Origin of the sequence: Acinetobacter sp. YH12043 (assembly GCF_013419915.1) — a bacterium.
GTDB lineage: Bacteria > Pseudomonadota > Gammaproteobacteria > Pseudomonadales > Moraxellaceae > Acinetobacter.
The window spans coordinates 1-57671 of the sequence record NZ_VOZD01000016.1 but is presented as its reverse complement, the minus strand read 5'-3'; the positions used below and the strand labels follow the sequence as shown (position 1 = coordinate 57671).

The following is a 57671-nucleotide window of genomic DNA, read 5'->3' as shown; positions in this document are numbered from 1 at the left end:
GGATAACTTCGGCACCAAAACGTGACAAGTCATGTACACCGGTCAAAGTCGTTGCATATTCAACGTAGCAGCAAGATGTACCAAAGTTAAATGGCCAAACTGAGTTCTTACGACCCCAGTTCACTGCTGTGTGCATTACATCCTCTAGGCGAGTCATGAACACATTTTTATTCACTTCTTCTTCTAGAAGCGGATCTTCTACAACGATACGCTCTTGAAGTGGATATTCATCAGCATTCGGATTCGCACGGGTTAATGTATATTTCATCCCGAGTTACTCCTTATCAGAGGGTTGAACTTGTGATTTTTTCACAAGACCAGATGATTGAGCTGGGATTTGACCAGTTGGATCCATAACCAATTCTTCAACTGAGTTGAAGCGCGTAATTTCTGCAAGATCCATATTTGGCGAACCAATTTTAGCTTTGTATCCTGCTGCTTTACGTCTGTCTGAAGGTGCCCAGTTCAGTGCGCCTGTCGATAATTCGTAAACCAAACCAACAAGTAAAACCAAAATAAAGATAGCTGCAGTTGCAAAACCAATCCAACCTACTTCACGAACAGAAGATGCCCATGCATACAGGTAAAGTGCTTCGAGGTCGAAGACTACAAAGAAAATTGCAACTAAATAGAATTTCGCAGACAAGCGGATACGAGCTCCACCTGCGCTGACTACGCCTGACTCAAACTGCTCCTGCTTGGCACGGCCCCATGATTTACCCCCGAGGAGTAATGGGACAGTGAGCATAAAGACGCATAAAAATGTAACGCCGATCACGAAGGCAATAATTGCCCATTCGTATGGAGTAATGGCACTCATGCGGGGATAACTCCTGGCAGGCCGATTTATTAACAAAGAATGTATGTATTGGCCTTCAAATACACCAAACACAAAATTAATCCCGCCAATTGTACCTGATTTTGGATTTCACTTGCTAGTTTATAAGCCTTAGTCTTTTGGATGATTTTTTAGACATTCCTAATTTTATTCTGGCTTTAAGCTCATAGAATCTCAACCGATCGTTTTTTTAAATTAAAGTTTAAATTTCCATTATTTTTTTCTAAACCCAGATAGACTTTTAAAGCTATGCTTAATTAAGCCTCACTCCTTTTACAGTGGCTGGCTACCCACCCAATGAAACGAAACTTATAAAGAATCAATTAAAAACATTTCACCTTTGCATAATGCCTCGAAAAAATCAGTGTGTTTTTAAAAGATGTTTAACATGAATGTTGTCATTCAATTAGAAGCCTGCCTTTTCTACCCGCTCTCGGTAAACCTAAAAAGAGCAATTGTGTATTTTTGCAACACGTCCAACAGTTTGATTCAGATTATGATATTTCTATTTTTAAACACACTATGACATTTATAAAGTAACAATAAGGAGTCCATGCATGTCTCTACGATTTACCCATAAACCTGATTATTTTTTCTTTGCTCAATTATTGATGCGACATGTAGAAAGCTACATCCAAAAACATCAGGATGCCAGCAATGCAATCTTTGACTTAGGGGATATTCATAAACTTTTCCAGACAGACTATGCCTCTTCCAGCATTAACCTGGACGGTATTATGAATATTGCCGATGAGTACAAGCTTGAAACCTTATCTGGTGACCAGAAGCTAATCCAAAGCTATCAGGTAGATGTTAAAAATAACAAGCTACTGATCAACTTCAATTCTGATGCCTTAAACAGCCTGAAAGAAGGCAAGCCACTGATTGAACCGGATGCTACCATCCATGAATAATCCCCTTTAAATAGCCATAAAAAAACGATACCTATGTATCGTTTTTTTCTCACCTAAACTCTTATTCTGACTGATCTGACACTTCAGCTTTTTCCAGCTTTTCGATCGGTTTTTGCTTGATTTTTTTACCGTAACGGCTGGCTGGCCAAATCATGATAAAGCGTGCACCACCCAGTGTCGGACTTTGATCGACCTGAATCTCTCCACCAAACCAGTAAGCAATCCGGCTGACAATAGACAAGCCCAAACCATACCCCCCTGAAGCACGGGTACGACTATCATCCAGTCGGGCAAAAGCTTCAAAGATACGGGCGCGGTCAGCTTCCGGAATCCCCGGACCATCATCTTCTACACAGATATATGCCATGCCCTTAGCATCTAGTCCACCGCTGATCAGGATTTTCTGCTCACAGTAGCGTACTGCATTACCCACCAGATTTTGCACCACACGATGCAGGTAACGTCGTTCAGCTTCTACAGTTACAGGTACTGGCATTGGCAGCACTTCGACTACTTTGCCAGTTTTTAAAGCATCTGTTTCGACGGCGACTTGATCCAGCACTTCAAACAGATCAATATCTTCAAATTCAATTGAAGGCATGCCCTGTTCCAGTTTGGCATAGGTCATGATTTCATCGATCAAGGTATTTAAGGCCTCAATATCCTTATCAATCTGCTCAACCTGCTGCAAGCGATAATCATAGTCGTCTTCATCTGCCATCATTTCCACAGCAAAACGGATACGGGCAACCGGTGTACGCAGCTCATGCGATACAGCACGCATCAATTCACGCTGCGCTTCAATCAGGCGCTGAATATGGTCCGACATATTGTTATAGCTGGAAGCCAGCGTCGCCATCTCATCACTACCCTCTACTGGAAGACGCAATGACATGTTCCCGGTTTTCATCTTATTCAGGGCATAGCTCACTTCTCGCAGTTTACGCTGCATTGGCACCAGCAGACCATAAATCCCCAGACTTAAGACAAACAGGCTCAGTAAGGTAATCCCGGCAGCCAACTGGAATGGCATCCAGTTAAATAACGGCACTGGCCCCATCACCAGCACTTCAGACGTAGAGCTAGGAATAGGAGAAATGATCGAAATTGTAGTGCCGCGAATTGAGGCACTATCACGATATAAAATAATGCTGTGATCCAGACGCAAACGTCCGATCTGCTCGGAATCTAGTGGCAGGCTCTGGACATTTTCGATCGAGATTGGATAAGAGAAATAGTCCTGAATTCGCTTCAGGTATTCTTTTTCCTGACCTGGGTAGTACACCAGATAGTCCAGAATAAAGACCGGTAAAGCCTTCATCTGACGTTCAGTAATATTATCCGCCTTAATATAAAGATAATGACTTGGATCATCGCGTAGCCCAATGACAATATAAGCTACCCCAGTTTTAGCATCCCAACGCACGACTGCCTTACGGTCAGCCAGACGTCGACCTTCCGCTCGGGTAATATCCACTTTACTGGCTTCGACATAGTAGATCGGCAATTCCAACAGATCAGACGCATCTGAAACCCAATCCATCTTTTGCTGCAGATTAGGCTGTCTCGCAACCCCCTCACTGATGATATATGCCATACCATTAGTCAGGGATTCACGATACTCTTGCGCACGCTGGTAGTTGATGATCTGTACCAGCAGATAGCTGAATACTGCCACCAGGACCACAAGCATGACCAGGCCTGCGTATATCCGCAAAAATATACTGTGTTTAAACACCTATTAATTATCCTGTTTATTCAGGCGGCTAAAGGCACCGATTAGATACCGTTAGTTTCTTTGACGAATAGATAACCTTTACTACGTACTGTTTTAATACGTTTTGGATTTTCAGGATCGTCACCAATTTTTGGACGAATGCGCGAGATACGCACATCAATTGAACGGTCTTGACCGTCATATTCGATGCCGCGTAAACGCTCAAAGATATCTTCACGTGACAGGATGCGGCCCGCATTTGAAGCCAGCAGCCACAACAGGTCATATTCTGCACTGGTAAAGTCAACCAGCTCACCATTTAAGGTCACTGAACGACCACCATTGTCGATCACCAGGTCATCAAACTCGATGCGCTGAGCCACTTCATCCTCAGGCACTTTGTCAGTACGGCGTAATAAAGCACGAATACGAGCCAGCAGGACACGCGGCTGAACCGGTTTAGCGACATAGTCGTCTGCACCCATTTCCAGACCCAACACCTGATCCATATCTTCAGTACGTGCAGTTAGCATTAAAATCGGTTGATGATAATGTGGACGAACTTCACGACAGATGGTCAAACCATCAGCACCTGGCAACATGACATCTAGAACCACCATGTCTGGTTGCTCAGCAATAATACGACGAATAGCACGGTTACCATCCGGCTCTACCCCAACCTCAAGACCATTACGAATGAGGTATTCTTGTGTTAAACGAGCAAGACGCTCATCATCTTCAACAATTAGAATTTTAGGTAACTTTTCTTCTTGGCTCATGTGTTGCCCCTTTATTTGATGGACGTATGCTACGGACGTATCCTTTTGAAATCCAATAGATACGTTTTTAATATGCTTGCAATATACACACGTTTACATTGTAAACAAGATAGCGTTCACCAAACCAATACATCAAAGTAGCATTTTGTAATATTTTATCGTGCACATTTCACTCGAATGTGCATTTAACTACCGTTTGTCGGCTTATTTGCATCGATCAAAGCTTAATCTGAACAAAATATGACTTATTGATTCAGGCCTTTTTAGTTATCCACAATGTTATCTATAAGCACTTTTTGCCAGCTTTGATATGCTATGCCTTGCCGGATAAGGCTTATGCAAGAATCAATAAAAATTGGGATCTTTTTGCAAAAGATTAAGATAAAACTTCAGAAAAATATTTAGCAAAATGTCAATATTGATCTACCCTAAATTTTCCCGTATCTTGTGTTCAATTAATTTTATAACCACTAGGTCTTGTGTTTATTCCTCGAACACTGTGGCACGATTTTTGCCCAGTTCAAACGGTCCATAAACATAAAAATAGATGACAATGGAGCTATGCTAACATGAGCGTAATCACGTCCACTCCGGGTCAACTTCAGGTGATTAAACGCACCGGTGATGTTGCCGCTTTTGATGCAGAAAAAATTTCTGTTGCAATTGGAAAAGCATTTTTGGCAGTAGAAGGCCAGCAAAGTGCAGATTCGAGCCGTATACACGACCGTATCGAACAATTAACGGAAATGGTTCTGAATACATTCAAACGCCGTTTACCATCGGGTGGCACGATCCATATCGAAGAAATTCAGGATCAGGTTGAACTTGCGCTGATGCGTACTGGCGAACAGAAAGTTGCACGTGCCTATGTCATCTACCGTGAACAACGTTCTGAAGCGCGCAAACAGTTAGGTGCCAACCATCATCCTACACTGCAAGTCACTGATGCAGAAGGCAAGTTAAAGCCGCTTGATTTAAGCGAATTGACTGCGACTGTGACTCGCGCTGCCGAAGGCCTTGAAGGGATCGATGTACAGGCGATTGTCGATGAGACCGTAAAAAACCTTTATAACGGTGTAAAAGAGTCTGACATCTCTACCACAATGATGATGGCAACTCGTACCCGTATTGAGCAAGAACCTAACTATACTTATGTGACTGCACGTCTGTTGCGTGATGACCTGGTGGCTACCGGTTTAGAGTTCTTGGGTCTATCCACTGATACTAATGAAGGTGATGCACTTGAAACTTTCCTGAAAAAAGGGATTGAGTTAGAGCTTCTTTCACCTGAATTGTTAAACTTTGACCTGGCTAAGCTGGCTGCAGCGATTCAACCAGAACGTTCAAACCAGTTCACTTACCTAGGTCTGCAAACCCTATTTGACCGTTACTTTATCCACTCAGATGGCGTGCGTTTCGAATTGCCGCAATTGTTCTTCATGCGTGTGTCTATGGGTCTTGCCCTGAACGAAGATAACCGTGAAGACCGTGCAATCGAGTTCTATAACTTATTGTCTAGCTTCGACTACATGGCGTCTACGCCTACCCTTTTCAACTCAGGTACGCTACGTCCACAGTTATCTAGCTGCTACTTAACTACAATTGATGATGATCTGTTTGACATCTATGGCGCGATGCGTGATAACGCAATGCTGTCTAAATGGGCAGGCGGTTTAGGTAATGACTGGACTCCAGTTCGTGCCCTGAACTCTTACATTAAAGGTACAAACGGTAAGTCTCAAGGTGTGGTGCCATTCCTTAAAGTTGCCAACGATACTGCTGTTGCCGTAAATCAGGGTGGTAAACGTAAAGGTGCGGTATGTGCATACCTGGAAACCTGGCATCTGGATATCGAAGAATTCCTTGAGCTGCGTAAGAATACGGGTGATGACCGTCGTCGTACTCACGACATGAACACTGCGAACTGGGTTCCTGACCTGTTCATGCAACGTGTATTCGAAGATGCTGAATGGACACTGTTCACACCTTCTGAAACGCCTGATCTTCATGATCTGACTGGTGCAGAATTCGCTGAGCGTTATGCTTACTACGAAAGCATTGCCAAAGAAACAAACATGTTGCACAAGAAAATCCGTGCAAAAGATTTGTGGCGCAAAATGCTGTCTATGCTGTTCGAAACAGGCCACCCATGGATCACGTTCAAAGACGTATGTAACCTGCGTTCACCACAACAACACGTAGGTGTGGTTCACTCTTCTAACCTGTGTACAGAAATCACCCTGAACACCAGCAAAGAAGAAATCGCAGTATGTAATTTAGGTTCGATCAACCTGGTACAACACGTTCAAGGCGGCAAGCTGGATCGTGAAAAACTAGCTCGTACAGTAAAAACTGCGGTTCGTATGCTCGATAACGTGATCGACATCAACTACTATGCAGTTCCACAAGCACGTAACTCGAACCTGAAACACCGTCCAGTCGGTATGGGTATCATGGGCTTCCAGGATGCGCTTTACGAAATGGGTATGGCTTACGGTTCTGACGCTGCGGTTGAGTTTGCTGATGAATCAATGGAAGTGATTTCTTACTACGCAATTTCAACTTCAAGTGACCTTGCTGTTGAACGCGGTACGTATGAAACATTCAAAGGCTCATTGTGGGATCAAGGTATTCTGCCAATCGACTCACTTGACCTGGTTGCGAAAACTCGTCCAGAACGCATGTTTGAAGTAGACCGCACACAACGTCTGGACTGGGACACTTTACGTGCCAAAGTTCAAAAAGACGGTATGCGTAATTCGAATGTGATGGCGATTGCTCCGACTGCAACTATTTCGAACATTTGTGGCGTGTCTCAGTCAATCGAGCCTACATTCCAGAACCTGTATGTGAAATCTAACCTGTCTGGTGAATTCACAGTGATCAACCCATACCTGGTACGTGCGTTGAAAGAACGTGGTCTTTGGGATGCAGTGATGGTCAATGACCTGAAACACTTTGAAGGTTCAGTACAAAAGATTTCTCGTATTCCTGAAGAATTGAAAGCGATCTTTGCGACTGCGTTTGAAGTTGAGCCACGCTGGATCGTAGATGCTGCTTCTCGTCGTCAAAAATGGATCGACCAAGCACAATCTCTGAACCTGTACATCGCTGGTGCAAACGGTAAGAAACTGGACATCACTTACAAGATGGCTTGGTTACGTGGTCTGAAAACCACTTACTACCTACGTGCATTAGGTGCAACTTCTGCTGAAAAATCAACTATTAATACTGGTGCATTGAATGCAGTTAAACCTGCAACTGTTGCGGCTCCTGTAGTTGCAGCGCCAGTGGTTGAAGAGAAAAAACCTGAAGCGCCTGTAGAGGAAGAAGGTTTCACTCAAGCAGCGCCAGTGCCACAAGCATGTTCAATTGATAATCCTGATTGTGAGGCTTGTCAGTAATCTGACGGGTTTCAAAGAATCCCCCTAAATCCCCCTTTTACAAAGGGGGACTTCCAAAAATCCAAATAGGTTGATGGAAGCCCCTCCTGAGCTAACTTTCAAGCACTGCTTTGAAAATAAAGCGCAAGAAGGAGGGGTTTGGGGAGGATTTAAAATAAATTAGAAAAATTAAAGGAAACCTCAATGCCCCATATGACTCACAATTACATGTTAGGACTTGTAGCATTGATCCTTTCCTTTGCCGTTACCTTCTACGCACCGATTGCTTATTTCTGGTTTAAAGTTCGCCAGCAACAGCGTAAACAAAATAAGTAGTGGGGATTTATCTCTGAACAAATTCAGAGCATTCATCGACAAAACTTAATTTTGTTTACACAAATTGAGCGTATAGTAAGACATCTCAGCACTGCTGGATGTCTAATAAAAGATATAAAGCAACTAGAGAGAATTGATATGTCTATCCTAAGTTGGGACGATTTCGAAGATGATTCGCAAAAACCGGCTGCACCTGAACAGCAGCCTACGCCCGTCGAGCCGAAAAAAACGGCTAATCCGCAGATGGTATCTGATGCAAGCAACACATCGTCGAATGTGGCAGCTGCACAACCCGCTGCAGCCCCTCGAAGCGCAGGATCAAATTCAACCGATTCACTGGCAAGAGCATCTGCTTCCCTAGACCAGCTGGACGTTGCGCCTGGTCTTGAAGAACTTGAGATGGGTGCACAGCGTGTACAAGTTGATGATAAACGTATGATCAACTGCCGTGCTGACTTGAACCAGTTAGTGCCATTCAAATACGAATGGGCTTGGCAGAAATATCTGGATGGTTGTGCGAACCACTGGATGCCTCAAGAAATCAACATGAACCACGACATCGCGTTGTGGAAGTCTGAAAATGGCTTGACCGAAGATGAACGTACCATCGTGATGCGTTCACTGGGCTTCTTCTCTACAGCAGATTCACTGGTTGCAAACAACCTGGTATTGGCGATCTACCGTCACATCACCAACCCTGAATGCCGTCAGTACATCCTGCGTCAGTCATTTGAAGAAGCGATTCATACGCATGCTTACCAGTACTGTATCGAGTCTTTAGGTATGGACGAAGGTGAAGTCTTCAACATGTACCGCGAAGTCCCATCAGTTGCACGTAAAGCGGCTTGGGGCTTGAAATATACACAATCTCTAAGTGATCCTACTTTCAAAACCGGTACACCAGAAAACGACCAGATCTTGCTTCGCAACCTGATCGCATTCTACTGTGTACTTGAAGGTATCTTCTTCTACTGCGGTTTCACCCAAATTCTGTCTATGGGTCGTCGTAACAAGATGAATGGTGTTGCTGAGCAATTCCAGTACATCCTGCGTGATGAATCTATGCACCTGAACTTCGGTATTGATATGATCAACCAGATCAAGATCGAGAACCCACATCTGTGGACTGCTGAATTCCAGCAAGAAGTGATTCAGATGATCCTTGAAGGCACCATGCTTGAAATCGAATATGCACGTGACACGATGCCACGCGGTGTATTGGGCATGAATGCCGGTATGATGGAAGAATACCTGAAATTTATCTGTAACCGTCGCTTGAGCCAGTTAGGCTTGCCTGAACAGTTTACTGGTGTGAACAATCCATTCCAGTGGATGTCAGAAATGATGGATCTACGTAAAGAGAAGAACTTCTTCGAAACTCGCGTAACAGATTATCAAACTGGTGGCGCGTTAAGCTGGTAAGAAATATCACATAATATATAAAGTATTATGATCAAAAAAACCGCCTAAAATGGCGGTTTTTTTATTGGATGAATGCTTAACTTATTTCATCTTTTCAACGATTTGTTCAGCTTTTTTCAGATGTGTCGCTACCGCAGTACGGGTGTGCGTCAACATGCTTTTTAATTCCGCATTTTTCGCATTTGGAATCAATTGTGTATCCAAAGTGTTCAGGGCTTTACGATGTACTTCAACCTGACTCATCATATAGTCTTTATCGGCTGCAGATGGCTTGCTCAGGTCAGTAACAATCTTGTCACTATCGCTTTGCAATGCCGTACTGAGACTGCTTGCTTGAGGAGTTAATTTTAAACGGTCTGCCAGAGCCTGGCCTTTTTTCTCGTTCGCTGTATGTTCGCTAATCATCATTTGCGCATACTTACGTGCGTCATCTGTTTTAAGCTTAGGCAAGGCTGTTTTTGCCTGTTTGATTTCACCGTTATTGACCGTACTTACAACCTTAATCACTTGGCTCTCAGTTAAATTCATTCGGCTGTCATTTGATGCTTTAGAATTTGCTTGAGCAGCAGTTGAAGATTGCTGATTCATTGCCATCGTTTGACCAGCAGTGAATAGCAATACACCACTCATCGCAACGCAGTTAATCATCTTCTTCATTGGAATAGCTTTCATCATGACACCCTTTAATGTTTTATTAATTAAAATTGCCTTTATAAAATAGGTGAATTCACTTAAAAACAGTGTAATGTTTAAGTTGTTTTATGAGATCAATATATAAGCATTTATTAACTTAAGCAAAGTCTGTTGGGGATTAGTTTCTTATTCAAACTCTACGTAAAAATTCGCAATATATTTATATTGAATAAAATACTAAAATTAATTAAGTTATTGATTTAAATTATATTTTATAAATTTCAGTATATTTTTAGCCTTATTAAACTTATCTTGGTTTTGCTCCATTAAATCATTTCTTATTATTCAACAAATTAAGAAAATCTAAATTTAACTAAATTATTCGTTACCGGCTAAATCAACTTCTTATTAATCAGAACTTCTAGCTTTAGATAGTGAAAATTTATTACCTAAATATTTTTATAAAAGCTTGATCTCAAAATAAATTTCCTATGCTACTATCGGCCATATATGAATAATATTTATACAAATCCATAATAGCCAGAAGATAAATAGAGAGGGCTTATGAAAGGTTCCATCCTGGATTTTTCTATTCAAGATAATACGGGTTTTATCACAGGGGATGATAACAACCGCTACAGTTTTAGCGGTGCAGACTGGCGTGGACAACGCCCTCCTTCACGCGGTGACCGGGTTGATTTTATTGTTAACTCAACCGGTCAGGCAGCAGATATTTATCTGGCTTTGGGAAACTCGATTCATCTGGGAGAAAGCATTAGCAATCAGATTAATAAATATTCCAATCTGGATCAGGCTGAAGAGAATTACAGCAGTATCGATTGGTTCGTAAAATGTCTAACCAATTATGCAAACTTTTCAGGTCGTGCACGCCGTAAAGAATTTTGGTTCTTTATGCTGTTTTGTGTAATTTTAAGCATTATTAGTGAAGCCATTGATGCAGTTTTAGGCACCAAACCTTTGGTGAATGGCCTGCTAAATTTAGCGCTTCTGCTCCCAAGTCTGGCTGTAGGGGCACGTCGCTTGCATGACATTGGACGCTCTGGATGGTGGCAATTGCTTGTACTGACAGGGATAGGAGCCATTTTACTCATTATCTGGTGGGCAAGTGATACCAAAAAAGAAAATAATGAATATGGTGCTCCTGCCAAGTAATGGAACATTACATATCCCGTCTTGATACGGGATATGTTTATAGATTATTTAATTTAATATCAAAGCAATACGTAGGCAATTCATGCTGCAAGATCAGTTATCCAAACTTCCCAATGCAATATGGGTGCAAATTTATAAAGATAAAATGCAACTGATGGACAATGAGGGCACGATTGTGCAAACAATGGTTCCTCCCGTTCCCTATGCGCATGAACGCAGCATCATTGCCGACTTTAATGCTGCCTCAGACACCCTAAAACAGCTGGTATCTACTTCAATTGTTCAAAAACTTTGGGGCTCTACAACGCTGCTGCAAGTTATGGATATGCCTGAAGAGGGTCTGACAGCTCTTGAACAGCGTGCCCTGCTAGAATTAGGTTATGAAAATAGTGCACAAAAGGTGATTCTGTATGATCCCGCAGGTCAGGAAATTACGAAAGCGAGCTTAAGCACCACTTATCCTAAAACCAATCTAAAAATCTTTCTGGTTATCTTAATTGTCGTCATTGCTGCTTCTATCTGGTTTTTAACACTTTAAATGCCATATAAAATTAAAAAACCCCGCATTAAGCGGGATTTTTTAATTGAAGTTCAATGACATCATAAATTTTTATGAATAATCCATTTTAAAAACTTCTGATTAGATTGGATTATATTTAATGATGTCATCCAGCTGTAAAGTTGCACTGTCTACATTCTGTAATATCAGCAAATCAGCGCGTGCAAAGGTGGTATTGGTATCGGAACCATCACGATCGATTGTCACGACTGTATCATCTCCACGTTGTTCGAGCGTGATATAGTTCCCCAGATTTGACGCATCTACTGCCTGATCACTTAATAATGCAGATACATCGATGGTATCACCTTCAACTGCATTGAAGTCAGTCCAGGTATCTGTACCATTGCCGCCAGTTGCATCAGCATTATTTAGTAAATAATAGATCGCTGTATCTGCTCCTGCACCACCTGTCAGGATGTCATCACCTGCACCACCCTGTAACAGGTTATCTGCTGGATCGTCGGCATAGTTAAGAATCTGGTTTACCTGATCAATATTGATCACCAGATTTGCTGAAGCACTTTCCTGATCGGCCTGTCCCGCATTACGCGTTACCGTATATTCAAATACCTCACTGAGTAATGGGCCCTGTCCTACTGCACTATTGTATTCATAACTGAAATTACCATTTTCATAGAGTTTGAGCTCACCATATGTCCCTTCGATAAGGGTAAAGTTACCTCCTTCATCACTTAAATCGAAAGTTACTGGCTGCCCATTAATCTCAGTTAATACGCCACCCGCCCAATTATCCGCTTGTGTGCCGTCGGCTGAAGTTTCCTGAATATTGCCTGTTGCACGGTAGATTTCTCCATTGACTTCGTAGACTTCAGCAGTGGTTCCACCAAATAGCGTTAATGGATTACTTAAGGCTTCTTGAGCGATCAGGTCTATTAAGCCATCAACAGCTGGTAAAACATCATCCAGCCCTAAAGTACTTAGCAATGTATTTAATGATCCGAGCAAGGTATTTAAACCAGTCGTTAGGCCAGTTTCTTCAAGCACGGTATCTAGCAAAATATCGCTAACTAGTGGTTCAACCAGGTTATCGAATAATGCCTGGCCTGCACCATCTACCCCTTCTAAAATTCCATTTAGAAGCGCATCTAATGCTGTACCCAATCCTAAAGTAACCCGAATCCTGCTTAAGCCGATGACTTCATAATTTGAATTGTTGGCTTATTTTTATGGATCAGTTGATATGCACACAAGGACGCGTAAATCCCTCCTAGAAATCCATGAACACTACGTGCTTTGCTTGTCACTAAATTGTACTGACCTTTCAATAAACTGAATAAAGTCTCTATCTTATTGCGCTGTTTTAAGTGATATTTATCTGACTCAGAAAGTTGTATAGCCTGCATATTTTTTCGATGATAGGTAATTAAATCAATACTTTGCTCTTTCAACCTACTCTTCAGTTCTTGACTAATATAGCCACGATCTCCATACAACTTTGCTTCCATCTCTTTAACGAGTCTCTCAACCATTTTGATATCAGCCAAATGTCCATTGGATAAAGCAGAACAAGCAATTTCACCAAATTGATTCATCACAATATGTAATTTACAGCCATAAAACCAGCCCATTGAGTTTCTACCACGTGATGCAATTTGGACTAATGATTTATGGCGTTGAATACGTTGATTTTTACAAACTGGCAGAGTTGTTGAATCAATCCATAAATATTGTGTACCTTGGCCTTTCATTAGCGCCACATGTAAAGCGTGTAGAGCTAATTGATGTCTATTAATCAGATGAATCATCCGTTGGTAACAGGGTAAGCTTTTAAATAAATGATTTTTATCCTGTTTCAACCATGTGAAAAATGCTTTGAAATTAGTGAAATGAGAACATTTATACCAGATCGCGATAAAAGTGATTTCTGAGATACTCAAGTGAGCGGTTCGGACTCTGGAGAAACGACGACTTTGTTTAAGGAAATTCCAGTAGGTTGCTTCAAATTTAAGAAAGAAATCATCAATTACGCAAAATAATTCGGTACTATTAAACATCGGGACTAGAGTTTTAAGTTTTGTGTGGTAACTCAACTGATGGCTCTAGTCCTCTTATTTTTCAAGTCAATTTTTTATCCGCGATTCGGGTTAAATAGTCTAATAAATGACTAAAGTTCTCAATCGTATACTTGGGCTGCGCCTGCTGTAATTCAATTTCTGAACCATAGCCGTATTTGACTGCAATCGACTCAATCCCATTATGGCGGGCACCAAAAATATCATGCTCACGGTCCCCCACCATAATGCATTGATCAGCCTGTATGCCTTGTTGTTCCAGGATATACTGAATCAGTTCCCCTTTATTGGTCCGATCACCATTCAGCTCACTGCCATAAATCTCAGTAAAATACTGGGCCAGATTAAAATGTTCCAGAATCTGTTTGGCATAAACGGTTGGTTTTGCTGTTGCGAGAAACAGGCGATAACCACGGCGTTTAAGTTCCGCCAGAGTTTCAGCTACGCCTTCAAAGACGTGATTTTCATATAAGCCAGTCACTGCAAAACGCTCACGATATGCCATTAGTGCCTGTTCAGCCAGGGTATCATCCGCATCTACATTCAGAATTTTGGCTAGCGAAGCTTTTAGAGGAGGCCCGATAATCCAGTCAATATTCGTGTCTTCACTGATCGGATGACCCACCTTTTCCAGACCATAGCGGGCAGAAGTCGTAATCCCCACTTTTGGGTCGGTTAATGTACCATCCAAGTCAATTAAAATATTCTGAATCACACCTTGTCTCCTATGTTTGCAGCCGACATCAATTCATATCGTGAGTATAGCCAGATTTGTCTACGCTAAAGCAATTGTTGGGCCATAAAAACAAACCAAGAATACCCATTTCTAGGGTAATTAATCCTGTATTTTCATCAGATAAAACAGTCGAAATTTTGCCTGACAGACCGTTCTTGCAAGTGATAGAAATTAATATCGAGAGTTTGAATAAATTTGCCTATACTAAGGCAATTTTAGTGAATGAAGGACATCATTTTGCGACCTACCGTACTTTGCTTTTCAGGTTTAGATCCTTCAGGTGGAGCAGGCCTTCAAGCAGATATTGAAGCCATCGGTCAAAGTGGTGCTCATGCTGCAATTGCCTGTACAGCCCTGACCATTCAGAACTCGCAACAGGTTTTTGGTTTTGAAGCAACTTCAAAGGAATTACTGCTGGCTCAGGCCAATGCTGTGGTAAAGGATCTGCCGATTCGTTGTGTTAAATCAGGCATGCTGGGAACGACTGAAAATATTGAAGCACTGGCAGAATTTCTAACTGCGCATCCGGACTATCAGTATGTACTGGATCCAGTGCTGGTAGCCAATAGTGGTGGCTCACTCGGCAATCAAGCCACACTGGTCAAAGCGTTTAAACAACTGATTCCGCTAGCCACGATTTTAACTCCAAATACAGTCGAGTTGCGCGCTCTGACAGGTGAGCAGGATTTAGATCAAGCCACGCAGAAACTGTTCGAAATGGGTGCTCACGCGATTCTTGTTAAAGGTGGCCACGAAGATACTCCCGACTATATCCAGAACCGTCTATATATTCAGGGTGAATTGATCAATGAAACCCGTTGTCCGCGTCTGAAAGGTGAATATCACGGCTCAGGCTGTTCACTGGCGAGTTTCATTGCCGGACGTCTAGCCTTGGGTGACCAGTTGAAAACAGCCGTACAACATGCAGAAACCTGGTTATTTGGTGTATTAAAAAATGCGGAAATTCCGGTACCGAATGGTCAGCGCATTCCAAAACGCTTCTAATCTTCCCTAAATAAAAAAGCCTGAACGATTCAGGCTTTTTTATGGCGATTTTTTTCAAGAATGGACAAATAGATGTGATGATCTTGTTTCAATGAAATTTAAAACTTTTGCCTTAACCTGCCAGTTTCACAGGGCGCAGTTTTTCAGTCTTCTCCTGAACAGGGACAGAAATATGTTGATAATGCAATTGCCACTGATCTTGCTGCTTGCTCAAGACCATGCTGAAGCGGCACCATTGCAAAGGGAAATATCGTTCCATCGCCGCATAGGCAATCCGGACATAACCATATACGAAAGCCATGTCATTATTGACCTGAATGGTGACCTCCTTCCGTTCAACGCGCATACCATTGTTGCGCATATATGGGCGGTACTGTTGCCATGCAGCCTGATAAGCCTCGATCCCTTTCAGTTCGGAGCTAATATCAATCAGACAGACATCTGGTCGGCAAAGTTGACGAATTTCGCTGAATTCAAGTGAACAAATAGCTTGATCCCATTTTTGTAAAAATGTCCTGACTTCCTGAGCCAGACATTCTTCCCCTATTATTTTCATTGAATACCTCTCTATAAGGTTTTATTCAGACTTGAAAACCGAGATTTCAAGCATCTCATCATTTTTCAGTCTTTCTTGTTTTCATTATTTTTAATTATGTGGATGGATCCTGTTTTTACCCACCCCCCCCCATATATCAGGTCAAAAGTGTGACCTAATACCTAAAATTACACCATTTTTTTAATCATAGGCAAAATTTTCTGATCAACTGCAATCATCAGGTGAATTTTGACTGATTATTTAAATTTTCATGCTCTAGTTTTATTTATCGTTCTTTATATTTCAAAATCGCTTTGAAACTTCTCAATTTTTTATTTAGTTCTTATGTATTCAAGATAAAGAGAGGAACTAGGAAAACTTTATTTCCTAGTCCTCACTTCAATCTAAAAAAATCAAATAATAGCTTTAATGTAAGTTTCTTTGTCCATTTCCAGAATTTCAACACAGAGCTGAATGTTTAGCCCAGGCTGCGAGACAATGTGCTGCTGCATGACCTGAAGTACTAACTTAGAAATTGCTTGTCGGATGGCTAGACTACGACCAGTCAGGAGAGAAACTTTGGCATGCACATAAGCCTGATCTGTCTCCTGCTCTAGTCCAATCACATAATCTTGCTGTGCAATCGCCCGGCTTTTTAAATCATTCGGGTCATTAATATAACCGGCGTTAAATAAGGCCTGATGAATTGCCAACATTAAAGGTCGGGTTTCGAGCTGCTGAATATTATCTGAATATTCAAGATGAAGGTGAGGCATAAAGCGTAGATCCAGGCATGATATAGCGATCAGAAGAGATTGATCTTCGAGTTTGAGGAATAAGCATAAACCTTCAAACCCGAAGACCGAAAGCACTCATTCGTATAAGAATGTATCAGGCTTTTTTCACATATTCAGATTTGAGCTTCATGGCGCCAATGCCATCAATTTTACAGTCAATATCATGTCCATCAGTTGCATCGGGCAATAGACGAATATTTTTGACTTTAGTCCCGACTTTAACCACTGAAGAAGATCCTTTAATTTTAAGATCCTTAATCACCGTAACTGTGTCGCCATCAGCCAGCAGATTGCCATGCGCATCCTTGATGACCACGGTTTCCTCAGTTGCTTCCCCTTCTTTCCACTCATGTCCACATTCTGGGCAGATTAACAAGTCACCATCTTCATAAGTATATTCAGACTGGCATTTTAGGCATTGTGGTAGAGCCATAGCAACCTCAACAAAATAAAAAAAAACAAAAAATTAAAGCTGAATTATAGCATCTTTGGGTGGGCTCATGCTCAAGCTTTAAAAGGATCTCCCGCTCAACTTAATTAACTGAACTTAACCATCCAAAATATGTGGATTGACCAACCAAGACAAAAGCTGCAATGACTCCTGCCAGCTTAAGTGGCATGCAGATGGCGGTACCAGATCCGGATAACCCACCTGAATAATATGCAGGCTGGTGCCTACAGACACTTTTTCAAAGATGAGCGTGACTTCAATTTCACCTTTGACCTCAGGTGTAGAAAAGCAATCGGTATAGCGCAGTAACTGGTTAGGAATAACTTCATGATAGGTGCCATGTAAATGATGCTGGGTACCAGTGGCAAAATTGGTCAAGGTGATTTTATAGCTGCCTCCCGGTTTGACTTCGGCATGCTCAACTCTGGCAGTAAAGCCATGCGGTGCCAGCCATTTTGCAATAGCATCTGGATGAATAAAGGCCCGGTACACCCGTTCCGGTGGCGCACTGAATACGCGATGCATTTTTAGGGTATAACTCATTTCAGCCTACCTTTTTTTCTTGTTCTTACTGAAAGATTATTTTTATTTATTATTCGGACGGATCATCCCGATCTCGTCGGCCTCAGTATTTAAATAACTGCCCAACATACTGTACGGCCTAAATATAATTGTTATCTATCCATTTTATAGGATGTATAACAAAAAACTACAGTTGACCCGACCGATACCGCAGGCCATAAAAAAAACCCGGCTTAACCGGGCTTGAATAAGGAAATTTTGATTAGCTGCTACGCAGTTTGCTTTCACCTTCTTCCGGGTCATCTTCATCATCGTAAACATAGGCCATACAGCCCCAGCCATCATATTCACCCTGAAATTCAGCAGCAATTCTGGTAAACCATTGTTCCAGATCGACAATATTTTCATAGGTAGGTTGCATATAGACATGAATGGTAATTGTCCATTCCAGCGTATCGCTCTCCTCATCCTGATATAGGCTTATCTTTTGTTCTTCTTTGAGTAAATGCAATGCACAGCGGTCAGCCTGCTCTTCACTATTAAAGGCTATCGAGAATTCTATTTCATGGTCGTCCTGCAGATCATCACCATCCTGATACATTTGCCACAGTACATGACCATTTTCATCGTCAGGGAATTTGTCATAATCGCGTGCCATAGAGATATCCTTATTATGATGTTTTATTATTCGATTCAGCTTAACTTATTTTATTTGAATTATCGAGTACAGAATATGAAAAAAAATTGAATTTCTCTAAATAACCAACTGAATTTTATCAATATAAATTTAAGAATTTGAAAAAAAAGCTGCATTTTCATCTAATTAAAAATACCTGCATATCAATCTGCAGATTAAAAAATTTCATCGGTTGATCTGGATTTTTTAATTGTAGTTAGGAAGTGATCACTACAGGTGGCTCAGATACTTGATTCTGTCGTAACTGTAGTAAAACGGCGGCGAATTTAAGCTCTTCCAGACGTAAGTTCAGATAGGACTCCTGAATCATGGCCTGGCTCAAGCTTTGTCCTTTATAGTTCATCAGGCGATAATCATCTTTTAAGGATTGCAGCATTTCACCCAGATTATGAGTATTTAACTGGGACAAATACAATTCTGCCCTGCTATTAAATGCCAGACTCAAAATCGCAATGGTGCTCTTGCGACGGTCTTCATCAACATAGTTGCAGCTGGCCACCTGCTGCTGTTCTTTGGCCTGCTCAATCTGTGTTCTGATAGTCAGTAAATGCCGGGCTGCATCAGTATCGTTGTAGCCACTAATGAGCTGATCCAGAAGCTGCGTGACCGGCAGATCAAAACCATGTTGATAGCCCTTGATCTTATGCTCGAGAGCTTCAACTACTTCTTGCAGTCGCTGTTGTTCTTTAGCCTGCTGATAATAAGCCTGTGAAGCTTTTCGAGCCTGTCGCTCAATATCAGCTTCGGCCTGAGTCTGTAAATTCTGTAAATACGCTTTGACCTGAGCGATATAGGCTTTGAGATCATCCAGCATGATGGAAGCATCAAGTTTGGTTACTTCTACGAAATTTTCGGCCTGCAAGCTGCGGTTAATAATGTATTGTTCGATGTCACAGATATCCTGATATTGTTTATATTTATTCAGTTCAGTTCTGGCACTTCCCAGTTGCATCCGTAGCTGGGTCATTTCATAATTTAATTCATCAACTTGTGTTTCATAATCAGCCAATTTACTGCGTGAATGATCCAGATTTTCCTGTAAGGACTGAATATTGTTTCTTGATAATTTCAGGCTATTGAATACCCATAGTAATACAATGATTAAAACACTTGCGAGAACAAAGAGCGCGCCACTTAGCATCATCCTGTCCCTTACCCCTTGCACCATATATAGGCACTAAAAAATTAAAAATTTATGATGTTTTAAAGTTATTCTGCATAATTTAATGATGAGAATCAAAGATAAAAAATGACCATAAACATTTAATATAATTGATCTTTTAAATGATTTTTCACCTATAAAACCTTAATATTTTTATGCCTATCAATTTACTTAAAATGAATCTGTTGGTAATAATTGATTAGAGTGGTTTTTATTTTTATATCAAAAGTTATAAGTACAAATTCCGGATAGGCTGAAAATCTTGAGAAAAACCTAATAAAAATAGACAGATCAAACAGTTAAACTAAAGATAAAGTGATAAAGCTCCTTAAATGATTCCTGAAATTTTTCCGGGTACACATTTCTAATTTCAAAAAATCATTACTTGATAAGACATGATTCAGAACATAATTTTTCTAGAAAACTGCTTAAATTCAACTCCATAATTTTCTGATAATTGAAATAAATTCTGACATTTCTGTTGCAGCTTACTGAAATTTAAACATTTATCAGAATCCATATTCATTTTTTGAATGCTTAAATTTTACTAAAATGGTGCAGGTGCAAGAATTTCAACTTTATGACCACTCAAGGGTTGAGTAAAAGTCAGTTCACTGGCATGCAAGGCCATGCGATTAAGAGGACTACGCGTTGGTTCCGGATGATAGATTTTATCGCCCGTAATCGGATGACCAATATGCAGCATGTGGACTCTGAGCTGATGTGAACGTCCGGTAATTGGCGTTAGCAATACCCGGCTGATGTCTTGCTCAGGCAGATATTCCAGCCGTTGATAGAGTGTTTTGGCAGCTTTACCCAGTTCAAAATGCACCATTTGCCGTGGGCGATTTTCCCAGTCAGTAATCAAAGGTACATCGACACTGCCCTCGGTCTGAATTTCTCCCTGTACCAGCGCAATATAGTGCTTGCTGACTGTACGTGCCTGGAACATTTTACTGACTGCCACTTCAGCATCGCGATGTTTGGCAAACATCAGGATGCCAGACGTCGCCATATCCAGACGATGGGTAATTTTGGCATTCGGATAACGCTCTAGTACCCGTAAATAAGCACTGTCATGATGCTCAGGCAAACGTCCCGGAACAGACAACAAACCGGCCGGCTTCTCAATGACGACCAGATCATCATCTTCATACAGAATATGCAATGGGTCTTGAGGCGGCGCGTAGACAAAGTTGTCGTTAATAGGCATGTGCTTTAAGCATTCAGGAGAAAACGCGCAAAATAACAATGTCAGGGAATACTGTCAATCCAGCCCTGTTACAGAATCAGTGCCTGACTAAGCTTTGGACGCTGCACTGATGGGAGATACTGAATGACCCGACTGATACTGGGTTTTCAGACTGTCGAGATCTTCATTTAAGAATGCCATAAGATATTGCTGAACCTGTGACATAGTCAGACTACGGAATGACACATAGTCTTTGTTCTTCAGGCTAAACAGTCCCAGAATTTTATGTTGAGCTTCCACTTCAATATCACTTTCCAGCCTGAACTCAAGCTGACCTGACGGCGCCAGTTCATTCAGTGTGATCTGGATCGACTGTTCAGCATCGGAGTCTGTTACGGTAAAAGTGGTAATGGCGGCTTGCATCTGTAATTGTAAAACCCGTAACTGTTGCCAGTTAATGGATTTAAAAGTAGAGAGAATTTCTTCTGCCAATAAGCTGCCTAGCTGCTCTGCTTCGTCTTCTTCTTGATGCGGATAACTGATTTCTAATTCATATTTTTTCATGGGACGTGCCCCTTTCTTATATGCAAAATTATCATAGCATTCTATTTTATTTTTCAAGGATATAATTTGTGAGCAAATATTAAACATATTATACTTTAAATTATTTATATCAAATACTTATAAACAACCAGCGACATTAGAGTAGTATTTAAACATAAAATAGTCGAAAGCTATAGGCTGTAAATAAAATAGATTAGATATGTGATTAAAATAGTATTTATTTGAATCTCAAATAAATTTAAAGCTATTTAAAGAAGAATATAAGTGACTGGGTAGGGAAGGTGTTCAACAGTTTGGAGGAGAAGATTTATTATTAGAAGAGAAAATTTTGAGGGTGTTGGGAAAACATCTTGATGGTTTACTTCAACTATCACTCTTTGTAAGAAATGATCTTATAGCCTATAAACTTTTGGTCTATAGCGTCCTAAGCCGAATCGAGACCTTTTGGGTTCGTACTGCACTCGCGTTTTGCGCCACTCACAGCATGCTACTCTTTTCGATCCCATCACACCCTTGAGATATATAGTAGCCAAGCTGCGGCAAAATTAATTTCCTAAGATTTTTTAATTTTCCCGATTTTTGAAAATATTTTTCTTTAAATATATTTGAAGAAGAATTTTTTACCTTTCACCTCAAAATAAAGATCTTTTATTGCAGAAAGAGCAGAATTACTGGAATTTATCTTCATGTAAAACCTCATTCTGCTCTAAATTTTTTAGACCCCTCTATTCAGCTTTCCAGCCATTTAATCAGCCAGATAATAATCCACTGTAGAAACCACACGAACTTTCTTTAGATAAGGCGTATTGCTGTCACGGTCCTCAATGCTAAACAAACCTTGATTGGCAGTCTTGATTTTCCCGAGACGGCTTTGAGAATCCGCGGCAAACTTTTCTGCCACACTGCGGGCATTTTGCGTGGCTTCTTCAATCATGGCTGGTTTGATGTCATTCAATTTGGTAAAGATATATTCCGTTCTTTGCCCAGAATCATCACCACCAAAAGCAATGCCCTTTTTACCCAGAGCGACCAGACGGGTTTGCGCTGCACGGACTGCATCAATATTGTGGGTATAAACCGTAATGGTCTGATGCGCGGTATAACGTAAGGCAACATTGGCATCACCGCCGTATTGCTGGGCATATTTATCTGTAGTGACTGGAGAACCGGTGGTAATTTCTTCTGCCTTAAAACCTTCACCTTTTAAGAAAGCCTGAATTTGCTGGGTTTGCAGCTCCATAGTGTCATACAGTTCTGTCAGATCCTGACTACCGCCACTAAAACGGATGGGCCAGACTGCAACATCGGCTTTAACCTCACGTTCCGATAAACCTTTTACGGAAACAATCCGCTCATACTGTTTAATCTTGACCGCACTATTACCCAGAATGAATCCGGCAATAATCATTCCCAAGCCGATCAAAGCCCCTAAAATCAAGGCGGATTTAAACTGATTCATTGAGCCGAACTCCTTTTCCATATTGTTATTTTGTTTCGAGCATTTTAAACGTTTAAACTGCTCTGTGTAATGCTGATGCGACTATCAGTTTTATTTATTCCTGGAACTTTGGAAAGTTTTATCTCCTAACTTTTCCCCATCAAATATAGGGCAATTAGCGGAACCAGATTGAACAGAAATATCCCGATTTTATAGATGGCCATGCCGCTATAGTGGATGGCATCAAAAGTTGGATCTGAGAGCTGAAACCATTGACCATGCAATCGTTTCACCCAGTCTCGTGCAAAGACAATCAGCAAAAACCAGAGCATTAAAATGCTGTAATTCAAAGCCAATGTATAAAGTAAAAACCGACACCAGAAATCGAGATCCATAGTGATTCCCTGCCTGTAGAGCCATCTATCATTAAGTTAACAGATCAATCAAATCCTCAGGAACTGCTGATTTGTATCTGTGATCTAAAGGGAAATGGTTTAAATATTTTCAGCTAAAAGTTTCAGTTCTAACTTCCAGCGATCACTTTTTAGCGTACAAACAGATGACGGGTATGATGATTGATATAGGCATTTAGGCCATCGCCATACTGGGCCAGCTGTTTCATATTTTCCACATGCTGATAGCCAGCATTGCTATAGCTATAGGTATACACTTTCGAGGTTTTCTTGAATTGAACCCGAATAAACTCATTGCCAATCTCATAATTGGCCACACCCGAGTCATGATTGAGATCAAGATAATGTTGCAATTGAGCAGCCCTAAACATGATAAATCTATAATTTTAAATGGGGTCAAATTGATCAATTTTCAAACAGAATAAATGATAAAACCCACTGTATAGCAAGTTTTAAATGACGCCCAATATATTTATAAATCTCATTCTGTACAGCACTTATGACAGCCCTCTACTTTTTCCCTCGGCCAGTTCATTCTTGCCCGTTTATAAGCCAAATCATAATTGGCAAAATATCCAATCAGAATCTGGTTATCAAATTCTGGCAGGTCTTCACAGCCTTCAGTTGCGTTATGAATATAGTGCACGCCTTGGGCAGACTCTTGTTCATCTACAATAAATTTAATCATTTACAGTTCCCCTAATATTGTTTTTATAAAGTTCAACCACAAATAAAACCATACAAAAATTATGTCTTTTGCAATCCAATAATAAAATTATGCCTTTATTGGGTAAAAATCAAGCAATTTCATGAACAAGATGAGAACCTTTCTTTAATCAAATATCTCATTAAAAATTAGTGATAAATATTTATTTATCTGACTCTTATAAGGCGGAATTTTCTAGCTTGCTTTTCTTTTTTTGACGTATCCAGCGAATTGCCATGATGGCTAGCATTACAACCAGCAAGGCAGCTAACACTGGCAAAAGCAATGACAGGATGGATAACAGAATAGCCCCGATCCACTCTCCGGTTGAGAGTACGGGATTCGCAACACCGCCTGTGGTAGCAGTTGATAGGCCGCGTGCTGCAACACTGCTCATTTGCACGGCCCCTGCTGTTCCACCACCGACAATAATCGCTGCGGCCCAAGCTGCAAACTGGGACATTTCTCCACTGCTGGCAGCCATCGTTGTCATAGTGCCGGCGAGCATGGCTGCAGGCGTTGCAATCGTATCGATGGCATTGTCCACCCAGGGAATATAATACGCAGCGATTTCACAGAGGGTCGCGATGGCTAAAGCCAGACAGACTGCCGGCGTGGCTAACCATTCAAAACCGGTCATCGGTTCAAACCAGCCCATTAATGCGGCAATACTCATCACCAGCAAAGGCACAAAAACACGGAAACCGCAGGCTGCACTTAAGCCGATACCGATAGATAAACCGAGGATTGTTTCCATGCTGCTTGTCCTTGAGATTTAAGCCATTTTTATGATCTGAATTATACGCTAACAAAAAAGCCCTATCGGGTGATAGGGCTTTTATTTAAAACAGGATCTTCTGTTTTGAATATCGTGTGCTTAGGCAACCTTATCGTTATATTGGGTGCCGAGGCATTTGGTACACGGTGGTAGTCGGTCTGTACCAATTTCTAAGAAGACGCGATGTCCGCATTGAACACAAAAATAGAAACCTGTTCCCGGTTTTGAGCCAGCTGTAACCATCTTTGTTCTCCGTTGTTTTAGAAAATGGTCTAAGCAGTATAACTCTGTTGTGATGAATGTCTATTGTCCATTTTTGTAAATGATAGTGTCGTTAAAGCTAAGTGACATTTTTATTTGTGATTTAATGATATTCCGTCGCTGCGCCTAGTCACTTTCACTTTCTATGATAAATAGCTTGATAGCATTGGAATAAATGGAGCTAAGAAAGTATATATAGTGACATGATTAGAGAGAAAACTCATTAGCTCACCATATTGGGAAGTATATTCTGGTGTTCCAATTGAGGTTCCTAATTTTTCAATTCTTAGTTCTAGATCGCTAACTAACTCTTCCTCTTTAATCCACCCCAACCCTCCTTTAAAAAAGGAGGGAGTTCCCCTCTTTAGAAAAGAGGGGTTAGGGGAGATTTTTACTAGTAACTAGAAAAATTAAGCCACATTCCCTTCCAAGAAATCCTGTGCAAAGCGCTGTAATACTCCACCCGCTTCATAGACAGAAACTTCTTCTTCAGTATCCAGACGGCAAGTTACCGGCACTTCAATGGTCTGTTTCTTACCCTCTTCAGTCGCACGCTCAATCACCAGAGTCAAAGTCGAACGTGGCGCAATATTACCGATCACGCTATATAGCTCAGTACCATCCAGCTTCAAAGTTTTACGATCTGTACCCGGCTTAAACTCAAGTGGAAGTACACCCATACCGACCAGATTCGTACGGTGAATACGTTCAAAGCCTTCAGCCACAATCGCTTCTACACCTGCCAGACGCACACCTTTCGCAGCCCAGTCACGGCTTGAACCTTGACCATAATCTTTACCTGCAACAATGATGAGCGGCTGCTTACGGTTCATGTAGGTTTCAATCGCTTCCCACATACGCATCACTTCACCTTCCGGCTCGACACGTGCTTTAGAACCTTGCTTAATGGTACCGTCGGAACGCACCACCATTTCGTTATACAGCTTCGGATTCGCCAAGGTTGCACGCTGTGCAGTCAGGTGATCACCACGGTGCGTTGCATACGAGTTAAAGTCTTCCTCAGGCAAGCCCATTTTCGCCAGATATTGACCTGCTGCCGAATCCAACACAATCGCATTCGATGGAGATAAATGATCGGTAGTAATATTATCGCCAAGGATGGCTAACGGACGCATATTTGCCAGAGTACGCGGTGCAGCCAATGCCCCTTCCCAGTATGGCGGACGGCGGATATAAGTACTTTGCGGACGCCAGTCATACAGCGGACTTGCTGCCTGCTCACGCTCGCCCAGATCAAACATCGGAATATAAACTTTCTTGAACTGCTCTGGTTTTACCGATTCTTTCACCAAAGCATCAATTTCTTCATCCGATGGCCAGATGTCTTTCAGGTAAATCGGATTGCCGTCTTTGTCTGTGCCTAAGGCATCTTTCTCGATGTCAAAGCGGATCGTACCGGCAATTGCATATGCGACCACTAACGGTGGAGATGCTAAAAATGCCTGCTTCGCATAAGGATGGATACGACCATCGAAGTTACGGTTGCCCGACAATACCGCAGTGGCATAAAGGTCACGGTCAATAATTTCCTGCTGAATCTTCGGATCAAGCGCACCCGACATCCCGTTACAGGTGGTACAAGCATACGCCACAATACCAAAGCCCAGTTTTTCCAGATCTTTTAGTACGCCTGCTTCTTCCAGATACAACGCCGCTGCTTTAGAACCCGGAGCAAAAGATGATTTCACCCACGGTTTACGCACTAAACCAAGTTCATTAGCCTTACGTGCCAACAAGCCTGCTGCCACGGTATTACGTGGGTTAGACGTATTGGTACACGAAGTAATTGCCGCGATGATGATTGCACCATCTGGCATTAAGCCATCCGTACGGTTTTCTACCACACCCGCAATGCCTTTTTCTTTCAGGTCAGATGTTGATACACGCGCATGTGGATTGGATGGACCAGCGATGTTACGGGTGACAGTCGATAGGTCAAAACGCAATACACGTGGATATTCTGCCTGAGTCATTTCTGATGACCACAGACCAATCTCTTTCGCATAGGTTTCAACCAGTTTGACCTGTTCAGATTCACGACCAGTCAGCGTCAGATAATCAATGGTGTTCTGATCAATATAGAACATGGCTGCAGTTGCACCATATTCCGGGGTCATATTGGAAATCGTGGCACGATCACCGACTGACATGCTGTCTGCGCCTTCACCGAAGAATTCCAGATAAGCACCAACCACACGTTCTTTACGCAGGAATTCGGTTAGAGCTAAAACAATATCCGTTGCGGTAATGCCCGGCTGACGCTGTCCTACCAGTTCGACACCGATAATGTCTGGCAAACGCATCCATGATGCACGGCCCAGCATCACGTTCTCAGCTTCTAATCCACCAACACCGACTGAAATCACGCCTAGCGCATCCGTATGTGGAGTATGCGAGTCAGTCCCCACACAGGTATCCGGGAATGCCACGCCATCACGGTTCTGAATGACTGGTGACATTTTTTCCAGATTGATCTGGTGCATGATGCCGTTACCCGCAGGAATTACATCGACATTTTCAAACGCAGTTTTAGTCCATTCAATAAAATGGAAACGGTCTTCATTGCGGCGGTCTTCTACCGCACGGTTTTTCTCAAATGCATCTGGGTCAAAGCCGCCATATTCTACTGCCAGCGAGTGATCGACAATCAGCTGGGTCGGCACCACTGGATTGACTTTAGACGGATCACCGCCTTGATCGGCAATCGCATCACGCAGACCGGCAAGATCGACCAGTGCTGTTTGCCCTAAGATGTCATGACACACTACACGCGCCGGATACCAAGGAAAATCGTGTTCCTGTTTACGCTCAATCAACTGGCGTAAAGACTGTTCTAAAATCGCAGGGTCGCAACGGCGTACCAGCTGCTCGGCCAGCACTTTAGATGTATAAGGAAGTTTGGCATATGCGCCTGGCTGAATATCTTCTACGGCTTGACGCACGTCATAATATTCCAGCTGGGTACCTTGCAACGGTTTCCGGTAGTTATTGTTCATAGCTTGCCTGCCCTCTTTCATTACTCTTTTTATTCATCAAAATATCTTGATGACTTGTTTTTTAATAAAGGCATTGTACGCTGTCGAAAGTCCATTTCCCAAATCTTATAATTTTCAAAAGCTTAAATACTAAAAATGGTATTTTTACCAAAATTACTGACCCATACTTTAGAATTTTGACTCTAAATTGCATTTTTTCTGAAAAATAGGCCTAAATCTGTCTCATTCTTTAGTATGAGATGTTGATAACAGCATAAAAAATAATCAATTTCTTGGAATGAGTTTAAGGATAAATTTCATATGAAATCAAAGCTTAGAATTTTTTAATTTTAGAAATAGCTCATTTAATAAAAAACTGAATCTATATTTTTTTATTTCAGTGTTAAGCATAACTCTTAACCGAAAATGGTAAATTTCATTGCAGATATGGCTCGATGAGTGTAGGCGAAAAAATCATTTTTCAGGTTAGACATACCCCGAAATAAGTTACATTCTCAATTCCATATATTTTTTAAGACTTTCTTACAATTTTAGAAATACGTTAAATATTTATAGGACAATGATTCATAAACATGAGCTTATAAAACGCATCCCTATCTAAAATACTTTACACACGTCATTTTAGCTTACCGTCTGTCGCCCTCCTCCTAATTTGGTGATAACAGTCTGTATCTCAACTTTGTAAATCTACCCTCGAATTACTTCACAACAACAACACTCATCACAAAAGCACATAAGGGTGATTACAATGATACAACTCGCCATTCTTGGTATCGTTGCTGCAGTGATCGCTGTACTGGCAGCAAGCTGGAATGGAGGTAAAAATCCCTCCAATCCTAAACCGCCAACTCCCAACAACCCTAACCCACCTACCACTCCCAATAATCCCAACAATCCACAACCTTCTCCAACAGCACCCGATACTTTGATTAGCAATCCGCCCCTATTGCAAAAAAATTCCAAGGGCACCCATGAACTGATCGTCGCTTATAAAACCGGCAAGATTTACAATCCGAGAAATAGTACCTGGGATCAACTGTTCGTCAGAGGTTATCTCACTAATGCCAGCTTGTTTAACAAGAAAAAAGCTGGAGAGTCTGTTGAAGACCTTTTAATTGGTCCGCAGATCCGGGTCAAACAAGGTGAAACCCTGAAAATTAACCTCAATAACCAGCTTCCACCTGAACAGAAATCCACCTGCCCAGACAAAGTGGATAATGTGAATGATCCACATTGCTTTAATACCACCAACCTGCATACTCATGGCTTCTGGGTAAGCCCTCAAGGCAATAGTGATAATGTTTTCCTGAAATTTAAACCTCAGGAAAAATTTGACTATCAGTACAAAATGGAGCCGAATCATCCGGCAGGAACCTACTGGTATCACGCTCATCTGCATGGCTCAACGGCTATTCAGGTATCGAGTGGTATGGCAGGCCCATTAATTGTAGAAGGCTCAAGAACACCAAAAGTGAAAAATGGCAAAGTCACTGAAACAGGCGATATGGACATTTTATGGAAAGAAAAAAATAGCTATCCAAATGAAAACATCCTGCTATTCCAGCAAATTCAATATCGATGCTCTAACCCTGACCCGGATGTAAAATTCGATATTCCCAACAATTGCGAAGGTAAAGGCTTAGGATTACTTGAAGATTATACAGATATCGCTAATCCTGGCTCTTGGGCCGGCCAGAACTTTTATACGTCTATCAATGGTAAAGTTTTAGGGGAGATCAAAGTTAAACAGAATGCTTTTAATCGCTGGCGCATGATTCATGGTGGTGTACGCGACACCATTGGTTTGATTATTAAAGAACTGCCAAACTCCAGTAAATTTAGCGCCGCAGACACCCTTAAAGCCTGTCTGGCATATCAGGAAGCAGATCCAAAAGAGTTTAATGAGAGTTTAAAAAGCTTACCTGTTTATACGATTGCTCAAGATGGTTTGACCATGACTCAGGTACAGCGCAGAACACTGTCTGTGTTCCAGCCTGGTTATCGTCATGATGCAATGGTTACCTTCCCAACCACCAATAAATACTGTATTTATGACTCCAAATTAAATATTGAGGATGAAGTGAATGCACCGATCCCAACGGGTCAAATTACTCCTCAACTAGCTCCAAACCACCCTTTCAATGCCCAACTACTGGGATGGGTCAATGTACAGGCAAGCAAAACAAAAGCGCAGACTCCTGCCCAGTTCCTGCAAGAGCGCGCGAAAAAAATTGGTTTAAGCAAAGAGATTCAGACTCAGTTATCCAAACTTGATCTTACTGCCTTTACCGATCATCCATCCCTAATGACTCCTGCAATTGACAAGCTGGTCGCTTCCAGACCAAAACAGTACAGTAAATTTGAACTGGCTTTCGCAAATGGTCTTAAATTTGGCTTCCGCCATAAAGAAAATGGTGACTTACTCAGTTTTGGAGATGCATTTGATGGCGAAGGATCAGTCGGTCGGACACATGCCAAAGATCCGGATCGTGAATATGTACGTCAGTTACAAATTGGACAAACGGATGAATGGGAACTGACAACCGAAGCTTTTGGTGGCCACCCTTTCCATATTCATGTTAATCCATTCCAGATTGTTAAAATCTTAAAAACTGTCACTGGTCCTAATGGCGAATCTAAAGAAGTTGATGTGAGTGAATTAGCGCCTGATGATAATGATACAGATGATGTGCAATATCGTGGTATGAAAGGACAATTCAAGGATACCCTGTTTATCAAGGCGAACTATAAATTTATTCTTCGAAGTCATTACAAGAAATTTGAAGGTGATTTTGTACAGCACTGTCATATCCTCGATCATGAAGATCAGGGCATGATGGAAACGGTACGGGTCTGTGGAGGCAAATTCCCTTGTGATTCACCTTTGCCAACCTCGTCTCATCATCACTAATTAGACACTACTGAAAAAGCCAATGATCCCGATTGTTGGCTTTTTTGTTTGCCTCTATTAAATGCTTGCTGCACAATAGCTTGATTGATTTTTAGTATTCAAACTGAGGCTGATCATGGCAACATCTCCTGCTTTTACCTTATTTACGCTGAATGGAGTAGATGCGCAAAAATTCCTTCAGGGTCAAGTCACTTTAAATGTCGAAACTCTGGCTGAAAACCTGACTCGCTATACAGCGATCTGCAGCTTGAAAGGACGTATCCAGTTCGGTATCTGGTTGAAAAAAATTAATCCGGAAAGCTTTGAAATTGTCAGCCCTGAAGATCAGGCAGCAGAACTGGCCAGCCATATTAAAAAGTTTGGTGCATTTTCAAAAATGAAACTGGAACAGGTTGGCCCGGTTTATCCAGTTATTAATGATATCCAGACTGATTTTGTTGAAACTGAAACGGATATTACCCTTTGGCAACAGCAAGCTATTGCTTCAGGTCAGGCTTGGATTCAAGCAACTACTGCGACCCTGTTCCAGCCACAGGAATTGCGTCTTCATCAACGTGAAGGCATTCACTATGACAAAGGCTGTTATCTGGGTCAGGAAGTGATTGCTCGCTTATGGTTCAAAGCCAAGCCAAAACACTGGTTGCATTTGATTCAAGGTACAGGTGAAGCACCTGCTGTTGCGACCAAGCTGCACAATGACGTCGAAGTGGTCAATAGCATTGGTACAGATGAGGGTTATCAGGCTTTGGTAGTTGCCAAACCTGAAGCATTGGCTGAGCTGGATGTACAAGTTCTGGAATTGCCTGAAGCTTTAAGTGGTGATGTGGCACGTCCACAATAATAACCTGTTATCTTGATGCAAAAGCCAGAATTCAATTCTGGCTTTTTTATTTTTATTAGGCTAAACAATTAAATAGACAAAGATTGACTGAATAAAACACACCTTAAACCGAGCACGCTTTTATTGATTCATCTCCTATATGATTCTCAAATAATTTGTAATTAGTCACATATTCAGTATTTACAAAGCCTGAAATCGTCTTATGATGTAGATGAAAACGACAAAAATCGCACCATGGAATTAGGTGTTAGAAAAATTAAGGTTATCGGAACAATGAAAAAATTAGTACTTGCTGCAATTCTTGCAGTGTCCAGCCAATTTGCCCTAGCAAACACTTCAAATGCCCCAGTTGACCCTCAATTTGCCAAAATTGAAGAGATGGTGAATGCCAAGAATTTCAAGGGTGCCTACGATGCTTTAAGCAAACTGGCCAGCCAGGGAAATGCACAGGCTATCTATAACCTAGGCTATTTAACGCAAACTGGCCAAGGCACTGCCAAGGACGAAAAAAAGGCTATTCAGCTATATGAACAGGCTGCCAGCAAAGGTTATCCGGTGGCCAACTATGTACTGGGCAAGAATTATACCGGTGGTACTTTAGGCCTTAAGCAGGATTTGGGCAAAGCCAAGCAATACCTAGAACGCGCATCGGCAGCCAATTTTGATGAAGCGACGGTAGATCTGGCGATACTTTTATTTGCTGAAGGAACAACAGCTTCTGACCAGCAGGCCTTGAAAAAATTACAGCCTCTGATTAGCAAGGGTAATATGCCGGCCATTCATGCCAAAGCCTTATATGACATCAGCAATGGCTTTAAAACCAAGAATGAAAAGCCGATCCAGCAAGGTTTAAGCAGTATTCAGGATCTGGCGAAAAAAGGCTATATCCCTGCCCTGATGGCGATTGGCAATATGTTTGCCAACGGTAGTATTGTTGCGCAAAACCTCCCTGAAGCGAAAAAGATCTTTTCAGCCCTGGCACAGGAAAATATTCCTAAGGCCAGAGAATCTCTAGCAGCAGTGGATAAAATGATTGCTGAACAGAAAAAAGCACCTGCCAAAAAAAGTTGATCAGGTCTGATCAAAATAAAAAAGCTCCAACAGGAGCTTTTTTATGGGCTATAGATTTATAAACCAGCGTGTTTAACTCCACCACAAAGTAATAAGTCCACTCGCAACCACGAAACCTGCGATAGTACTCATCAATAAAGGGGTTAAGGTTCGCTCATTAAGGCCGTATGCTTGTCCTAACATACCGAAAATCGTTGGCATAGGCAGTGCTGCAATCAAAGTCCCAGCATAGATCATTTCCTGACTCAGCTGAGTCAGTCGACTAAGACCTAGATACATCAGGATCGGCATCAGGATATTGCTGGAAAATACCAAATAGAAACTTTGCAGATTCACATATTTCAGGCTCATGCCCACGATTCCGCCACCAATCGCAAACAGCGCCAAAGGTGAGGCAGTCTGTCCAATCATGGCAAAGACCTGGTCCAGATAAATTGGCAAGCGAATTTCAAAAATCGCACAGGCCATACCCAGCATCACCCCCATAAATAAAGGGTTCTTGAACAGCATGAGAATGGTACTTTTCACAAGACTACCCAGATTGGCTTGATGTTGGGTACCGAGTGCAGCCAGGATCAACACCATCGGAATCAGGATCATGCTTTCAATGATGACCACCAGAGAGGTATAGGTCATTGCATGCTGTCCCACCAATAAAGTGAGTACTGCTGTACCGATCAATCCGGTATTGGACATCGCTGCCCCCAAGGATAGAACAGCGCTATGTGAAGAGGTATTCCGGAACTGACGGCGCATCAGCCAGAAGCTGAAACCATAAAGTAATAAAGTGACAGAGGTATAGACCGCAAAGTATTCAAAATACCAGATTTCATGCAGATCTTTAGAGGCTAAAAACTGGAAGAACAGTAACGGTAAGGCCACTTTGATGACAAAAGCCCCTACCATTTCGACCTGCTCTTTTTTTAGAATTTGACATTTCACACTCAGGTAACCTAGTGCCAATAATAAAAATATGGGCACAATTACCGCAATAATCATATGAAATGTCCTGTTGCTTGAGATGCGTTATTATAAGCCTTTCTAAGAAAAAATGACCTTAAAACGATTCAAACAACTGATTTAAGCCATGCGGTGCAGAACGTAAATATTGTGGAGAAATGGCTATTTTCTCATCCAGCGTTACTGCGGCATGCCAAGGCCAGCGTGGATCATAAAGCAAGGCACGTGCAATCGCGATCGCATCAGCCTGTTTATACTCCAGTATGCCTTCTGCCTGCTGTGCATCGGTAATCAAACCCACAGCAATGACTGGAATATTCGCGTCCTTTTTAATCGCTTCAGCAAAAGGGACCTGATAATTCGGATGCACATCAATTTTCTGATCTACATGTAAACCTGCACTCGAAACATGAATATAGACTGCACCTAGCTTCTCTAGTGCTTTGGATAGTTCGACTGAAGATTCTACATCCCAACTTTCTACACTATCCATCCAGTCCGTTGCTGAGATACGAACACCAATTGGAAAATCTTCTGGTACTGCGGCTTTAATTGCTTCAAATACTTCAAGTGTCAGACGAATACGGTTCTCAAATGAACCGCCATATTGATCCTGACGATGGTTCGATAACGGTGACATGAACTGATGCAGTAAATAACCATGTGCTGCATGTAGTTCAATCAGTTCAAAGCCAGCTTCAACCGCCCGCTTTGCACTGGCTGCAAAATCCTGAATTACTTGCTGGATTTCATCAACACTTAAAGACTTGGGTGGATGTTCATGAGCCTGGAAAGGAATATCACTGGCAGAGACAGTTTGCCAGCCGAGTGAATGATCTGGGGCGAACTGCCCTTTGCCACCCCAAGGTTTATCTGTAGAGGCTTTACGGCCTGCATGTGCAAGCTGTATTGCAAAAGGCATAGGAGAAATTGACTTGACCTTTTGCAGTAAGGTTTTGATCTGACTGGCCTGCTGGTCATTCCAAAGCCCTAAATCGGCATAACTGATACGCCCTTCAGGCTGTACAGCGGTGGCTTCCACAATGCAAAGACCTGCACCGGATAAGGCATAATTGGCCCATTGTTGTTCATGCCAGTAAGTGATTTCACCTTGCTCGGTTGCAGAGTACTGACACATCGGGGCAATCACAATTTTATTTTTAAGTTGCAATGATCCAAACTGAACCGGCTGAAATAGTAGTGACACGCGGTATTCCCTCTTTTTGTGAAGTGGCTTTTCAGAACTTTTTACCAAAAAATAAAAAACAGGCTCTGATGAGCCTGTTTATTTATAACGTGATTAAATTCTTTTTAGAAGATCACTCGTGTAGTCAAACCTAACACCAATGCATTATCCACTTGATTGCTAGACCCCGGATTTATAACGTATTGCAGGTTTGGACGTAGCATCAGCCATTTTGTTGCGTTATAGCTGTAGTTGAGTTCGATATTGTATTCGGCACTCGCATCATAAATTGGACGTGAATCTGCAAAGCGGTCATTTACATGTACACGGTTAACCGCTAAACCCAATATATCATTCGGCTGGCTATCCACCAGACCAATATATTTCAGACCCAACTGTTGTGAATTATCTACTTTATTGGTATCACGATCATGCCAGGTAAAGTTAGCGAATGAGTGTAAACCCTGACGGTCATTACCCGTTGAAGTCAATTGCTGCTCTACAGCTAACCAGCCCGCAAAGGTGCGGTTTTTTCCTTCACCTGTCGCAACATCTTTCTGGTTGGCAACATCATCAGCAGTGTTATACATACCGCCTACACGATAGCTGCCAGGCAAACCATTTACCAATGATTTTGGTGTCCAGATTACTTCTGCAGGAATGGTCACACCATCAGCATTGTCGGTATCCAGACTCCAGCCCTGACCTTCGGCTTTGGCATTACCATTATCTGGATTAAATTCATAAACACCGACTTGTACAGCAACTTCAGGATTTAACTGCTGTTTTACACGTGCACCCCATTGTGCGACTGGGGTATTCATCCAGATATTGCCCTGCCATTTACCCATCTGCGCAGCACAAAATGCTGTACTGGCAAAATCACAGGCCATCACATTAAAGTCCATACCGAGACCCAGACGACCAGCTTTAATACTCAGTCCTTGATCCTTATAGTTCTTTTCAATTGAAAGTTCGGTTAAACGGCTGTCCTGGTTACCACGGCCAAATGTCCCTTGAACATTGGCCCATTGAGCTGCATCACCTTGTAAATCACGTACCGATGTACTTTGACCCTGACGCGCAGTCGCCACTGCACGAACAGTTACGCCATCCCAGCCAGCCAGTTTTTCCATGTCTAACTGTGTACCCAACCATAACTGTGCAGAAGTTAGAGGATCAGCCCCTTCATTACGTCCGCCATCAGCCAGATACGCTGTATCTGTCAGCAAGTTTGCTTCAAACTTGACACCTTGTTGAGCAAGTTCAGTACGTTTTCCATTCCAGTCACCTAATAGGTACTGTCCTTGAGGATCAAATGCAGATTCAGCCTGAGCAGAGGTCATGGCTGCCATCAATGGCAATAAAGCTAGACTTAACTTTTTCATATAAAACCTAAACATATGGAGAGAGTAAAGGCAGCCTGATGCATGCCCTGTATGACTTGATACAGAACGTTACATAACTTTTCACTTAAAAACGCAGCAATTTTTTTATTATTGGTAAAACTTTAAGTTATAAGAAAATATATTTTATATAACAATAAATTCTATATAATTTATATTTTTCAGTATGTTAAATACTAAAAATCAACCCATATATTTCCTATTTTTATTATTTAAATCTAAAACCTGCTCAATATTAAAGTTTATTTTTTAACCAATTGTTAAAATATTTTTGAATGTCCTGCTTATAACTTCTATTCAAACAGGACTTGCATTCAGACTTAAAACGCCCAATATTAGCCTCATGATATTAGCTGCTAAGTGTTATGCCTGAATTACCCGAAGTTGAAACCACCAAAACCAGCCTCCTTCCCCTTCTTAATCAGCAAGTGCTAAAAGTTGAAGTGCGTCAGCCTAGTTTACGTTGGCCGATTCCTGATGATCTCGCGCGTCTGCAAGGACAGCGCCTGATTCAGCTTACGCGTCGTTCCAAATATATTCTGGCGCAATTTGAACAGGATACGATGCTCTGGCATCTGGGTATGTCAGGCAGCTTTCGCTTGTGTGAAGCCAATGAAGAATTGCGCAAGCATGATCATCTGATTATCCAGTTTGAAGAGATCCAGCTGCGTTACCATGATCCGCGCCGTTTCGGCTGTATTCTCTGGTTAGACGCTCAATCACAAAGCAAACTGATTGATACGCTTGGGCCGGAGCCATTAAGCGATGCTTTTAATGCCGAATATCTATTTGAAAAACTAAAAAATAAAAACGTTGGCACCAAAGTTGCAATTATGGATAACCATTTCGTGGTCGGCGTAGGCAATATCTATGCAACTGAAAGCCTGTTCAATATGGGTATTCATCCAGCCCAGCCAGCCTCAAGTTTGAGTTTCGAACAGATTGAAAAACTGGTGGTTGAGATCAAGCGTATTTTAAAACAGGCGATTGACTTAGGTGGTTCTACCTTACGCGACTACACCAATGCTATGGGAGAAAATGGTTATTTCCAGCAGACGCTGTTGGCTTATGGCCGTGCAGGAGAAATGTGCGTGAACTGCGAAACGACACTAGAAAATATCAAGCTCGGCCAGCGTGCATCCGTCTATTGTCCTGAATGCCAGCCGCTGAAAAAGGTAAAGCTTTCATCCAAGCGTGTGGCTGCTGTACGAGGTAAGAAATCATGAAGACTGCGATTGTCCGTCATATTCTGGTGAAGGATAAAGATACGGCTGAACAGCTTAAGAAGAAGATTCTGGCAGGTGCAGATTTTTCTAAGATTGCCAAACAATATTCGACCTGTAACTCTGCCAAACGTGGTGGTGAACTCGGTGAAGTAAAAAAAGGCCAACTTGTTCCAGTGATTGATAAACTGGTCTTTACTGCTGCAGAACATGTTCTACATGGCCCAATCAAAAGTCAGTTCGGTTTTCATTTGGTCGAAATTAAGTTTCGGATGGATTTTTAATTTTATAAATCCCTCCCAACCTCCCTTTAAGAAAGGGAGGAGTCCCCCTTTGAAAAAGGGGGATTTAGGGGGATTAAAAAAACGGCACACTCAGCGCCGTTTTTTATTTATCCCTAAAGCTTAAGCTTCCGGACGTTTTTTTAGCTCATCACGAATTTCACGCAACAATGCAATATCTTCTGGAGTCGCTTCAGGTTCAGGCGCTGCTTCTTCTGCTTTATCACGGCGCAGTTTGTTCATCAGTTTCACCAACCAGAATACAACCCATGCCAATAACAGGAAGTTAATGAGAATGGTCAAGAAATTACCATAAGCAAAGACATTCAGACCGGCTGCCTGTGCTTCAGCCAGATTGGTCACATTATTTGGATTATCGCCTAACACGACAAACCAGTTAGAGTAATCAACATCACCACCCAAGATCCAGCTCACGACAGGCATGATGATGTCTTTCACCATAGAATCGATAATTTTACCGAAAGCACCGCCAATGATCACACCCACTGCGAGATCCATGACATTGCCTTTTACCGCAAATTCTTTAAATTCTTGAATAATGCTCATAAAGTCACCAGTATTTTTATGCAATTTTGTGATGGATTATACATTAGTTAGGGATTTCTATTTAAAACTAATTTATTAAGTGTATGTAATTTCTACTCAATAAAAAAGCCGCTGAACTGATTCAGCGGCTTTTTTCGTATCAGTGACCGGTCTTATTTAGAACGGTTACGTTTACGTTCGTTTTCAGTCAGGTAACGTTTACGGATACGGATTGACTTAGGTGTTACTTCAACTAGCTCGTCATCTTCAATGAATTCAAGCGCTTGTTCTAGCGTGTATTCAAGGTTTGGAACAAGAGTCAATGCTTCATCAGTACCAGACGCACGTACGTTAGTTAACTGTTTCGCTTTAGTTGGGTTAACCACCATGTCGTCAGAACGTGAGTTGATACCTACGATCATACCTTCATAAACTTCTAACTGTGGTTTAGCAAATAGACGACCACGGTCTTGAAGTGTGAACAGTGCATAGCCCAGGCAAGTACCTTGAACCATAGAAATCAGTACACCGTTTTGACGTTTCGCAACAGTACCTTGTTTAGCAGGACCGTAGTGCGAGAAGCTTGAAGTCATGATACCAGTACCAGAAGTCATGGTCATGAATTCAGAACGGAAACCGATCAAGCCACGTGAAGGAACAGTTGCTTCAATACGGATACGGCCTTTACCGTCCACTTCCATATTAGTCATTTCGCCTTTACGGTGACCCATTTGTTCCATTACAGAACCTTGGTGCTGTTCTTCAACGTCAAACGTTACGTTTTCGTACGGTTCTTGCATTTGACCGTCGATTTCTTTCATGATCACTTGTGGACGTGATACACCAAGCTCGAAGCCTTCACGACGCATGTTTTCGATCAGTACAGAAAGGTGAAGCTCACCACGACCAGATACTTTGAAACGGTCAGGACTGTCAGTATCTTCAACACGAAGTGCTACGTTGTGGATCAATTCGCGGTCTAGACGTTCACGGATATTACGTGAAGTTACGAATTTACCTTCTTTACCAGCGAACGGAGAGTTGTTCACCTGGAAAGTCATAGACACTGTAGGTTCATCTACAGAGAGTGCTGGAAGCGCTTCAACATTTTTAGGATCACAGATTGTATCTGAAATGTTCAGTGCATCGATACCAGTTACACAAACGATATCACCTGCAGAAGCTTCTTCAATATCAACACGTTCTAGACCATGGTAACCCATGATTTTCAAGATACGGCCGTTACGAGTTTTGCCTTCTTTGTCGATGACAGTCACAGGAGTGTTCAGTTTTACAGAACCGCGCTGGATACGACCAACACCGATTACACCTACGAAGCTGTTATAGTCCAAAGATGAAATTTGCATCTGGAATGGACCGTCAACGTCAACTGCTGGTGGCTCAACGATGTCTACGATTGTTTGGAACAATGGAGTCATGTCGTCAGCAAGTTCTTCTGGAGAAGGACCAGCAACACCACGAAGACCAGAAGCATAAACTACTGGGAAGTCTAACTGTTCATCAGTACCGCCAAGGTTGTCGAACAGGTCGAATACTTGGTCGATTACCCAGTCTGGACGCGCACTTGGTTTATCAACTTTATTGATAATTACGATTGGTTTCAAACCACGCGCGAACGCTTTTTGCGTTACGAAACGGGTTTGTGGCATAGGACCTTCTTGTGAATCTACAAGAAGCAGTACGCAGTCAACCATCGACATTACACGTTCAACTTCACCACCAAAGTCGGCGTGTCCCGGGGTGTCCACGATGTTAATACGGTATTCTGTATCTGTACGTTTATCTAACCACTTGATTGCAGTGTTTTTTGCAAGAATGGTAATACCACGTTCAGATTCTAACGCGTTCGAATCCATGACACGCTCGATCTCACCCGCGCGATCACCGAGAGCACCTGATTGTTGCAAAAGTTTGTCTACAAGAGTGGTTTTACCATGGTCGACGTGCGCGATAATGGCAATGTTACGGAGAGTTTTAATATCTGACATGTAAATTCGATACGTTTTAAATTTGAGGGCAAATTATACAGAAAAATACAAACTTTTGACAGTGACTGTTTGTAGAGAGCGTCAATTTTTTTTCCAATTACTTTTGTAATGACGTGTAACTCGATTAGAATAGCGCCACCCAGCCTTAATTTGCATTGACACATGTCTGATTTTAATCAATCTCCTCTTTCTAAAGATCAACTTGACCTTGTCTACGGCCTTGAAGATCGTCCTAAACCGTTTATCGCATTTTTAGCCGCATTCCAGCATTTATTGGCCATTATTGTCCCAATTGTAACGCCAGGTTTACTGATCTGTCTGGCATTGGGTGTGTCTAAAGAAGACACCAACATGATCTTGTCCATGTCTTTGGTGATCTCTGGTATCGCAACTTTCTTACAATCCAAGAAAGTGGGTCCCTTTGGCGCAGGCTTGCTGATTGTTCAGGGTACAAGTTTTAACTTTATTGGCCCAATCATCGGGATCGGTTCAGCGATGGTCGCTGCAGGCACACCGGTAGAAGCGGTGATGGCTTCGATCTTTGGTGTAGTGATTGCAGGTTCATTTATTGAAATGGGCGTGTCACGCATTTTGCCATGGGTGAAGAAACTCATTACTCCACTAGTAACGGGTATTGTAGTTCTATTGATTGGTTTAACCTTGATTAAAGAAGGTCTGATCAGCATGGGTGGTGGTTATCAAGCCATGGGTGACAAAACTTTCGCCAATGCAGATAACCTGATCATGTCATGTACCGTTCTGGCATTAATTATTTTACTGAACCGTGTGCGTATTACCTGGGTAAAAAGCTCAGCAATTCTGATTGCACTGGTTGTGGGTTATATCCTTGCCGGCTTTATGGGTCATCTCAACTTTGATGGTTTAAAAGATGCACCTCTGGTTCAGATTCCTACCCCAATGCATTTTGGTTTAAGCTTCTCATGGAGCTTATTCATTCCAATGGCATTCATTTACCTGGTGACTTCACTAGAAGCCATTGGTGATATTACCGCAACATCAAAATTATCGAATCAGCCAGTGGATGGTCAAACCTGGATGAATCGCATTAAAGGTGGTGTGTTAGTGAATGGTGCTAACTCTCTGCTTGCAGGCTTATTTAATACCTTCCCAAGTTCAGTTTTCGCACAAAATAATGGTGTGATTCAATTGACTGGTGTAGCTAGCCGTTATGTTGGGATATGGATCGCAGCACTCCTTGTGATTCTAGGTCTACTGCCTGCTGTTGCAGGTGTGATCCAAGCCGTTCCTCAAGCTGTGCTTGGTGGCGCAGTGATGGTGATGTTTGGTGCAGTCGCTGCATCTGGGATTAATATCCTGTCTGGTATTCACTTAGACCGTCGTGCCCTGCTGATCATTGCAATCTCGCTTGCACTTGGCTTAGGCGTTGCACAGGTACCTCAGATTCTGGAACATCTTCCTGAATTATTCCGTAACATCTTTAGTTCCGGTGTTGCGACAGGCGGTATTGCAGCCCTCATATTGAATATTGTCCTTCCTGAAGTAAAGAAGTAATTTCATGTCCAAAAAACACTGTCTGAGTTGGACTCGGACAGTGTTTTTTCTATTGGAGAAAGATCTATGGATCCTAAAAGCGAAGTTTTATTAAGACAATATGATTATTTGTCTGGTCGCGTATTGCTGGTAAATGCCCCGACCGATGAGCTTCTTGCTGAATGTGGTGAATCTATCCAGCCCTTTGTTTGGACATGGAATTATAATGATTTTCAATATTTCCAGTCACAGCAGGCCCAGATTCATTTCGGCGCAGAATTTCCTGATCAGGAATTTGATCAGGCAGTTATTTTCGTACCTAAATCAAAAGAATTATTGAATTATCTGATTCACAATATTGCAGCCCGATTAAAACAAGGCAGCAGTGTCTTTCTGGTCGGTGAAAAGAAAGGTGGCGTAGAGCGTGCGGCAAAGCAGCTACAGGCTTATGGTAAACTCATCAAGCTCGACAGCGCACGACATTGCCAATTGTGGCAATTGACTCTAGACTGCACGGTCGAAGCAAAAGCGTTGGCAGATTGGGCACAGACCTATACAGTGGCCACACCAAAAGGTGATTTGCAGATTTGTGCACTTCCAGGTGTATTCAGTCAGGATCATCTGGATGTAGGAACAGCGGTGTTCTTACCCTATTTATCTCAGGTGACCTCAGGCAAGATTGCCGACTTTGGCTGTGGTGCAGGCGTGATCAGTGCTTATTTATCCAAACTGAATCCTGAGAACCGTATTTTTGCTCTGGACGTGGATGCCTTTGCCTTGGCTTCTACTCAAATGACATTTGAGAAAAATCAGCTCAGTCCTCAGCAGCTGGAAATTAAAGCTGTGTCAGGTATTGAAGATGCACCGCTCTTTTTACATGCCATTGTCAGCAATCCTCCTTTCCATCAGGGAATCCAGACCAATTATGCGGCCAGCGAAACTTTATGCAAGACTTCGCGTCGTCATCTCAAGTCTGGCGGTGAATTATGGATTGTGGCAAACCGTTTCTTAAATTATCCAATTTTAATTGAACAAAGTTTTGGCCAATGTACAGTCAAAACTGATCAACAAGGTTTTAAAGTGCTCTTCGCCAGCACTCAAAAAAATGCTAAGGAATCATGATGAGCGAAACTCAGAACAGCGTGCAGCTGCAGCGTAAGCTTGGTGCTCGTCATCTCAATATGATCGCGATTGGCGGGTCTATCGGTACAGGTTTATTCCTGGCCTCAGGTGCGACTATTGCCAGCGCAGGCCCGGGTGGCGCACTTCTCGCCTATGCCCTGATTGGCGTAATGATTTATTTCTTGATGACCAGCCTTGGAGAACTTGCGACTCATAATCCGACCTCGGGCGCATTCTTTACCTACGGTACCAAATATGTCGAAGGTGGTTTCGGTTTCGCTTTAGGCTGGAACTACTGGTACAACTGGGCGATTACCGTTGCCTTTGAACTGGTTGCCGTACAGTTCATTATGAAATTCTGGTTCCCTGATATTCCGGGCTTTTACTGGAGTGCGATCTTCCTCGCTGTGATCTTTGGGATTAACGCTCTCACAGTAAAAGGTTTTGGTGAATCAGAATTCTTCTTCTCATTAGTGAAAGTTCTGGCAATTATTGCCTTTATCATCATCGGGATCTGGATGATTGCCAAGATCATGCTCACACCGGGTGTTTCGGCATTTGCAAACTGGAGCGTAGGTGAAGCGCCTTTTGTAGGCGGTTTCCAGGCCTTGATTGGTGTTGCCATGATTGCCGGATTCTCGTTCCAGGGTACCGAGATGGTTGGTGTAGCGGCTGGTGAATCTAAAGATCCGCGAAAAACCATTCCAGTCGCGATCAAGCAAATCTTCTGGCGAATCCTGCTGTTCTATATCGTATGTATTTTCATTATCGGTACATTGGTTGCTTATAATGATCCGCGTCTCTTACAGGCAGCTGCAACTGAAGATATTGCCCTTTCTCCATTCACTTTATTGTATGAGAAAGCAGGTTTTGCTTTTGCAGCCAGTATGATGAATGCGGTAATTCTGACTGCGATTCTGTCTGCAGGTAACTCAGGCATGTATTCTTCGACCCGTATGCTGTTCGATATGGCACGTAAAGGCAGTGCGCCTAAGCTGTTTGCCCATCTGGATCCACGCGGTGTACCGATGAATGCCCTGTATGCGACCACGGCGATTGCGGCACTATGCTTCTTGACCACATTCTTTGGCGAGCAGGAAGTCTTTAACTGGTTGCTGAATATGTCAGGTATGTGTGGCTTCATTGTCTGGCTCGGAATTGCGATCTCACATTACCGCTTCCGTAAAGGTTATCTGGCTCAAGGCTATCAACTTGAAGGTCTAGCCTATAGAGCTAAATTCTTCCCGTTCGCGCCTTGGTTTGCCTTCGTCCTTTGTTCAATTGTTGTTCTAGGTCAAAATTATCAAGCTGTCCTAGATGGTGAGTGGTTGGCTGTCCTTTCTACTTATATCGGTATTTTATTATTCCTGGTGATCTGGCTAGGTTATAAGTGGAAATATAAAACCAAACTGGTTTCCTATCAGGAGATGGATGTTCGACCGATGAATATTGAAAAACACTAAGTTCTCACCTTTATTAAAAAAGCAGCTCAAGTAGCTGCTTTTTTATATTCTGAAATCAGCTATGACGCATGACAAAATTACGGTCATCAATCACGATGACTTGCTGACAAATACCTTTTACTCGACGCTGCTGTTCGAAAACTTCTTTAGACATAGCATTAAAACTATCAAAGAAACTGATTTCTTTTTCATTGATTTCATAAATTAATGAATGGTTCCCTACCCCTTCCAGCGTATCGTAGAACACGATTACAAAACGGCCTTTATCTACTGATTTTTGAATATCTGTATAAGAAAGTGGATATTCATGAACAGACACTTTGAGTTCTTGTGCTTTTTGATAAAACTGGATTTCAAGCGGCTGTTTATCGGGATCAGTTTCTGTAAAAAATTCAACATCAAGCCCTAGTGTTTTAAGTGCAACAGCGAGTGCAATACTTGAAGCTCCCATCTCATCATTATGCTGTGTCAATTGTACTAAATCAGGAATATGCAGATCTATTCCATAATGATGAAAGATCATCCAGATCGCATAAATACCACTATTAGCTTCCAGACTTTGTAAGTCTTGAGGAAGTTCTATGCTCATGCTTTAACTCAAAATCAGTTTCGAGCAGCAAGTGTATGCAAAAAACAGCCATAAAAAAAGCGACTCAAAGAGTCGCTTTTTTTAATCACTGTTCAATAACGAATTATTGAGCAGCTGGTTGTTCAGCTAGAACAGTACGGCTACCAGTGATTGTCGCGAATACACGACGGTTCATAGCACGACCTTCTTTAGTGTTGTTGTCAGCAATCGGTTGATCCCAAGCGAAACCTTGAGTAGACAAACGAGATGCATCTACGTTGTATTCGTTAACAAGTGCAGATTTAACAGAGTTAGCACGAGCTAGAGATAAACGTTCGTTCAATGCACGTGGACCAGTGCTGTCTGTGTGACCTTCGATACGAGCAGTTGCGTTTGGATATTCAACTAGCTTCTCAGCAACTTTCGCGATTTCTGGTTTGTATTGGTCTTTGATGTTTGATTTATTCGTATCAAAGAACACGCGAAGTTCCATGTTCAGGTCTTCAGTCAACTCTTGTGGAGCTGGAGCAACTGGAGCAACCGGCTCAACTGGAGCAACTTCTACAACGTCAGCAGCTGGTTTCAAACGGCCACCTAGAACTACGTTAAGACCAGCAAGTGCTGTATAGTTCCAGAATTTTTCGTCAAAGTGGTAAGTACCACGAGCTTCAGTACGTAGCGCTAAAGCATCGTTGATGTGCCAGAATGCACCGATACCAGCATTACCTAGTGTACCTTCTTCTTCATCACCACGAGTACCGCGTTCTACACCATCAAATTCATATTTGTAGTGACCAGCACCTAACAATGCATATGGTTTGATTTTGCTGTCATAGTTGCCAGTGAACACATCAGAAGTTGCATAGAAGTTACCTGCGATGTTCTGACCTTTGTATTCTGCTCCAGGAGCAGCGCCATCTACATCACCTTTAACCTGGCTATATTCAGCTTCAAAACCTAACCATGGAGTTAGTTCAACACCAATCGCAGCACCTACAAACAAATCATCCTGTAATTCAGGACCACTTGTTAGTTCACCATCATTACCGTCATTGTTGTGTTGGGTGTCTTGCCAAGTATAACCTAACATTAATGGAGTAACAGTTACGCCTGCGTTTGCAGCAGCAAAAGGAGCAGCTACAAGCATTGCTAAAGCAATACGACTCATTTTCATGGATTTATCCTCCAGAGATAACAATTGTTGTTCAAGCTCAAGCCTTCTAATAGGCCATTCTGAGATAGGCTTTTTTTACCCCAGTGTTATTTTTAAGCTATTCACTGCGCATCATACAAACACTTTATTATTTTTCCAAGTGCTTGATTAATCTAATCAAGTAAATTATTGACAAAATTACTTACAATTTCCGTTGTAATTCAGTAATTTTTTACTCAATTTTTTGTTGTGAATCGCCTATTGTCATTGCCAATTTATTTTTAAGCGCCTTTTTGAATTTTGAGTAAGGCATTTCTTACTCGCTCAATTAAGCATAAAAAACGCACAATTAATAGCATGTTTCAAATAAAAATAATATATAAATCAGGTAACTCTATGTATAAAAAGATAACAAGAGCGTTCACTATTGTTGAGTTAATTATCTGTATTGCCCTTATCGCAATTGTGGTCACAATTGCCTTGCCTTACTTTCATGATTATCTATCCAAGCAGGAAGCTAAAAATATTCCGATGAAACTTACAGCAACCAATCGTTATGCACGCAGCCAGGCAGCTGTGTTTCACCAGAATATTGTGATTTGTCCTAGTCAAGATTCATTAACCTGTCAAGCAAACCAATGGAATAAAAATTTGCTGGTATTTATTGATAAAAACCGTAATCGTCAAGTCGACAATGACGAACAAATTTTACACATTGAACAACTTAATCTTAAATACGGTAACTTGAGTTGGCGAGGTGCTTTAAGTATGCCGAACGTAACTTATCAAGCCCAGACGGCTTTACCAATTGGATCGAATGGCAGCTTTTATTATTGTTCTACTCACCTTTCGTCCCAGCAACGTATTGTCTTGAATAAAATGGGACATATCCGGATCGAACATCTGGCCTCCTGTTAATAAAACCCTAGAGTCTATGATTTATCCAGATTAGGACTTTAATCCTGTACTTTTTTCAATATACTGCTTAGGTTCGAGAAAAAATGATCAAAACTTATAGGGAGATATAACAATGACTGACATCGTAATTGTCAATGGCGCACGTACAGCGATGGGCGGCTTTCAAGGCAGCTTGGCTAGCGTTACTGCACCTGAACTGGGTGCTGTCACCATCAAAGAAGCGATTGCTCGTTCAGGCTTGCAGCCAACCGATATTGAAGAAGTCATTATGGGTTGTGTACTCCCGGCAGGTTTAAAACAAGGTCCTGCTCGTCAAGCGATGCGTAAAGCGGGTCTGCCTGATTCTACAGGTGCCGTCACCATCAACAAATTATGTGGTTCAGGCATGAAAGCAGTTATGCAAGCGGCAGATATGATTAAGGCAGGTTCTGCAACTTATGTAGTTGCTGGTGGGATGGAATCCATGACCAATGCGCCATATGTATTGCCAAAAGCACGTGGCGGTTTCCGTATGGGTCATGGTGAAATCAAGGATCATATGTTCCTCGATGGTCTGGAAGATGCTGAAACTGGTCGCCTGATGGGCTCATTTGCTCAAGATATGGCGAATACAAAAGGCTATACCCGTGAACAGATGGATGAGTTTGCAATCCGTTCACTGAAACGTGCTCAAACTGCAGTCAATGAAGGCTACTTTGCTGATGAAATCGTGCCAGTCACTGTTTCCACCCGTAAAGGTGATGTCGTAGTTGATAAGGACGAACAACCTTTCAATGCCAATATTGACAAGATTCCAACTTTACGTCCTGCTTTTGCAAAAGACGGGACCATTACGGCAGCAAATGCCAGCTCTATTTCAGACGGTGCCTCTGCCCTTGTGCTGACTTCAAGCGACAATGCAGCAGCTAAAGGTTTAGCGCCTTTGGCTAAAATCATTGCTTATGCTTCAAACTCCCAGCATCCATCTGAATTCACGATTGCGCCAGTGGGTGCGATTCAGAAAGTTCTGGATAAAACTGGCTGGAAAGCTGAGGAAGTTGACCTTTGGGAAATCAATGAAGCGTTTGCTATGGTCACCATGTGCCCAATGGATGAGTTCAAGCTTGATCCTGAAAAAGTCAACATCAATGGTGGTGCATGTGCGCTCGGTCACCCGGTTGGTTCTACAGGTTCACGTATTATCCTGACCTTGATTCATGCATTGAAACGTACAGGCGGTAAACGTGGTATCGCTGCGCTATGTATTGGCGGTGGTGAAGCAACTGCGGTCGCAATCGAACTGATCTAATTCTTTTATAATCAATTCGTAGAGAGGGCTTTTATAGCCCTCTTTTTATTTTATAAATATTTCATTTTTTTATTATCTATCCATAAAGTAAATTCTTTTAATTACATTTTCATAAAGCTTCTTTATCAATCAGATTCAATTCAGGGCGTAAATTAAAGGGATTCAGAATAAGAAAAGGAATCCTGCATGCGACTTAATCACTATCTCAATTTCCAGGGTGAAACCGAAGCTGCCTTTACCTTTTATCGTTCGGTATTTGGTGGCGAATTTTCCAGTCTAACCCGTTATGGAGATACGCCTGGACAGCAAGGAATTGATTTATCAGATGAAGAAAAAAATCTGATTTTGCATATCTCACTTCCAATTAATGAATACACAGAGCTCATGGGCTCTGATATCAATGACAAACTCTGTACTGAAAATACACCAGCATTTAGTAAGGGTACTAATCACTATATTGCGATTATTTTAAGTGCCAATGAACAGGATGAAGCCAAACGACTCTATGAAGCTTTATCGGTGAATGGTCAAATCGAAATGCCTTTAGAAAAAACCTTTTGGGGTGCGCTTTATAGTGCCTTTACGGATCAATTCGGAGTGCAATGGATGATTAACTGCCTACTTGAAGAACGTGCACCCTAAGATTTAAATACAAAAAAGCCTCCAGATGGAGGCTTTTTTAGTTGAAGGTGAATTAAGCCCCAGTTTGATAATTCGGCGTCGGTACTGCTGTAGAAGCTTGGTAAGGATTGGTAAAATCACCCAAACCTGCAGCTGCTTCCTGAATATCTTTACCTTCTTTAATGACAAAAGTATCGAAACCAGAACGCTTCATGTAGTTCAAGACATCTTTGAACACATCACCAGTCGCACGCAGCTCACCCTGGAAACCTTGACGGCGAAGCAATGCAGCAAATGAATAACCACGGCCATCATTAAAACCTGCAAACTCAATAAAAATAGCATCAAGTTGGTCTACTGGGAATTCATTGGTTTCAGGTGAAGCATCAACCGTTAAGTACAATGCTTTTTTACCAGAAATATTGGCAATCTGGTCTAACTGCTCTACAGTCAGAACTACATCACCCTGTGGCAATACACCATCTTCACCAATTAGCTGGTAAGTGTTATCTGCAATTGTGCCATCTTTAGAGAGCACTTGTAGTGCGGTATTAAGCATATGCGCGCTCCTTGAATGGTTGAATGCCGACACGACGATAAGTATCGATAAACTCTTCACCGTCCTGACGCAAGTCAAGATAAGTATTCAGAATTTCTTCTACGATATCCGGCACCACTTCTGCAGCAAATGATGGCCCAAGAATGTCACCAATAGAGGCATCATGATCCGCATTACCACCTAAAGTGATCTGATAGAATTCAGCGCCTTTTTTATCTACACCCAGTATTCCGATGTTACCTACATGGTGATGACCGCAGGCATTCATACAACCTGAAATGTTCAGGTCCAGTTTACCCAAGTTGTAAATGGTATCCAGATCATCAAAACGGCGTGAAATCGCTTCAGAAATTGGAATGGATTTCGCATTCGCTAGTGAGCAGAAGTCACCACCTGGGCAGCAGATAATGTCAGTCAAGAAACCGATATGCGCACGTGCCAGGTTATGCTGATCCAGCGTCTGCCACAATTCGAACAGGTCTTTTTGTGGTACATCTACCAGCGCAATATTTTGCTCGTGAGTCGTACGCAGTTCACCGAAGGTGTACTTGTCTGCAAGATCTGCAATCAGGTTCATTTCCTCAGTGGTCACATCACCCGGTGCAATGCCTGCACGTTTCAGTGAAATCGTGACAATACGATAACCTTTCACTTTATGTGCATTGGTATTGATGTTGAACCATTGCTTAAACTTCGGATACTGAGCAAACAGCTCTGTGAAGTCTTCATCTGCATAATCCTGGTAATCAAATGGAGTAAAGTTTTCATCCATTCTCGCCAGCGTTTCAGCATCAATCTTCAACGTTTTAACAGTATGTGCAAATTCGGCTTCAACTTTCTCAGCAAAGACTTCAGGCGTCAGAGCTTTTACCAAGATTTTGATACGCGCCTTATATTTGTTGTCGCGACGGCCGTGCAGGTTATAGACACGTAGTACTGCTTCAAGATAAGCAATCAGGTCTTCACGTGGTAGGAAGTCACGAATAAAACTACCAATTACTGGCGTACGGCCCAAGCCACCACCGACTTTAATTTTATAACCGATTTCTCCAGCTTCATTTTTTACGATATAGACACCGATATCGTGGAATGAAGTTGCTGCACGGTCAATCTCTTCCAGCGCAGATACCGCAATCTTGAACTTACGTGGCAGGAAAGCAAATTCCGGGTGGAAAGTTGACCATTGACGGATCAATTCACAGGTCGGACGTGGATCTGCAATTTCACCTGCCACCACACCTGCATACTGGTCAGTGGTAGTATTACGGATACAGTTCCCTGAAGTCTGGATCGCATGCATTTGCACGGTTGCCAGTTCAGCCAGCATATCAGGCACGTTTTCTAGTGCAGGCCAGTTAAACTGGATATTCTGACGGGTTGAAACGTGTGCATAGCCACGATCATACTCTTTCGCCAGATCAGCCACTTTACGAAGTTGTTTAGAATTCATCAGGCCATAAGGTACCGCAATACGCAACATAGGCGCATAACGTTGTACATAAAGACCATTTTGAAGGCGGAGCGGACGGTATTCATCTTCCGTCAATTTGCCCGCTAAATAACGTTCCGTCTGGTCACGGAACTGTGCAACACGTTCATTAATCAGTTGCTGATCGAAATCAGTATATAAATACATGGCGTACAGCTAGTAGTTTCTATTATATCGTCGGCAAGGATAACGACATTGAATCTATCAATAAAATGCTTTTTATACATATTTCATAGCGATTTTATTGATAAGCCTAGCAAACTTTCAATGATATAAAGCTTTAGATCAGCTTCTTCTGATTTTTAACGTGAATGATTTATTTTTTAAATCTTTAGCAGTTTTTTTCATAAACCAAAATGAGAAAGTCGCTCAATTACCACTCTTTGGTTTCGCCTAAAGCCTGACCAATAAATTGATATCGCATAGTTGATCTTGAAAACTTGATCGGGCAAGCCAGTTGAGCTTCGGTTTGCTCCCGCTGATCTACTTTAACTGGTACCTGCACCACCCATTCGCGTTGCTGTGCCAACTCAGAATGCAGGGCTTCATCAAGCTTTAATACAGGCTCGACACAGAAATCCGCCTGAGAAAATAAGGCTTGCCAGTGAGATAGAGGTTGGGATCTGATTTTATCGCGAATTGCCTGTTTTACTAAGGCATGATCTTCAGGCGCGAAAGAAGCACCTTTTTCCAGAATAATCGGCAAATCCAGCAATTGTGCCAGACCTTGCATGAATTGAGGCTCCAGACTGCCTATTGATAGATAGCGATCATCCTGAGTCTGATAATAGTCATAAAAGGTACCGCCATTTAAGTAACCTGATTCTATCTGCTGATGCTGATTACCCGCCAGACTAGCAGAAGCTGCCATATTATTTAATGTCGCCGCGCAATCGGTCATGGAAATATCAATATATTGTCCCTGACCACTGCTCTGCCGCTCAATCACCGCTGCCAGAATGGCAACCAGCGCATGCATGGAGCCACCCGCGACATCGGCAATCTGGATCCCCATTGCCGGTGGTCCGCTTTCGATCCGGCCACTATGCCCAGCAATCCCAGATAAAGCCAAATAGTTAATGTCATGCCCTGCCCGATCTTTATATAGACCCGTTTGGCCATAACCGGTAATCGAGCAATAAATTAAGCGTGGGTTGAGCGCACTGAGCGTTGGATAATCCAGACCAAGCCGTTGCATCACACCTGGACGAAATTGCTCTACGACAATGTCATAATCTGCAATTCGGGATTTGATTTGTTCAATATGTTCGGGATTCTTTAAATCCAGTGCGACAGAATGTTTGTTTCTGTTCAGATAATTATGCGTTGTGGCCTGTCCATGTGCAAAAGGTGGCATTAAACGTACCAGATCGGGACGTGTGGGTGATTCAATATGCACAACTTCTGCACCCATGTCTGCAAGATATAATGTGGCAAATGGACCGGGCAATAATGTAGAAAAATCTAATATTTTCAAACCTTTTAATGCATATGACATTGGAGTTATTACTCTATTTATATCGCTTTTTGTCTCATCATAAGAACATAAATGCCCAAAAACAATGTCATGTTCAGCCATTTACCTTGATAGTTTCGGCAATTTAACATGTAAGAAAATGGTAATTGGATTCTTGTAAATTGCCATTGATTTTTTATTTTTTGTCATTTAGGTCAAATATTAGTGAACATTAAAGAGACTGAAGGATTAAACATGAGTCGTGATACGATCAGTATCCATTTCGTCAATGCAGCCTTATACGGCGTTAAGCGCCTGGGCATGGATGTCGATACTTTATTGTCTCACGTTGGGATTGAAGCCGAGCTTCTGCATCAGCCCAAGGCCCGTATTTCGCCTGAACAATATACCCGTTTTATCAAGATGCTCTGGATGGTGACCCAGGACGAACATGTCGGTTTTGACAAACAGCCGCGTCGTCTGGGCACTTTCGCGATTATGTGCCAGTTGATCATCCATGCCAAAACACTGGGCGATGCACTCGAGCTTTCTTCTCAATTCTACAAACTCTTTGGTGATGATTGGTCTGTAACCCTGGAACGTGACAAGCATGAAGCGCGCCTCGTTCCCCTGATCCCAAATTCGATGGATCCGGAACACTTTATTACTGAAAGTATGTTGATGATCTGGCATGGTCTGGCATCGTGGTTAATTGAACGTCGTCTGCCGCTGGAACGTGTACATTTCAGCTACCCTCGCCCTGCGCATGCAGATGAATACGATGCGCTGTTCTTTGCACCTGTGATGCAGTTCGATATGCCGCGTACTGAAATTACCTTTGCAGCAGATTATCTGGATTTGCCAATTCGCCAGAATGAAGAAACTCTGGAAGAATTCCTGAAAGCAGCACCTGCTCAACTTCTAGTTAAATTTAAAAATACCAACTCGCTGACTTCGCGGATCCGGGATGTATTGAAGAGCCAGATCGGTGAAGAAATGCCGACCTTAAACGATGTTGCATCGATGCTCTATCTATCCCCACAAACCCTGCGTCGCCGTCTTGCTGCCGAAGGCAAGAGCTATCAGGGCGTGAAAGATGCGCTACGTCGCGATGCTGCGATTCACCTGTTATTGAATCCGGATTTAACGTTGGAAGACGTGGCACAACAGGTGGGCTTTAGTGAAACCAGCACTTTCCACCGTGCTTTCAAAAAATGGACAGGGGTAACACCAGGCCTATACCGTCAGTTACACGGTTACCATTAAAAACCTTGCTCTAAAAATGTATACTTGAAAAGTATCGTTTATTAAGCGCTACAAGCCCCTAGCCCAAGCTCCAGACTTGGGCTTTTTTATGCCCGCTTTTTAATCCATCAAGACTGACCAAATTGTTCAAATGATCTGGTCCGTTCTCGTCATTGCACTTCAAGATTTAATCATTACACTCGAAGCATTAGAACAATTTCAGTAAAGCAAGAAAAGGATATTGTATGAGCGAGGCCTATATTATTGATGCCATTCGCACGCCACGCGGAAAGGGAAAAAAAGACGGATCATTACATGAAGTTAAACCAATTAGTTTACTGACTACGCTCTTAAATGAACTGAAAGAACGCCATAACCTGGATACATCTCAGGTGGATGATATTGTGCTGGGCTGTGTGACTCCAATCGGTGATCAGGGTGCAGACATTGCCAAAACTGCTGCAATTGCCGCAGGCTGGGACAATGATGTGGCTGGCGTTCAGATCAACCGTTTCTGTGCTTCGGGTCTGGAAGCTGTAAATCTGGCAGCACAAAAAGTTCGTTCAGGCTGGGAAGATCTGGTCGTTGCGGGTGGTGTTGAATCCATGTCTCGCGTTCCGATGGGTTCTGATGGCGGCCCGTGGGCATTAGATCCTGAAACCAATATGGCTTGCGATTTTATTCCACAAGGCATAGGGGCTGACCTGATCGCGACCATTGATGGTTATAGTCGTGCAGATGTAGATCAATTCGCCGAGCAATCACAAAAGAAAGCGGCAGCAGCCCAAGCGAATGGTTATTTTGATAAATCTATTATTCCAGTGAAAGATAAAGCTGGCGTCGTGATTCTAGACAAAGATGAATTCATTAAACCGACAACAACTGCAGAAGGCTTAAGTGCATTAAAGCCAAGTTTTGCAACGATGGGCCAGATAGGCTTTGATGCTATCGCCCTACAGAAATATCCGGAAGTAGGCTCTGTAAACCATGTCCACCATGCAGGTAATTCTTCAGGCATCGTAGATGGTGCAGCAGTCGTATTACTTGCCTCCGAACAGGCAGTGCAACAGCAAAATCTCAAGCCACGCGCCAAAGTACTGGCAACAGCGCTAGTTGGTGCCGATCCAACCATTATGCTGACCGGCCCTGCCCCGGCTGCACGTAAGGCTTTAGCCAAAGCCGGACTCACTATTGATGATATTGATCTGTTTGAAGTCAATGAAGCTTTCGCTGCTGTGGTGATGCGCTTTATTAATGAAATGAAAGTTGATCCTGCCAAAGTCAATGTCAATGGTGGTGCCATTGCCATGGGACATCCACTCGGTGCGACCGGCGCCATGATTCTAGGCACTTTACTGGATGAACTGGAACGTCAAGGTAAGAAACGTGGACTGGCTACCCTGTGTGTGGGTGGTGGTATGGGCATCGCAACCATTATTGAGTTGGTATAAGGAGATCAGCATGAGCGCAATTCAATATCAAAAAACTGAAGATCACATTGTCATTCTGACCTTTGATTCTCCGAACCAGTCCGCCAATACCATGAATGCCGACTTTCGTACGGCTCTGGAAGAAGCCGTTGCCCAGTTACAGGCTGATGAACAGATTGCCGGGATTATTTTCCGATCAGCAAAAAAAACATTTTTTGCTGGCGGTGATCTGGATGAGTTAATTCAGGCGACGCCTGAACATGCCACCGAATTCTTCAATATGATTGAAGATATGAAAGCCAAACTGCGTTATATCGAAACGCGTGGCATTCCAGTAGTGGCAGCTTTAAATGGTACAGCCTTAGGCGGTGGTTGGGAAATTGCTTTATGTGCCCATCATCGTATTGCGCTGAATGATGCCAAAACCAAGTTTGGTTTGCCTGAAGTCACTTTAGGCTTGCTGCCAGGCGGTGGTGGTATTGTCCGTATGGTTCGTCTACTAGGCCTGCAAAATGCCTTACCTTTGCTGACGGAAGGCAAACAGTTCGGTGTAGAGAAAGCCAAGTCTTTGGGACTGGTGCATGACACAGCCGACTCACTGGATGAGTTACTAGATAAATCTATAGCCTGGATTAAACAACATCCGCAATCTCAACAGCCTTTCGATGTAAAAGGCTACAAAATTCCGGGAGGCTCTCCTTCTTCGCCTGCCGTTGCACAGATGCTGGCCATTGCTCCTGCGATGTTGCGTGATAAAACCAAGGGTTGTTATCCAGCACCAGAATCTATTCTCTCCGCTGCGGTTGAAGGTGCTCAGGTTGATGTCGATACTGCGCTAAGAATTGAGTCGCGTTATTTCACCTATCTCGCTACCGGCCAGATTTCCAAGAACATGATCGGTACATTCTGGCATGGCATGAATGCCATCAAGTCGGGTGCCAGCCGTCCTAAAGACTTTACGCTATGGAAAGCCACTAAAGTAGGTATTTTGGGTGCAGGCATGATGGGTGCTGGTATTGCCTATGTCACTGCCAGTAAAGGCATTCAGGTGGTGCTGAAGGATATTTCGGTCGAAACTGCGGAAAAAGGCAAAGCGTATAGCCAGAAATTACTGGATAAAAAAGTGGCTCAAGGCCGCTTAACAGCCGAAAAACGTGACCAGATTTTAGCTCTGATCCATGCTACTGCGAACATGGCAGATTTAGCAGGTTGTGACCTGATTATTGAAGCAGTATTTGAAAATCAGGAACTCAAAGCCAAAGTTACTCAGGAAGCAGAGCAATATTTATCAGCCAACGGTGTAATGGCATCCAATACCTCAACTCTACCCATCAGTGACCTAGCTCAAGCCTCTCAGAATCAGGCAAATTTTATCGGTCTGCATTTCTTTAGCCCAGTCGACAAAATGCAACTGGTCGAGATCATTAAGGGGAAAAATACTTCAGCAGAAACACTGGCCAAGGCATTTGACTATGTGCAGCAAATTGGCAAGCTACCGATTGTAGTGAATGACAGCCGTGGCTTCTTTACTAGCCGTGTCTTTGGCACCTTTGTACAGGAAGGATTACGTTTGCTTGCCGAAGGTGTGCATCCAGCTCGTATTGAAATGGCTGCACTGAAAGCCGGTATGCCAGTCGGACCACTTGCTATTCAGGATGAAGTCTCTCTGACGCTTTCTGAGCATGTAGCTGCAGAAAGCCGTAAGGCTCTGGCTACACAAGGCAAAGAACGTCCAAGCACCGATGCGGATGCCGTGATTCAAACCATGATTCATGAGTTTAACCGTAAAGGCAAAGCTGCTGGTGCAGGTTTTTATGATTATCCTGAAGGAGGCAAAAAGCAGCTGTGGTCTGGCCTAGAGCATTGGTATAAAGAAGTGGATATTTCTGAACAGGAAATGATAGACCGCTTCCTGTTTGTTCAAGCCCTCGATACTGTGCGCTGTCTGGAAGAAGGTGTGCTGGAGTCAGTGGTCGATGCGAATATCGGGTCAATCTTTGGAATTGGTTTTGCCGCCTGGACGGGAGGTGCTGTGCAGTTCTTGAACCAGTATGGTTTAACCAAAGCCTTGAATCGTGCTGAAATCTTGGAACGTAAATATGGCGAACGTTTCAAAGCGCCACAGTTACTCAAACAGAAAGTTGCTGAAGGTCAGCGTTTTTAAAACCTGAGTCTAAAAAGAGGAGCTTAGCTCACTGCTGTCCCATAGTTTGCTTTAAATAAAAAGGCTCTAGACTAGCAAAATGATTATGTTAGTCTAGAATCATGATAGAAAACAGTAAATTAAGTCACTACAAGATTAAAAAAATTATTCAATGCTTTTGTGTTGATATTCCTGCTTCCAAAACA

The 57671-nt window shown here is 42.4% G+C and carries 54 protein-coding genes and 1 pseudogene (1 of these 55 running past the window's edge); 22 read left to right on the top strand and 33 right to left on the bottom strand.

What is annotated here, in order from left to right; all coding sequences use genetic code 11:
* Positions 1 to 268, bottom strand: partial view of an NADH-quinone oxidoreductase subunit B family protein gene (locus FTU01_RS09405; RefSeq protein WP_004785090.1) — the 5' end (the start) only. 413 nt of this gene lie to the left of the window's left edge; the window shows 268 of its 681 coding nt (coding positions 1-268); the start codon lies at positions 266 to 268; its stop codon lies beyond the left edge, outside the window.
* A 6-nt stretch (positions 269 to 274) separates the two neighbouring features.
* Complete coding sequence (gene ndhC, locus FTU01_RS09400) at positions 275 to 820, bottom strand: NADH-quinone oxidoreductase subunit A (RefSeq protein ID WP_004785092.1); 546 nt, start codon at positions 818 to 820, stop codon at positions 275 to 277.
* Positions 821 to 1395: 575 nt separating this feature from the next.
* Between ndhC and FTU01_RS09395 the strand changes: the two genes are divergently transcribed.
* Positions 1396 to 1752 carry a hypothetical protein gene (locus tag FTU01_RS09395; RefSeq protein ID WP_004785094.1) on the top strand — a complete coding sequence of 119 codons (357 nt, stop codon included), beginning with the start codon at positions 1396 to 1398 and terminating at the stop codon, positions 1750 to 1752.
* Between the two features lie 61 nt (positions 1753 to 1813).
* Here the strand turns inward: FTU01_RS09395 and bfmS are convergent, their stop codons facing one another.
* Positions 1814 to 3490: a sensor histidine kinase BfmS gene (gene bfmS / locus FTU01_RS09390; RefSeq protein WP_180138873.1), complete on the bottom strand. Its 1677-nt coding sequence runs from the start codon at positions 3488 to 3490 to the stop codon at positions 1814 to 1816.
* A gap of 41 nt (positions 3491 to 3531) precedes the next feature.
* The gene (bfmR, locus tag FTU01_RS09385) at positions 3532 to 4248 is read right to left on the bottom strand and encodes a response regulator transcription factor BfmR (protein WP_004785097.1); all 717 of its coding nucleotides are present in this window, start codon (positions 4246 to 4248) and stop codon (positions 3532 to 3534) included.
* Between the two features lie 569 nt (positions 4249 to 4817).
* On the opposite strand from bfmR, the gene FTU01_RS09380 reads away from it, so the two are divergent.
* The 3 genes from FTU01_RS09380 (at position 4818) to FTU01_RS09375 (ending at position 9389) form a co-directional block, all read left to right on the top strand.
* Positions 4818 to 7652, top strand: a complete 2835-nt coding sequence (locus FTU01_RS09380) for a ribonucleoside-diphosphate reductase subunit alpha (protein WP_159124296.1) — start codon at positions 4818 to 4820, stop codon at positions 7650 to 7652.
* A gap of 183 nt (positions 7653 to 7835) precedes the next feature.
* Positions 7836 to 7967: a hypothetical protein gene (locus tag FTU01_RS15555; protein WP_005237071.1), complete on the top strand. Its 132-nt coding sequence runs from the start codon at positions 7836 to 7838 to the stop codon at positions 7965 to 7967.
* 138 nt (positions 7968 to 8105) lie between these two features.
* On the top strand, positions 8106 to 9389 hold the full coding sequence (locus FTU01_RS09375) for a ribonucleotide-diphosphate reductase subunit beta (protein WP_004785102.1): 1284 nt from the start codon (positions 8106 to 8108) through the stop codon (positions 9387 to 9389).
* 81 nt (positions 9390 to 9470) lie between these two features.
* Here the strand turns inward: FTU01_RS09375 and FTU01_RS09370 are convergent, their stop codons facing one another.
* Complete coding sequence (locus FTU01_RS09370) at positions 9471 to 10061, bottom strand: DUF4142 domain-containing protein (RefSeq protein ID WP_171505613.1); 591 nt, start codon at positions 10059 to 10061, stop codon at positions 9471 to 9473.
* A gap of 525 nt (positions 10062 to 10586) precedes the next feature.
* Between FTU01_RS09370 and FTU01_RS09365 the strand changes: the two genes are divergently transcribed.
* Together FTU01_RS09365 and FTU01_RS09360 are read left to right on the top strand one after the other, a co-directional pair.
* Complete coding sequence (locus tag FTU01_RS09365) at positions 10587 to 11195, top strand: DUF805 domain-containing protein (protein ID WP_159124294.1); 609 nt, start codon at positions 10587 to 10589, stop codon at positions 11193 to 11195.
* A gap of 82 nt (positions 11196 to 11277) precedes the next feature.
* The gene (locus tag FTU01_RS09360; protein ID WP_034706330.1) at positions 11278 to 11733 is read left to right on the top strand and encodes a hypothetical protein; all 456 of its coding nucleotides are present in this window, start codon (positions 11278 to 11280) and stop codon (positions 11731 to 11733) included.
* A gap of 102 nt (positions 11734 to 11835) precedes the next feature.
* On the opposite strand, the gene FTU01_RS09355 is transcribed toward FTU01_RS09360, so the two are convergent.
* From FTU01_RS09355 to FTU01_RS09345, 3 genes are all read right to left on the bottom strand, one after another.
* Entirely contained in the window at positions 11836 to 12879 is a 1044-nt protein-coding gene (locus tag FTU01_RS09355) for a type I secretion C-terminal target domain-containing protein (RefSeq protein WP_180138871.1), read from the bottom strand.
* A gap of 23 nt (positions 12880 to 12902) precedes the next feature.
* On the bottom strand, positions 12903 to 13772 hold the full coding sequence (locus FTU01_RS09350; protein WP_180138883.1) for an IS982 family transposase: 870 nt from the start codon (positions 13770 to 13772) through the stop codon (positions 12903 to 12905).
* Positions 13773 to 13833: 61 nt separating this feature from the next.
* A complete protein-coding gene (locus tag FTU01_RS09345; RefSeq protein ID WP_180048153.1) occupies positions 13834 to 14505 on the bottom strand; it encodes an HAD family hydrolase in 672 nt (223 codons plus the stop codon).
* A gap of 258 nt (positions 14506 to 14763) precedes the next feature.
* Here FTU01_RS09345 and FTU01_RS09340 point away from each other — a divergent pair, with 258 nt between their 5' ends.
* Entirely contained in the window at positions 14764 to 15531 is a 768-nt protein-coding gene (locus tag FTU01_RS09340) for a hydroxymethylpyrimidine/phosphomethylpyrimidine kinase (RefSeq protein WP_180138881.1), read from the top strand.
* A 112-nt stretch (positions 15532 to 15643) separates the two neighbouring features.
* Here the strand turns inward: FTU01_RS09340 and FTU01_RS09335 are convergent, their stop codons facing one another.
* The 15 genes from FTU01_RS09335 to acnD all read right to left on the bottom strand — a co-directional run bounded on the left by FTU01_RS09335 (position 15644) and on the right by acnD (position 28064).
* Entirely contained in the window at positions 15644 to 16087 is a 444-nt protein-coding gene (locus tag FTU01_RS09335) for a nuclear transport factor 2 family protein (RefSeq protein ID WP_159123697.1), read from the bottom strand.
* Positions 16088 to 16479: 392 nt separating this feature from the next.
* Positions 16480 to 16842 carry a 5-carboxymethyl-2-hydroxymuconate Delta-isomerase gene (locus FTU01_RS09330; protein WP_180138869.1) on the bottom strand — a complete coding sequence of 121 codons (363 nt, stop codon included), beginning with the start codon at positions 16840 to 16842 and terminating at the stop codon, positions 16480 to 16482.
* Between the two features lie 115 nt (positions 16843 to 16957).
* The gene (locus FTU01_RS09325) at positions 16958 to 17296 is read right to left on the bottom strand and encodes a zinc ribbon domain-containing protein YjdM (protein WP_180138867.1); all 339 of its coding nucleotides are present in this window, start codon (positions 17294 to 17296) and stop codon (positions 16958 to 16960) included.
* A 114-nt stretch (positions 17297 to 17410) separates the two neighbouring features.
* On the bottom strand, positions 17411 to 17857 hold the full coding sequence (locus FTU01_RS09320; protein ID WP_004785131.1) for an SRPBCC domain-containing protein: 447 nt from the start codon (positions 17855 to 17857) through the stop codon (positions 17411 to 17413).
* 241 nt (positions 17858 to 18098) lie between these two features.
* Entirely contained in the window at positions 18099 to 18494 is a 396-nt protein-coding gene (locus FTU01_RS09315) for a ribonuclease E inhibitor RraB (RefSeq protein WP_004785133.1), read from the bottom strand.
* A gap of 235 nt (positions 18495 to 18729) precedes the next feature.
* The gene (locus tag FTU01_RS09310; RefSeq protein ID WP_180138879.1) at positions 18730 to 19674 is read right to left on the bottom strand and encodes a DUF4041 domain-containing protein; all 945 of its coding nucleotides are present in this window, start codon (positions 19672 to 19674) and stop codon (positions 18730 to 18732) included.
* A 568-nt stretch (positions 19675 to 20242) separates the two neighbouring features.
* The gene (locus FTU01_RS09305) at positions 20243 to 20908 is read right to left on the bottom strand and encodes a pseudouridine synthase (protein WP_004785137.1); all 666 of its coding nucleotides are present in this window, start codon (positions 20906 to 20908) and stop codon (positions 20243 to 20245) included.
* 87 nt (positions 20909 to 20995) lie between these two features.
* The gene (locus FTU01_RS09300) at positions 20996 to 21451 is read right to left on the bottom strand and encodes a hypothetical protein (protein ID WP_180138865.1); all 456 of its coding nucleotides are present in this window, start codon (positions 21449 to 21451) and stop codon (positions 20996 to 20998) included.
* Positions 21452 to 22196: 745 nt separating this feature from the next.
* A complete protein-coding gene (locus FTU01_RS09295; RefSeq protein WP_034705273.1) occupies positions 22197 to 22910 on the bottom strand; it encodes an SIMPL domain-containing protein in 714 nt (237 codons plus the stop codon).
* Positions 22911 to 23035: 125 nt separating this feature from the next.
* Complete coding sequence (locus tag FTU01_RS09290) at positions 23036 to 23284, bottom strand: DUF6868 family protein (protein WP_180138863.1); 249 nt, start codon at positions 23282 to 23284, stop codon at positions 23036 to 23038.
* 149 nt (positions 23285 to 23433) lie between these two features.
* Complete coding sequence (locus FTU01_RS09285; RefSeq protein WP_180138877.1) at positions 23434 to 23655, bottom strand: hypothetical protein; 222 nt, start codon at positions 23653 to 23655, stop codon at positions 23434 to 23436.
* 128 nt (positions 23656 to 23783) lie between these two features.
* The gene (locus FTU01_RS09280) at positions 23784 to 23990 is read right to left on the bottom strand and encodes a hypothetical protein (RefSeq protein ID WP_034705268.1); all 207 of its coding nucleotides are present in this window, start codon (positions 23988 to 23990) and stop codon (positions 23784 to 23786) included.
* A gap of 196 nt (positions 23991 to 24186) precedes the next feature.
* Complete coding sequence (locus tag FTU01_RS09275; RefSeq protein WP_180138861.1) at positions 24187 to 24765, bottom strand: DUF4126 domain-containing protein; 579 nt, start codon at positions 24763 to 24765, stop codon at positions 24187 to 24189.
* A 120-nt stretch (positions 24766 to 24885) separates the two neighbouring features.
* A complete protein-coding gene (locus FTU01_RS09270) occupies positions 24886 to 25083 on the bottom strand; it encodes a zinc ribbon-containing protein (protein ID WP_257229525.1) in 198 nt (65 codons plus the stop codon).
* 374 nt (positions 25084 to 25457) lie between these two features.
* Positions 25458 to 28064 (bottom strand): Fe/S-dependent 2-methylisocitrate dehydratase AcnD, encoded by a 2607-nt coding sequence (gene acnD / locus FTU01_RS09265; protein WP_159123692.1) that lies wholly within the window; start codon positions 28062 to 28064, stop codon positions 25458 to 25460.
* Between the two features lie 748 nt (positions 28065 to 28812).
* Here acnD and FTU01_RS09260 point away from each other — a divergent pair.
* The 3 genes from FTU01_RS09260 to FTU01_RS09250 all read left to right on the top strand — a co-directional run bounded on the left by FTU01_RS09260 (position 28813) and on the right by FTU01_RS09250 (position 32887).
* Positions 28813 to 30975, top strand: coding sequence for a multicopper oxidase family protein (locus FTU01_RS09260; RefSeq protein ID WP_180138859.1), 2163 nt, complete (start codon positions 28813 to 28815; stop codon positions 30973 to 30975).
* A 115-nt stretch (positions 30976 to 31090) separates the two neighbouring features.
* Positions 31091 to 31816 (top strand): folate-binding protein YgfZ, encoded by a 726-nt coding sequence (locus FTU01_RS09255; protein WP_159123690.1) that lies wholly within the window; start codon positions 31091 to 31093, stop codon positions 31814 to 31816.
* A 273-nt stretch (positions 31817 to 32089) separates the two neighbouring features.
* The gene (locus tag FTU01_RS09250; RefSeq protein WP_180138857.1) at positions 32090 to 32887 is read left to right on the top strand and encodes a tetratricopeptide repeat protein; all 798 of its coding nucleotides are present in this window, start codon (positions 32090 to 32092) and stop codon (positions 32885 to 32887) included.
* A gap of 72 nt (positions 32888 to 32959) precedes the next feature.
* Here the strand turns inward: FTU01_RS09250 and FTU01_RS09245 are convergent, their stop codons facing one another.
* The 3 genes from FTU01_RS09245 to FTU01_RS09235 form a co-directional block, all read right to left on the bottom strand.
* A complete protein-coding gene (locus FTU01_RS09245) occupies positions 32960 to 33886 on the bottom strand; it encodes an AEC family transporter (protein ID WP_034704761.1) in 927 nt (308 codons plus the stop codon).
* A gap of 58 nt (positions 33887 to 33944) precedes the next feature.
* Positions 33945 to 35054, bottom strand: coding sequence for an NADH:flavin oxidoreductase/NADH oxidase (locus FTU01_RS09240; protein WP_180138855.1), 1110 nt, complete (start codon positions 35052 to 35054; stop codon positions 33945 to 33947).
* Between the two features lie 104 nt (positions 35055 to 35158).
* Positions 35159 to 36421: a carbohydrate porin gene (locus tag FTU01_RS09235; protein WP_180013552.1), complete on the bottom strand. Its 1263-nt coding sequence runs from the start codon at positions 36419 to 36421 to the stop codon at positions 35159 to 35161.
* Between the two features lie 383 nt (positions 36422 to 36804).
* Between FTU01_RS09235 and mutM the strand changes: the two genes are divergently transcribed.
* Positions 36805 to 37665, top strand: a complete 861-nt coding sequence (gene mutM, locus FTU01_RS09230; protein WP_180138853.1) for a bifunctional DNA-formamidopyrimidine glycosylase/DNA-(apurinic or apyrimidinic site) lyase — start codon at positions 36805 to 36807, stop codon at positions 37663 to 37665.
* Positions 37662 to 37946, top strand: coding sequence for a peptidylprolyl isomerase (locus tag FTU01_RS09225; RefSeq protein ID WP_004785172.1), 285 nt, complete (start codon positions 37662 to 37664; stop codon positions 37944 to 37946). The genes mutM and FTU01_RS09225 overlap by 4 nt, the downstream gene beginning before the upstream one ends.
* Before the next feature lie 120 nt (positions 37947 to 38066).
* Here FTU01_RS09225 and mscL read toward each other — a convergent pair whose 3' ends face one another.
* Both mscL and typA read right to left on the bottom strand, forming a co-directional pair.
* Positions 38067 to 38510 carry a large conductance mechanosensitive channel protein MscL gene (gene mscL, locus FTU01_RS09220; RefSeq protein ID WP_159123684.1) on the bottom strand — a complete coding sequence of 148 codons (444 nt, stop codon included), beginning with the start codon at positions 38508 to 38510 and terminating at the stop codon, positions 38067 to 38069.
* Positions 38511 to 38662: 152 nt separating this feature from the next.
* Positions 38663 to 40498, bottom strand: coding sequence for a translational GTPase TypA (gene typA, locus FTU01_RS09215; protein ID WP_004785176.1), 1836 nt, complete (start codon positions 40496 to 40498; stop codon positions 38663 to 38665).
* 162 nt (positions 40499 to 40660) lie between these two features.
* Here typA and FTU01_RS09210 point away from each other — a divergent pair, with 162 nt between their 5' ends.
* From FTU01_RS09210 to FTU01_RS09200, 3 genes are all read left to right on the top strand, one after another.
* The gene (locus FTU01_RS09210; RefSeq protein ID WP_166139125.1) at positions 40661 to 42031 is read left to right on the top strand and encodes a uracil-xanthine permease family protein; all 1371 of its coding nucleotides are present in this window, start codon (positions 40661 to 40663) and stop codon (positions 42029 to 42031) included.
* 66 nt (positions 42032 to 42097) lie between these two features.
* The gene (locus tag FTU01_RS09205; protein ID WP_180138851.1) at positions 42098 to 43132 is read left to right on the top strand and encodes a methyltransferase; all 1035 of its coding nucleotides are present in this window, start codon (positions 42098 to 42100) and stop codon (positions 43130 to 43132) included.
* Positions 43132 to 44595 carry an amino acid permease gene (locus tag FTU01_RS09200; protein ID WP_180138850.1) on the top strand — a complete coding sequence of 488 codons (1464 nt, stop codon included), beginning with the start codon at positions 43132 to 43134 and terminating at the stop codon, positions 44593 to 44595. Before FTU01_RS09205 ends, FTU01_RS09200 begins: the two co-directional genes overlap by 1 nt.
* Positions 44596 to 44650: 55 nt before the next feature.
* On the opposite strand, the gene FTU01_RS09195 is transcribed toward FTU01_RS09200, so the two are convergent.
* Both FTU01_RS09195 and omp38 read right to left on the bottom strand, forming a co-directional pair.
* The gene (locus FTU01_RS09195; RefSeq protein ID WP_180138848.1) at positions 44651 to 45184 is read right to left on the bottom strand and encodes a peptidase C39; all 534 of its coding nucleotides are present in this window, start codon (positions 45182 to 45184) and stop codon (positions 44651 to 44653) included.
* Between the two features lie 103 nt (positions 45185 to 45287).
* Positions 45288 to 46337: an outer membrane protein Omp38 gene (omp38, locus tag FTU01_RS09190; RefSeq protein WP_159123679.1), complete on the bottom strand. Its 1050-nt coding sequence runs from the start codon at positions 46335 to 46337 to the stop codon at positions 45288 to 45290.
* 375 nt (positions 46338 to 46712) lie between these two features.
* On the opposite strand from omp38, the gene FTU01_RS09185 reads away from it, so the two are divergent.
* From FTU01_RS09185 to FTU01_RS09175, 3 genes are all read left to right on the top strand, one after another.
* Positions 46713 to 47234 (top strand): GspH/FimT family pseudopilin, encoded by a 522-nt coding sequence (locus FTU01_RS09185; protein WP_180013538.1) that lies wholly within the window; start codon positions 46713 to 46715, stop codon positions 47232 to 47234.
* Positions 47235 to 47346: 112 nt separating this feature from the next.
* Complete coding sequence (locus FTU01_RS09180; RefSeq protein WP_180018447.1) at positions 47347 to 48522, top strand: acetyl-CoA C-acyltransferase; 1176 nt, start codon at positions 47347 to 47349, stop codon at positions 48520 to 48522.
* A 186-nt stretch (positions 48523 to 48708) separates the two neighbouring features.
* Entirely contained in the window at positions 48709 to 49164 is a 456-nt protein-coding gene (locus tag FTU01_RS09175) for a VOC family protein (protein ID WP_179993197.1), read from the top strand.
* A gap of 52 nt (positions 49165 to 49216) precedes the next feature.
* On the opposite strand, the gene FTU01_RS09170 is transcribed toward FTU01_RS09175, so the two are convergent.
* The 3 genes from FTU01_RS09170 to FTU01_RS09160 all read right to left on the bottom strand — a co-directional run bounded on the left by FTU01_RS09170 (position 49217) and on the right by FTU01_RS09160 (position 52689).
* Complete coding sequence (locus FTU01_RS09170; protein WP_180138845.1) at positions 49217 to 49702, bottom strand: DUF934 domain-containing protein; 486 nt, start codon at positions 49700 to 49702, stop codon at positions 49217 to 49219.
* A complete protein-coding gene (locus FTU01_RS09165) occupies positions 49695 to 51338 on the bottom strand; it encodes a nitrite/sulfite reductase (protein WP_159123674.1) in 1644 nt (547 codons plus the stop codon). Before FTU01_RS09165 ends, FTU01_RS09170 begins: the two co-directional genes overlap by 8 nt.
* A gap of 226 nt (positions 51339 to 51564) precedes the next feature.
* Positions 51565 to 52689: a CaiB/BaiF CoA-transferase family protein gene (locus tag FTU01_RS09160; protein ID WP_180052856.1), complete on the bottom strand. Its 1125-nt coding sequence runs from the start codon at positions 52687 to 52689 to the stop codon at positions 51565 to 51567.
* Between the two features lie 213 nt (positions 52690 to 52902).
* Between FTU01_RS09160 and FTU01_RS09155 the strand changes: the two genes are divergently transcribed.
* From FTU01_RS09155 to FTU01_RS09140, 4 genes and pseudogenes are all read left to right on the top strand, one after another.
* Positions 52903 to 53913: an AraC family transcriptional regulator gene (locus FTU01_RS09155; RefSeq protein ID WP_004785199.1), complete on the top strand. Its 1011-nt coding sequence runs from the start codon at positions 52903 to 52905 to the stop codon at positions 53911 to 53913.
* Positions 53914 to 54137: 224 nt separating this feature from the next.
* The gene (locus FTU01_RS09150; protein ID WP_159123672.1) at positions 54138 to 55343 is read left to right on the top strand and encodes an acetyl-CoA C-acetyltransferase; all 1206 of its coding nucleotides are present in this window, start codon (positions 54138 to 54140) and stop codon (positions 55341 to 55343) included.
* A gap of 10 nt (positions 55344 to 55353) precedes the next feature.
* Positions 55354 to 57486, top strand: a complete 2133-nt coding sequence (locus FTU01_RS09145; RefSeq protein WP_180052854.1) for a 3-hydroxyacyl-CoA dehydrogenase NAD-binding domain-containing protein — start codon at positions 55354 to 55356, stop codon at positions 57484 to 57486.
* A gap of 101 nt (positions 57487 to 57587) precedes the next feature.
* Positions 57588 to 57671: pseudogene (locus FTU01_RS09140) on the top strand (IS1595 family transposase); the annotation flags it as partial.

What these genes read in the sequence shown, in the direction of transcription:
- ndhC (WP_004785092.1), bottom strand. Translation starts at nt 820, where the DNA reads ATGAGTGCCATTACTCCATACGAATGGGCAATTATTGCCTTCGTGATC.
- FTU01_RS09395 (WP_004785094.1), top strand. Translation starts at nt 1,396, where the DNA reads ATGTCTCTACGATTTACCCATAAACCTGATTATTTTTTCTTTGCTCAA.
- bfmR (WP_004785097.1), bottom strand. Translation starts at nt 4,248, where the DNA reads ATGAGCCAAGAAGAAAAGTTACCTAAAATTCTAATTGTTGAAGATGAT.
- FTU01_RS09380 (WP_159124296.1), top strand. Translation starts at nt 4,818, where the DNA reads ATGAGCGTAATCACGTCCACTCCGGGTCAACTTCAGGTGATTAAACGC.
- FTU01_RS15555 (WP_005237071.1), top strand. Translation starts at nt 7,836, where the DNA reads ATGCCCCATATGACTCACAATTACATGTTAGGACTTGTAGCATTGATC.
- FTU01_RS09375 (WP_004785102.1), top strand. Translation starts at nt 8,106, where the DNA reads ATGTCTATCCTAAGTTGGGACGATTTCGAAGATGATTCGCAAAAACCG.
- FTU01_RS09370 (WP_171505613.1), bottom strand. Translation starts at nt 10,061, where the DNA reads ATGAAAGCTATTCCAATGAAGAAGATGATTAACTGCGTTGCGATGAGT.
- FTU01_RS09365 (WP_159124294.1), top strand. Translation starts at nt 10,587, where the DNA reads ATGAAAGGTTCCATCCTGGATTTTTCTATTCAAGATAATACGGGTTTT.
- FTU01_RS09360 (WP_034706330.1), top strand. Translation starts at nt 11,278, where the DNA reads ATGCTGCAAGATCAGTTATCCAAACTTCCCAATGCAATATGGGTGCAA.
- FTU01_RS09350 (WP_180138883.1), bottom strand. Translation starts at nt 13,772, where the DNA reads ATGTTTAATAGTACCGAATTATTTTGCGTAATTGATGATTTCTTTCTT.
- FTU01_RS09335 (WP_159123697.1), bottom strand. Translation starts at nt 16,087, where the DNA reads ATGAAAATAATAGGGGAAGAATGTCTGGCTCAGGAAGTCAGGACATTT.
- FTU01_RS09330 (WP_180138869.1), bottom strand. Translation starts at nt 16,842, where the DNA reads ATGCCTCACCTTCATCTTGAATATTCAGATAATATTCAGCAGCTCGAA.
- FTU01_RS09325 (WP_180138867.1), bottom strand. Translation starts at nt 17,296, where the DNA reads ATGGCTCTACCACAATGCCTAAAATGCCAGTCTGAATATACTTATGAA.
- FTU01_RS09320 (WP_004785131.1), bottom strand. Translation starts at nt 17,857, where the DNA reads ATGAGTTATACCCTAAAAATGCATCGCGTATTCAGTGCGCCACCGGAA.
- FTU01_RS09315 (WP_004785133.1), bottom strand. Translation starts at nt 18,494, where the DNA reads ATGGCACGCGATTATGACAAATTCCCTGACGATGAAAATGGTCATGTA.
- FTU01_RS09310 (WP_180138879.1), bottom strand. Translation starts at nt 19,674, where the DNA reads ATGCTAAGTGGCGCGCTCTTTGTTCTCGCAAGTGTTTTAATCATTGTA.
- FTU01_RS09305 (WP_004785137.1), bottom strand. Translation starts at nt 20,908, where the DNA reads ATGCCTATTAACGACAACTTTGTCTACGCGCCGCCTCAAGACCCATTG.
- FTU01_RS09300 (WP_180138865.1), bottom strand. Translation starts at nt 21,451, where the DNA reads ATGAAAAAATATGAATTAGAAATCAGTTATCCGCATCAAGAAGAAGAC.
- FTU01_RS09295 (WP_034705273.1), bottom strand. Translation starts at nt 22,910, where the DNA reads ATGAATCAGTTTAAATCCGCCTTGATTTTAGGGGCTTTGATCGGCTTG.
- FTU01_RS09290 (WP_180138863.1), bottom strand. Translation starts at nt 23,284, where the DNA reads ATGGATCTCGATTTCTGGTGTCGGTTTTTACTTTATACATTGGCTTTG.
- FTU01_RS09280 (WP_034705268.1), bottom strand. Translation starts at nt 23,990, where the DNA reads ATGATTAAATTTATTGTAGATGAACAAGAGTCTGCCCAAGGCGTGCAC.
- FTU01_RS09275 (WP_180138861.1), bottom strand. Translation starts at nt 24,765, where the DNA reads ATGGAAACAATCCTCGGTTTATCTATCGGTATCGGCTTAAGTGCAGCC.
- acnD (WP_159123692.1), bottom strand. Translation starts at nt 28,064, where the DNA reads ATGAACAATAACTACCGGAAACCGTTGCAAGGTACCCAGCTGGAATAT.
- FTU01_RS09260 (WP_180138859.1), top strand. Translation starts at nt 28,813, where the DNA reads ATGATACAACTCGCCATTCTTGGTATCGTTGCTGCAGTGATCGCTGTA.
- FTU01_RS09255 (WP_159123690.1), top strand. Translation starts at nt 31,091, where the DNA reads ATGGCAACATCTCCTGCTTTTACCTTATTTACGCTGAATGGAGTAGAT.
- FTU01_RS09250 (WP_180138857.1), top strand. Translation starts at nt 32,090, where the DNA reads ATGAAAAAATTAGTACTTGCTGCAATTCTTGCAGTGTCCAGCCAATTT.
- FTU01_RS09245 (WP_034704761.1), bottom strand. Translation starts at nt 33,886, where the DNA reads ATGATTATTGCGGTAATTGTGCCCATATTTTTATTATTGGCACTAGGT.
- FTU01_RS09235 (WP_180013552.1), bottom strand. Translation starts at nt 36,421, where the DNA reads ATGAAAAAGTTAAGTCTAGCTTTATTGCCATTGATGGCAGCCATGACC.
- mutM (WP_180138853.1), top strand. Translation starts at nt 36,805, where the DNA reads ATGCCTGAATTACCCGAAGTTGAAACCACCAAAACCAGCCTCCTTCCC.
- FTU01_RS09225 (WP_004785172.1), top strand. Translation starts at nt 37,662, where the DNA reads ATGAAGACTGCGATTGTCCGTCATATTCTGGTGAAGGATAAAGATACG.
- mscL (WP_159123684.1), bottom strand. Translation starts at nt 38,510, where the DNA reads ATGAGCATTATTCAAGAATTTAAAGAATTTGCGGTAAAAGGCAATGTC.
- typA (WP_004785176.1), bottom strand. Translation starts at nt 40,498, where the DNA reads ATGTCAGATATTAAAACTCTCCGTAACATTGCCATTATCGCGCACGTC.
- FTU01_RS09210 (WP_166139125.1), top strand. Translation starts at nt 40,661, where the DNA reads ATGTCTGATTTTAATCAATCTCCTCTTTCTAAAGATCAACTTGACCTT.
- FTU01_RS09205 (WP_180138851.1), top strand. Translation starts at nt 42,098, where the DNA reads ATGGATCCTAAAAGCGAAGTTTTATTAAGACAATATGATTATTTGTCT.
- FTU01_RS09200 (WP_180138850.1), top strand. Translation starts at nt 43,132, where the DNA reads ATGAGCGAAACTCAGAACAGCGTGCAGCTGCAGCGTAAGCTTGGTGCT.
- FTU01_RS09195 (WP_180138848.1), bottom strand. Translation starts at nt 45,184, where the DNA reads ATGAGCATAGAACTTCCTCAAGACTTACAAAGTCTGGAAGCTAATAGT.
- omp38 (WP_159123679.1), bottom strand. Translation starts at nt 46,337, where the DNA reads ATGAAAATGAGTCGTATTGCTTTAGCAATGCTTGTAGCTGCTCCTTTT.
- FTU01_RS09185 (WP_180013538.1), top strand. Translation starts at nt 46,713, where the DNA reads ATGTATAAAAAGATAACAAGAGCGTTCACTATTGTTGAGTTAATTATC.
- FTU01_RS09180 (WP_180018447.1), top strand. Translation starts at nt 47,347, where the DNA reads ATGACTGACATCGTAATTGTCAATGGCGCACGTACAGCGATGGGCGGC.
- FTU01_RS09175 (WP_179993197.1), top strand. Translation starts at nt 48,709, where the DNA reads ATGCGACTTAATCACTATCTCAATTTCCAGGGTGAAACCGAAGCTGCC.
- FTU01_RS09170 (WP_180138845.1), bottom strand. Translation starts at nt 49,702, where the DNA reads ATGCTTAATACCGCACTACAAGTGCTCTCTAAAGATGGCACAATTGCA.
- FTU01_RS09165 (WP_159123674.1), bottom strand. Translation starts at nt 51,338, where the DNA reads ATGTATTTATATACTGATTTCGATCAGCAACTGATTAATGAACGTGTT.
- FTU01_RS09160 (WP_180052856.1), bottom strand. Translation starts at nt 52,689, where the DNA reads ATGTCATATGCATTAAAAGGTTTGAAAATATTAGATTTTTCTACATTA.
- FTU01_RS09155 (WP_004785199.1), top strand. Translation starts at nt 52,903, where the DNA reads ATGAGTCGTGATACGATCAGTATCCATTTCGTCAATGCAGCCTTATAC.
- FTU01_RS09150 (WP_159123672.1), top strand. Translation starts at nt 54,138, where the DNA reads ATGAGCGAGGCCTATATTATTGATGCCATTCGCACGCCACGCGGAAAG.
- FTU01_RS09145 (WP_180052854.1), top strand. Translation starts at nt 55,354, where the DNA reads ATGAGCGCAATTCAATATCAAAAAACTGAAGATCACATTGTCATTCTG.